This window comes from Streptomyces sp. NPDC026589 (assembly GCF_040638385.1).
Classification (GTDB): domain Bacteria; phylum Actinomycetota; class Actinomycetes; order Streptomycetales; family Streptomycetaceae; genus Streptomyces.
Genome location: NZ_JBEZYG010000008.1, coordinates 223,741 through 279,978, shown reverse-complemented (window position 1 = coordinate 279,978; position 56,238 = coordinate 223,741). Strand labels below are relative to the sequence as shown.

Sequence of the window (56,238 nt, the reverse complement as noted above, 5' to 3'; positions counted from 1 at the left end):
TGCTGCGCCGCCACTTCTCGGCGGCGGAGGCGATGGCGTCGAGGTCGTCGGCGTACCGGCTGCCGGGGCCCACCAGCCGCCGCACCTGTGCGAGGCGCTCCTGCTCGGCGGCCTTCCCCGCCTCGTAGGGTTCGAGGAAGGAGTCGTCGCCGGTCAGCACGAACCCCCTGATCCCGGTCTCCTGGTCGAGCAGGGAGTTCTGGAGCTGGAAGGACGCGGATCTGGCGGGCTGGATGCGGTCCACCAGCTCGGTCGTGCGGTCGGAGATCCGCGCCATCACCAGCCCGCCGATCACCAGACAGGCGCAGACGACCACGATGAATCCGCCGAGTATGAGATGGACCCAGTTCTGCACCGACAGCCGCGCGGCGAGGCCGCCCGGCGCGGGCTTCTTCGTCAGGTCACCGCTCATCGGATTCCGCTCCCCAGCCCAGATGCAGTACGGCCACATCGTCCGCGAGGCCGCCGTACGGGGCGGCTCCCTCCGCGGCCCCCGCGACGAGGGCGTCGACGAACGAACGGGCCGGCAGGTGCCCGTTGGCCCGCGCCATCGCGAGCAGCCCTTCCTCGCCGAGGCGGCTGTCGGGGCCGTCGCGCCCCTCGAAGAGCCCGTCCGTGAAGAGTACGAGACCCGCACCGGGCGTCAGCGGGATGTCGACCGTCGGCCACCGGCCGGCCCCGGGCAGCAGCCCGAGCGCCATGCCGCCCTCGGGCTCGACCCAGGTCACGTCCGTGCCCTCACGCAGCAGCAGGCCGGGGTGACCGGCCCGCAGGACCTGCGCGTGCCGCTGCCCGGGTGGGAACGCCAGCGAGGTGACGGTGGCGAACACGTGCGAGTCCGAGCGCTCGGCGACCAGGATCTCCTCCAGCAGGGCTATCTGCTCGGGGTGGGACGTACCGCACAGCACGGCGGTGCGCCAGGCCACCCGCAGACACACACCGAGCGCCGCCTCGGCGGCCCCGTGCCCGGAGACATCGCCGATCACCGCGTGCACCGTGCCGTCCGCGGTCTGCACGACGTCGTAGAAATCACCGCTCAACAGCCCGTGGACCCGCCCCGGCTCGCAGCGGGCGCGCGCCCGGAAGCGGTCGTCCCGCAGCAGGGGGACGGGCAGCAGCCCGCGCTCCAGCCGGGCGTTCTCCTGGGCGATCAACCGGTTGGCGCGCAGCGCGGCGGCGGCCCGTTCCACTTCCTTGCGCTGCAGGGCGTAGCGGACCGCGCGCGAGAGCACCTCCGGGCCCAGGCGGCCCTTGACCAGGTAGTCCTGGGCGCCACCGGCGACCGCGCGGAGCCCGGTGCCGGACTCCTCCAGACCCGTGAGGACGACGATCGCGGCGTCGCTGTCGGACTCCAGGATCTGGCGCACGGCGTCCAGTCCGTGGACGTCCGGGAGGTGCAGGTCCAGGAGCACGCACACCGGGGTGGTGGCCGCGCCCAGGAAGACGCGCGCCTCGGCCAGGGTCTTGCACCAGGTGAGGGCGGAGTCCAGCTCGCTGTCGGTGAGCATCTCCTCGACGAGCAGCGCGTCACCCGCGTCGTCCTCCACGAGCAGGATCGACGCGTTCAGACTCCACAGCGGGGCCTCGATGTGCTCCGAGGCGCCGACCTGCTGGGAGGGAATTCCGGAGATGCCCACAGGAATCGGCGCTGTGCCCAGGGGCGACTCGGTCAACCCTCCACCCCCTCGTCCGACGGCGCGGTTCGTCCGGCCTGCTCGTCAGGAAGCATATGCGAGCGAGGGACCCGGCAGACTCACGCCTCGACGCTCATGCCCTTGCGCAGCTGCTGGACGATCCTGCTGAGCAGCCGCGACACATGCATCTGGGACACACCCAGCTCCGCGCCGATCTGCGACTGCGTCATCTCCGCACCGAAGCGCATCTGCACGATCCGGCGCTCCCGGTCGTCGAGCCGGTCGAGCAGCGGGGCCAGGGTGTGCAGGTTCTCGACGGTCTCCATGCCCGGATCCGCCTCGCCGAGGACATCGGCGTACGCCCGCTGGTCCTGGCCCGAGTCACTGTCCGCGGAGGGGGTGTCGAGGGAACCGGCGGAGTAGCCGTTGGCGGCCACGAGCCCTTCGATGATCTCCTCTTCGGAGAGGTCGAGGTGGGCGGCCAGCTCCTTGACGGTGGGGTCGCGGTCGAGCTCCGCGGAGAGCTGCTCCTTCGCCTGGGCGAGGGCCACCCGCAGCTCCTGGAGCCGCCGCGGCACATGTACGGACCAGGTGGTGTCGCGGAAGAAACGCTTGATCTCCCCGACGATGTAGGGCACGGCGAAGGTCGCGAACTCGACCTCGCGCGACAGGTCGAACCGGTCGATCGCCTTGATCAGGCCGATCGTGCCGACCTGGATGATGTCCTCGGTGTCGTCGCCGCCGCGGTTGCGGAACCGGGAGGCGGCGAAGCGCACCAGGGAGAGGTTCATCTCGATCAGGGTGTTGCGCGCGTACTGGTGCTCATGGGTGCCCTCTTCCAGGACCTGGAGCCGGTCGAAGAAGATCTTCGACAGGGCCCGCGCGTCCTGCGGGGCGATCTTGCCGGCGTCCTCGACCCACGGCAGCTCTCCGCTGGTGACGTCCGCCGTCCGCGCACCGGTCCTGCTGTCGCTGTCGCTCAGCGTCGTCGTTCCGGTGGCTCGCGCTGACATCGCCGTCATGGTGTCGCCCTCCCTGCTGCCCAATGTTTCGGACGGTCGTCTGCCCGGTCCTCGCGAAGTCATGCGTCCCTGATTCCGCTTTTTTTCGCAGGGCTCTCCCGCGGCCCTCCGCCGGAGTCCTCCCCCACGCCCCTCCGCAGGGGCCGCTCGGACGCCGCCCGTACTCCACTCGAACAGAGCAGTGGCCCGCGCATGGCAAACTTGGGCGGGGTGTTTCGGCCTGCGGTGATCCACGATCCGCGGCGAGAAGATGACAGAGGAACGGCAATGACGGTGACAGAGGACAGCCCGGAGCTCGCTCCCGGAATCGAGGAGTTCGGTCCCGGCATCGACCCGGAGCGGCTGGCCGTCTGCCTGAGCGTGCTCGACGAGCTCGACCGGATCGAGGTGGACCACCCGGACGCCATCGCGGTCCGCCGCGCCACCGCCGGGATCTACCGCACCGTGAAGCAGCGCCGCCGCCAGGAGCGCCGGGCCGCGAAGACCGCCCACGACCGTGCCGTCACCGAGGCCACGGCGACCGGCTCGGCCGAGCGCATCGACGACGAGACGCAGGGCGTGCTGCCCTCCTCCTCCGCCCGGGCCGAGATCGCGGGCGTCCTCCAGCGGCCCCGGTCCTGCTACATCTGCAAGACGCGGTACGTCGAGGTCGACGCCTTCTACCACCAGCTCTGCCAGTCGTGCGCCAAGGAGAACCGCTCCCGCCGCGATGCCCGCACCGACCTGACCGGACGCCGGGCGCTGCTCACCGGCGGCCGGGCGAAGATCGGCATGTACATCGCGCTGCGGCTGCTGCGCGACGGCGCGCACACCACCATCACCACCCGCTTCCCCAACGACGCGATCCGCCGCTTCAAGGCGATGGCGGACAGCGACGAGTGGATCCACCGGCTGAAGATCGTCGGCATCGACCTCCGCGACCCGGCCCAGGTCGTCGCGCTGGCCGACTCGGTCGCCGCCGAGGGCCCGCTGGACATCCTGATCAACAACGCGGCCCAGACCGTGCGCCGCTCCCCGGGCGCCTACAGCGAGCTGGTCAACGCGGAGTCGGCCCCGCTGCCCGCGGGCGAACTGCCCGTCGCCGAGGTCATCGGCACCTTCGGCAGCGGCACGGTCGACCGGGTCGCGGCTCTGCCCGCCGCCCGCAAGGAAGGGCTCAGCGCCCAGGAGGTCACGGACCTCGCCCTGGTCACCGGCTCCGCCTCGCCGGCCCGGATCGCCGCGGGCACCGCGATCGACGCGGGCGGCCTCGTCCCCGACCTGCACGACACCAACAGCTGGGTCCAGACGGTCGAGGACGTCGAGCCGATCGAGCTCCTCGAAGTCCAGCTCTGCAACTCCACCGCGCCGTTCATCCTGATCAGCAGGTTGCGCCCGGCGATGGCGGCGACCGCCGCGACCCACGCGTACGTGGTCAACGTCTCGGCGATGGAGGGCGTCTTCAGCCGCGGCTACAAGGGCGCCGGCCACCCGCACACCAACATGGCCAAGGCCGCGCTCAACATGCTGACGCGCACCAGCGCCCAGGAGATGTTCGAGAAGGACGGGATCCTGATGACCGCCGTGGACACCGGCTGGATCACCGACGAGCGCCCGCACCCGGACAAGATGCGCCTCGCCGAGGAGGGCTTCCACGCACCCCTCGACCTGGTCGACGGCGCGGCCCGGGTCTACGACCCGATCGTGCGCGGTGAGGGCGGCGAGGCCCTCTACGGCTGCTTCCTCAAGGACTACGCCCCCGCCAACTGGTAACCCGAACGGCGTAACCGGCCCGTCGGCCCCGTGCGACCGCCGAGAACCCGGCCCAGGATGTTCCCCGGGCCGGGTTTTCGCTGTACCCGGTGGCTGAAAGTGACCTACCGCACACGTTCTATCGAGCGCGGTGGTGCTCATTTGGTTAGGCTGAGGCGAACGGACGTCATCGAAGGGCCCACGAAGGTTCCTCGACCGTCCTGGGACATGGTCGGTAACCCGGCCGCTGTTCCGCCCCGAACCGGCGCCACCGCGACCGACATATCCCATCCCTGCCCCGCGCGGGGCGGTCGCGCCCCGGCATCGCCGCCGGGGCGACGGCGGCGCCCCGGGCGACGCGACACGAAGGAGTGCGCGGTGACGACACCGGAACTGACCGAGCGCGAAATGCGCCCCGCCGAACGGAACGCGGGGCGGCCGGGCCGCCCCGAGAAGCTGCGGAACATCGAGGTCTGGGCCAGGTCCGCCCCGATCAGGCTGGCCGGATACGAGGACGACCTTGCCGAGCCGCACATCCTGCCCGGCATCGACTGACCGCTCAGCGAGTCCCGCGGCCCGTCTCCCCGCCCTCCCGCTCCGGCGGCAGCGGCCGGGAGACGGGCCGCAGGAATTCCCGGACATAGGTGCGGTGCCACCAGCATCCGGTGGCCCGCAGCTCGCGGAGCCCGGTGAACCGGTAGCGGAACACCCGGGCGCGCACCTGCCGGGGCGGTGCGTCGGGGAACGGGTTGTGCCCGAGCAGCCGGAGCGTGTCCCGGTCGCCGTCGAGCAGCCGCTCGGCGAAGGGCCCGAACCAGGGGCGGGCATACGCGGGGGAGAGCGCCGCGAACCACATCATCCAGTCGAGCCGCAGATGGTACGGGGCGAACAGGCGCGGCAGGCTCCGTGGATCGCCCGGCTTGCCGCGGAAGCCGTACTCCCGCCACTCGGCCCCCTCGCGCCCCACCGGATCGGCGCTGCCCTCCACCACGACCTCCAGCCGCATCCGGCTGATGGAGCCGAACGCCCCGTAGGTGTTGACCAGGTGCAGGGGATCGTAGGACCGGTTCATCGCCTGGCGCCGCGAGAGCAGATTGCGCACCGGGCGGTAGCTGAGCACGAGGACCAGGGCGGTCACCGCGATGACCACCACCTCGTACCAGAGGGGCGGCGAGACCTGGGCGGGCGGCGGCCCGGCCAGAGGGGTCCAGTCGATCGCGGAGAGCGCCAGCGCGATGGTGAGCCAGTTCAGCCAGGCGAAGTTCCCCGACAGGACGAGCCAGAGCTGGGTGAGGACCATCAGGCCGGCCGCCGCGCTCGCCACCGGCTGCGGGGTGAACAGCAGGAAGGGCACCAGTAGCTGGGTCACGTGGTTGGCGGCGACCTCCACCCGGTGCACCGGCCTCGGCAGATGGTGGAAGAACCAGCTCAGCGGCCCCGGTATCGGCTGCGTCTCATGGTGGTAGTCCAGGCAGGTCAGCTCCCGCCAGCACGCGTCCCCGCGCATCTTGACCATCCCCGCGCCGAACTCCACCCGGAAGAGCACCCATCGCAGCAGCCACAGCACGAGCACCGGCGCGGCCGTGTCCCCGGTGCCGAGGAAGACCGCCAGGAACCCCGTCTCCAGCAGCAGCGACTCCCAGCCGAATCCGTACCAGACCTGCCCCACCTGGACGATCGACAGATACAGCACCCACGGCAGCGCCCAGAGCAGCATGCCGCCCCACAGCGGCAGCAGCCCGTCGAGACCGGCGATCAGGGCCACCGAGACGGCGCAGCCGGTCCAGGCGACGACGGCGAAGAAGCGGTCCGAGTAGTGCAGCCGGAAGAGCCCCGGGGCGGCCCGCCAGGGCGTGCGCCGCAGCAGCTCGGGGACGGGCAGCATGCCGCGCTCGCCGATCAGCGCCCGGAACTGGAGCGCGGCGGAGAGGAAGGCGACCAGATAGACCACGGCCAGAGCCCGCTGGAAGATCAGTCGGCTCAGCCAGTAGCCGTCCGCGGTGAACCATTCCATCCCTGCCAGTATCGGCCAGGACGCGGCCAGGGGCCCTGCCGGTCATGGCCGGGCGGGTCAGCTCGTCACGACGATCCGGCGCAGAGTACGGCCGAGCCTGCGCGCGTACCAGTGCTGTACGAGGGGCACGAGCGGTCCGGCGAGCCGGGCGTACCAGGACGCGGGGCGCGAGAACGCCAGCACTGTGAACCACACAGTGCCGTCATCCGCGAGGTCCACCACGAAGCACTCCTCCCCGCGCTCCGGATGCCCGGCGAGGGTGCCGTAACCGAAGCCGGTGCGGCCGTCCTCCTCGTACGCCGTCCAGATCACCTCGCAGGGCGCCGTGAAGCGCAGCGGCCCGAGGCCCAGGGAGACCCGGACGCTGCCGCCCGGCTCCGCGCGCCGCGCCGGGGCCTCCACCCGCGCGCCCGAGGCGCGGTGCATCCGCCACTCGGTCACCGCCGCCCCGGCGGCCGCGAAGTCCGCCGCGCCCCGGCCGATCCGGGTGCGGTGGTGGAGGTGGTGGTAGCCCCGGGGGAGCGGGCCGAGGCGGGTCGCGCCGACCTCCGGGTAGGTGAGGGTGCTCATGCGGTCCTGCCTCCGGTGCGGTCGGGTCCTTCGGTGCGGGCGGGTTCCTCGGTGCGGATGCGCCGCCAGGCCAGCAGCGAGCAGAGCGCGAAGCCCAGCGCGTTGCCCAGGCCATGGGTGGCGGCCATCCAGGTCAGGGTGGGGTGGGGCAGTCCGGTCGCCTCGCCGACCGCCCAGCTGAGCGCGAGCAGCATCGTCGCCACCAGGACGGCGGCGGAGGCGAGCAGCAGGAGCCGGGTCGTCCGGTCCCGGCCGCCGGCGCGCCCCATGCGCCAGGACAGCAGGCCGACCGTCCACATGCCGGCCGTCAGGACGAGGGCCCCGGCGAGCTCGGCCCAGTCGCCGATGAAGTACCCGACGAGGACGAGCAGGGTGCCCAGCGGCACGCTCAGCGCGGCGAAGCGGCCCGCCGGGCCGTCGGAGACCCGGCAGACCAGCCCGGCGATCAGGGCGGCGGCGAACCCGGCGAAGTGGAAGTGCGGCACGGTCAGCGCCAGGATGCCGAGGTCGAACCCGAACAGCTCGTGCCCCGACCGTTCGGCGACCAGGGCGACCGCGGCGACGGCCGGGGTGACCAGCGCGGTGAGCAGCGCGATCCCCGCCGGGTCGAGGTCCCGGCCGCGGACCGCCCGGCGCGGGGCGTGCAGGGCGAGCAGGGCGGCTCCCAGTGCGTAGCAGCAGGCGAGCGCCGTGGCCGCGGTGGACCGCGGCAGCCAGAGGGCGACGGCGCCCGGCACGGCGAACAGGGGCCAGAGCCGCCGGATCCGGTCCAGCTCCCGCCGTTCGGTCAGCCGCAGCCCCGTCGGCACGACGACGAGCATGCCCAGCATCACGATGGCGTTGACCAGTGCGGACATGGCTTCCCCCTGCTTTGAAGGCCTTGCTTCGAACGTCCTGCTGTGAACGCCCTGCTTTGAACGTGTTCAAGTTCCGGGAGTGAGAGTAGAGGGTTTATTGAACATGTTCAAGAAGGGGGTGTGGCTGTCTGTCCGCTTGCGGGATCGCGCTCGGTGCGGCACAGATGGTGACACCCATCCGTGCCCCAGGGACAGGCAGGAGAGCTCTGTGCGCTCACCCAGACGTAACCGGCGTACCGCGCTCGCCGCGCTGTCCGCCGGAGTGCTGTTCGCCGTCGCCGGCTGCGGAGGCGGCGACGACCGTACGGCGAAGGGCACCACGGGCACCGCGGAGGCCAAGGACGTCCTCCTCCAGCCGCTCGCCTCCCCCGGCCCCGGCCCGTTCACCGCCTCCACGGCGCGGGCGACGGCCTCCCCGCCCCCCACCGGCGCGCCGGACGGCGAACCGCCCTCCGCCACCCGGACGGTCCATCCGGTCTCCGGAGCCGTACCGGGGCTCTACGGCGGCACCCGGTCGGTCGCCGCCTGCGACGTCGAGCGGCAGACCTCCCTCCTGGCCGACGACGAGGACAAGGCGCGCGCCTTCGCCGACGCGTCCGGCATCGAGGCCGTGCAGATCCCGGGCTACCTGAAGTCCCTCACCCCGGTCGTCCTGCGCGCCGACGCCCAGGTCACCAACCACGGCTACGGCGCCGGCTCGGCCACCGCCTTCCAGGCCGTGCTCCAGGCGGGCACCGCCGTCCTGGTCGACAGCCGGGGGATGCCCCGCGTCCGTTGCGCCTGCGGCAACCCGCTGGCCCCGCCCGTGGTCGCCGACGGGAAGGTCGCCCACCGGGGGGAGCGCTGGCCCGGCTACGATCCCGCGCGCATCGTGGCCGTCGAGCCCGGCGTCAAGGCGGCCACGAGCCTGATCATCGTGAACGCCGACGACAACACCTGGATCGAGCGGGCCATGGGTGACAGCGGCGGCCGCGACCGCACCCCGGACGACCCGCCCCCCTTCGAGCCCGACGCCGACCTGCTCTTCCCGTCGCCGGGCCGCCCCTCCGAGTCCGCGCCCCCGGACACCGCCCCGTCCGAGCCGGCGGAGCCCACGGACCCCGGACCCCCGGTGCCGTCCGACGACTTCGGTGACACGCCGCCCGGGGAGCCGTGGGAGTACGAGGAGGAGGGCGACCCGGACGTCGCGCCGGAGCCGACCCAGGTCTTCCCCGCCGAGCCGGACGAGCCCGCGGGGCCTGACGGTCCCTTTGAGCCGGAAGCGCCCGCCGAGCCGGACGTGCCCATGGAAGCGGGCCTCGACGACGTCTTCGCCGGCTGACGGGACCGGGCGCCAGGGGCTGAGTGCCCTGTCGGCGGAGCCCGCACGGCGCCGCCCCGGCCCCGTACGGAACCGTCGACGCATCGGACGAGAAGAATCGGATAAATGGTGGCAGAGTGGCCCACATGGATGATCGGGTAGCGGGTGCCCTGTCACTCCCCGACGACTGGCCCGCCCACCCGGACCTCAGCCTCGCCCTGAACCGTATGGGCAGCTTCGACTGGGATCTCGACACCGGCCTCATGCACATGGACCGGGCCGCCCTCGACGTGTTCGACCTGACCGCGGACGAGTACGACGGCCGGCCGGCCTCGCTGGCGCCGCGCGTGCCGACGGACGAGGCCCAGCGTCTGGACGGGATGGTCTCGCACGCTCTGAAGAGCGGGCGCACCGAGTACGGCGCCTACTTCCGCATCCAGCGCCGCGACGGCACGCTGCGCTGGACCCACACCCAGGGTTTCGTCCGCCGGGACGGCACTGGCCGCCCGCACCGCATCATCGGGATCGTCCGCGACGCCACCCAGGAACTGGCCGACTCCACCGCCCGGCGCGAGCTGGACGAGGATCGCCGCCGGCGCACCAGCCTGGTCGAGGGCACCACCGCCGCGCTGGCCCACGCCCGTACCGTCAAGGACGTCATCGCCGTCCTCAAGAACTCCCAGGGGCTCGCCCACCTCGGGGCCACCAGCCTCGTCATGGGCCTGCTGGAGTCCGGCCGCATCCACCTCGTGGCCGACGGCCCCGAGGGCGCGTACGTCCCCGGCACCCGGTACACCCGGGTGGACGAGCAGTACCCGATGAGCGAAGTGGTGCGCACCCTGGCCCCCCGCTTCATCGAGTCCGCCGACGACTTCGCCGCCTCCTACCCGATCCTGTGGAGGAACATCAGCCACCTCGGGATCACCTCCGCCGCCTACATGCCGCTGATCGCGCAGGCCCGCCCGATCGGCGCACTCGGCCTCCTCTACCGGGACAAGGGAGGCTTCACCGCCGACGAACGCAATCTGCTGATGGCGCTCGGCACCTCGATCGCCCAGAGCCTCCAGCGCGCGATGCTCTACGAACAGGACCACGACCTCGCCGAGGGTCTCCAGCAGGCGATGCTGCCGCGCCGGATCCCCGCCGTGCCCGGGGCGCAGGTCGCCGTCCGCTACCGCTCGGCCCGCCTCGGCCGGGACATCGGCGGCGACTGGTACGACCTGATCCCGCTGCCCGGCGGCCGGGTGGGCGCCGTCATCGGGGACGTCCAGGGGCACGACACCCACGCGGCCGCCGTCATGGGGCAGCTCAGGATCGTCCTGCGCGCGTACGCCGCCGAGGGGCACAGCCCCGCCACGGTCATGGCGCGCGCCTCCGTCTTCCTCCATGAACTGGACACCGACCGCTTCGCCACCTGCACCTACGCCGAGGTCGACCTCACCACCGGCGTCGTCCAGCTGGTCCGCGCCGGACACGTCGACCCGCTGGTGCGGGACGTGGACGGGAGCTGCCGCAGGATGCCGTCCGAGGGCGGGCTGCCGCTCGGCCTCTCGGCGGAGTTCGGCCGTCTGGAGTACCCGGTCGGCACGGTCGAACTGGACCCCGGCCAGACGATGGTCCTGTTCACCGACGGCCTCGTCGAGCTGCCGGGCCTCGACCTCGACGAAGGCATGCAGCACCTCACCGCCCTCGTCACCAACGGCCCCCAGGACCTGCAGAAGCTGGCCGACCAGCTCTGCGACGCCGTCGACGAGCGCGGCGGCCAGGACGACGTCGCGGTCCTGCTGCTGCGCCGCCGCGCCGCGCACGCCCCGCAGCCGGGCGGCCGGCTCCAGCAGCACGTCGCCCAGAACGACCCCGAGGCGCTGAGTTCGTCCCGGCACATGATCCGGGCCGCGGTCCGGGCCTGGGGAGCGAAGGACCGGGCCGACGAGATCGAACTCGCGGCCGACGAGCTGATCACCAACGCGCTCATGCACACCGACGGCGGCGCCGTCGTGACGATCCGGGTGCTCGCCGGAACCGAGCGACGACTGCGCGTCGACGTCGAGGACCGCTCCAGCGCACTGCCCCGGCGCCGCGACGCGGGGGAGTCGGGAGTGTCGGGACGCGGCCTGATGCTGGTCGACCGGCTGGCCGACGTCTGGGGCGTGGAATCCCGTGGCAGCGGCAAGTGCGTGTGGTGCGAGTTCCTCATTCCGGCCCGCTGAACCGCGCACCGAGACGTAACCATACGTAACATGTCTGTACTTGACCGTAATCGACCGCGAACGATTGACTGCGCGGGACCGGCCGCACCCCGGCCCTGCCGCCTTCGACGACATGAGGCCCCCGTTGGGTACCGAGCTCCTCGCCCCGCTCGATCTTGCTTTCTGGCACCTCGAATCGGACGCCCACCCCATGCACCTCGGCGCGCTCGCCGTCTTCGCGCCGGCGCCCGGCGCCGCCCCGGAGCGGATCCTCGACCTGCTCGGCACCCGCGCCGCCGCCATCCCCCGGCTGCGCATGTGCGTACGGGACGTCCTGCTGCCGGTCGGCGGCAAGGCCTGGACCGTGGACAAGGACTTCGACGTGCACCGGCACGTCCAGCGCGTCGTCGTGGACGACGGCGACTTCATGGCGGAGGCCGGCCGGCTGGCCGGCGAACTGATGGAGCGACCGCTCGGGCGTGGTCTGCCGCCCTGGCGGATGTATCTCATCGGCGGCGCGGCGGACGGCCCCTTCGCCGTCCTGGTCAAGCTGCACCACGCGCTGGCCGACGGGATGCGGGCGGTCGCCATCGGGGCCGGGATCTTCGACGAGATCGCCGCCGTCACCAGCGCCCGCACCGCTGCCCGGGGCCGCCCCGCCGTAACGCCCCGCTCCTGGCTGCCCGACCCCCGGGAGATGGCGGGCATGGCCCTCGGCCGGATCGGCGAGGTCGGCCGGGCGCTCGGCGTGGGGGCCTCCGTCGTCCGCGCGGGCCGCCTCGACCTGCGCTCCACGACCGCTTTCACCGCACCCTCCAGCGGCACCCGCCGCCTGGCCACCGCCGACCTCGACGCCGGGGACCTCCAGCGGATCCGGCGCGCCGAGGGCGGCACCGCCAACGACATCCTCCTCGCCGTCGTCGCCGGTGCGCTGCGCCGCTGGATGGCCGGGCGCGGCGAACCGCTGTCCGCCGCCGACCCGCGCGCCCTGGTCCCCGTCTCCCGCCGCCGGCCCGGCGGCCCCTCCGCCACCGGAAACCGGCTCTCCGCCTATCTGCTCGACCTGCCGGTCGCCGAGGCCGACCCGCGCGGGCGGCTCCGGGCGGTCCGGACGGCGATGGACCGCAACAAGGCGGCCGGCCCCCTGAGGGGCGCCGGAGCCGTCGCCGTCCTGGCCGACCAACTGCCCCCGCTGGCCCACCGGTTCGGCGCACCACTGGCCGCCAACGCCGCCCGTATGCTCTTCGACGTACTGGTCACCAGCGTGCCGCTGCCCCGCTCCGCGCTCTCGCTGGGCGGCTGCCGGCTGACCGCCCTCTACCCCATGGCCCCGCTGGCCCGGGGCCAGTCACTGGCGGTGGCCCTGACCAGCTACGGCGGCCGGGTGCACGTGGGGCTGGTCGCCGACGGCAAGGCGCTGCCCGACCTCGACCGGCTCGCCGCCGCGGTCGAGGAGGAGTTCACGGAGCTGGGCGCCGCCATCACCGGCACGGACCGCGCACCGGTGTCCTGACAGGCAGCCGCCCACCGGCTGCGGCAGTCTGGAGCCATGCCCGAACTGCCCGAAGTCGAAGCCCTGCGGGTCCTCCTCGACGACCACCTCGTCGGCAAGGAGATCGCCCGCGTCCTCCCGCTGGCGATCAGCGTCCTGAAGACGTACGACCCGCCGCTGACCGCCCTGGAGGGCACGGCCGTCACCTCGGTCGCCCGCCACGGCAAGTTCCTCGACATCGAGGCGGGCGGCCTCCACCTGTGCACCCACCTGGCCCGGGCCGGCTGGCTCCGCTGGAAGGACTCCTTCCCCGCCACCCCGCCCCGCCCCGGTAAGGGACCCCTCGCCCTGCGCCTGATCACCGCCGACGGCGACGGCTTCGACCTCACCGAGATGGGCACCAAGAAGCGCCTCTCCGTCCACCTCGTCCACGACCCCATGGGCGTCCCCGGAATCGCCCGCCTCGGCCCGGACCCCCTCGCCGACGCCTTCGACCGCGACGCGTTCGCCGCGCTCCTCGCCGGGGAGCGCCGCCAGATCAAGGGCGCGCTGCGCGACCAGTCGCTCATCGCGGGCATCGGCAACGCCTACAGCGACGAGATCCTGCACGTCGCGAAGATGTCCCCGTTCAAACGGACCGCCGACCTCGGCGAGGACGACGTCACCCGCCTGTACACCGCGCTGCGCACCACGCTCAAGGACGCCGTGACCCGCTCCAGCGGGGTGGAGGCCGGAAAGCTCAAGGCCGAGAAGAAGACCGGGATGCGGGTCCACGGGCGTACCGGGGAGGCCTGCCCCGTCTGCGGGGACACCATCCTGGAGGTCTTCTTCAGCGACTCCTCGCTCCAGTACTGCCCCACCTGCCAGACCGGCGGGAAGCCGCTCGCGGACCGCAGGCTCTCCAAGTTCCTGAAGTGAGTCCGTGTTTGCCGCGTGCGGCGGTACGGGTACCACCCGGGATTCGTTCGCGCCCGGCCCCGATCCGCCCCGCACCCCCTAAACTCCGGCCTCATGCTGCGCGTACTCGCCGTCGACGACGAACAACCCGCCCTGGAGGAACTCCTCTACCTCCTGCGCGCCGACCCCCGTGTCCGCAGCGCCGAGGGAGCCACCGGCGCGACCGAGGCGCTGCGCCGCATCGGTGGCGCGGTGGACGCGGGCCCCGACGACCCGTCCGCGATCGACGTGGTCTTCCTCGACATCCACATGGCCGGTCTCACCGGCCTCGACGTCGCCCAGCTCCTCGCAGGCTTCGCCGCGCCCCCGCTCATCGTCTTCGTCACCGCGCACGAGGGCTTCGCCGTCCACGCCTTCGACCTCAAGGCCGTCGACTACGTCCTGAAACCGGTCCGCCGCGAACGCCTCGCCGAAGCCGTCCGACGGGTCGCCGAGCAGGTGGGGGAGCGGCCCGCGCCCGTCCACGACAGTGCGGGCGACCAGATTCCGGTCGAGCTGGGCGGCGTCATCCGTTTCATCCCCATCGACGAGATCGCGTACGCCGAGGCCCAGGGCGACTACGCCCGCCTGCACACCGCCACCGGCAGCCACCTCGTCCGCATCCCGCTCACCACCCTGGAGGAGCGGTGGCGCTCCCGGGGCTTCGTCCGGATCCATCGCCGCCACCTCGTGGCGCTCGGCCGGATCGACGAACTGCGCCTGGACGCGGGCAGCATGAGCGTGCGCATCGGGGAGGCGGAGCTGGCCGTCAGCCGCCGCCACACCCGTGCCCTGCGCGACCTCCTCATGCGCCAGGGTGGCCGCTGACCTGGGAGGTTCTTCGCCGAACCCTTCCCATCACGGCCCGCCGACGCCTACACTCCGAGCCCATGTCCGCAGAGCCATCGCCCCGGCGTGAAGTGGTCACGGGGGAGCCGCGGCGGGTGCGCCCGCTGCCCCGTTACCGCACCCAGTCGGAGATCGACGAGCAGACCGCCCTCGGCGGCGCCTATGTGCGATCGCTGATGCGCGGCCAGCTGCGCGCCGGGCTCACCGTGTTCGGCGTCCTCGCCCTCGTCGCGGGCACCCTGCCGCTCCTCTTCGCCGCGCTGAACAGCTCCGCCCTCGTCTGGGCGGTGCTCGGCTTCGCCACCTACCCGCCGCTCACCCTGGCCGCCTGGTGGTACGTCCGCAGGGCGGAGCGCAACGAACGCGACTTCGCCCGGCTGGTGGAGGGCCGCCCCGCCCCGTGAGCACCCCCGACCACATGGCGTCCTGGGTGGCGGTCGCCCTAGTCGTCCTCGCCACCGTCCTCGTCGGCGGCTTCGGCCTGCGCATCTCCCGTACGACCTCCGACTTCTACGTCGCCTCGCGCACCGTGCGGCCCCGCCTCAACGCCGCCGCGATCAGCGGCGAGTACCTCTCCGCCGCCTCCTTCCTCGGCGTCGCCGGGCTCGTCCTCGTCCACGGCCCCGACATGCTCTGGTACCCGGTCGGCTACACCGCCGGATACCTGGTGCTCCTGGTCTTCGTGGCCGCCCCGCTGCGCCGCTCGGGGGCGTACACCCTGCCGGACTTCGCCGAGGGACGGCTCGAATCACGGCAGGTCCGCCGACTGGTCAGCGCCCTCGTCGTCGGCGCGGGCTGGCTCTACCTCGTGCCCCAGCTCCAGGGCGCCGGCCTCACGCTCAAGATCCTCACGGGCGCTCCGGGCTGGCTCGGCGACGTCCTCGTCGCCACCGTCGTGACCGCCGCCGTCGCCGCCGGCGGCATGCGCTCCATCACCTTCGTCCAGGTCTTCCAGTACTGGCTGAAACTCACCGCGCTCCTGGTGCCCGCCCTCTTCCTGGTGCTCGCCTGGCAGGGTGACGGCCGGCCCCGGGTCAGCTTCGACGAACAGCTCGCCGTCTTCCGCGCCGACCATCCGCTGTACGCCACCTACGGGCTGATCGTGGCGACCTTCCTCGGCACCATGGGCCTGCCGCACGTCGTCGTCCGCTTCTACACCAGCCCCAACGGCCGCGACGCCCGCCGCACCACCGTCGCCGTTCTCGCCCTGGTCGGCCTCTTCTACCTGCTGCCGCCGATCTACGGAGCCCTCGGCCGGCTCTACACGCCCGAACTGCGGTACGGCGGAGACGCGGACGCCGCCGTCCTCCTGCTGCCGGCCCGCGTCATCGGCGGACTCGGCGGCGACCTCCTCGGGGCGCTGATCGCCGGCGGGGCGTTCGCCGCGTTCCTGTCCACCGCCTCCGGGCTCACCATGGCCGTCGCCGGAGTCATCACCCAGGACGTCCTGCCCTCGCGCGGGGTACGCCACTTCCGGCTCGCCACCGTCCTCGCGATCGCCGTACCGCTCGCCGGTTCCCTGCTGGTGAGCCGGGTACCGGTGGCCGACGCGGTGGGCATGGCCTTCGCCGTCTCCGCCTCCTCCTTCTGCCCGCTGCTCGTCCTCGGCATCTGGTGGCGGCGGCTCACCCCGCCCGGGGCCGTGGCGGGGCTCCTGCTGGGCGGCGGCTCCGCCCTCGTCGCGGTGGCCGTCACCGTCAGCGGAGCCGTACGCCCGCCGGGCTGGCCGCACGCCCTGCTCGCCTGGCCCGCCGTCTGGTCCGTCCCGGTGGGGTTCCTCGCGATGATCCTCGTCTCGCTCGCCACACCGGGGCGGATACCCCCCGGCACCAACGCCGCCATGACCCGCTTCCACCTGCCCGAGGCACTCTCCTCGGCGCGGTCCGCCGCGGGGCGGGAACGATGACCGGGGCCGCGATCGCCGTTCTCGTCGTGGTGCCGGCCGTGCTGCTGCTCGCCGCCGGGTATCTGGTGGGCCGCCGCACCGCCCGACCGCTGCGCCCCAGCGACGTCGGCACGCCCGTCGAGCACGCCACGTTCGAGACCCTGCACACCGCCTCGCTGGCCGCCCCGCCGCTGCGGGCCGGCCTCACCGAGGAGAGCGCCCGGCGCGCCGCCCGCCGACTGCGCTCCCTCCTCGGCACCGACGCCCTCTGCCTCACCGACCGGGACCGGGTGCTGGTCTGGGACGGCGCCGGGCACCACCACGGCAAGGACGTCATGGAGCACCTGAAGGTGCTCCTGGACAACGGCCGCCGCACCGCCTTCGACAGTGGCTGCGCCGACCTCGACTGCCCGCTGCGCTGGGCCGTCGCCGTTCCGCTCACCGTCGAGAACCGGGTCCTGGGCGCGCTGGTCGCCTATGCCCCGCGCGAGTCGGCGGTACTGGCCCGGGCGGCGGGGGAGGTGGCCCGCTGGGTCTGCGTCCAGCTGGAGCTGGCCGAGCTGGACCGCTCCCGCACCCAGCTCATCGAGGCGGAGATCAAGGCCCTGCGGGCGCAGATCTCCCCGCACTTCATCTTCAACTCGCTTGCCGCCATCGCCTCGTTCGTCCGGACCGACCCCGAACAGGCCCGTGAACTGCTGCTGGAGTTCGCCGACTTCACCCGCTACTCGTTCCGCAGGCACGGGGAGTTCACCACGCTGGCGGACGAACTGCACTCCATCGACCAGTACCTGGCCCTCGTCCGTGCCCGCTTCGGCGAACGCCTCGCCGTGACGCTTCAGGTCGCCCCCGAGGTGCTGCCCGTCGCGCTGCCGTTCCTGTGCCTCCAGCCGCTGGTGGAGAACGCCGTCAAGCACGGCCTCGAAGGGGCGGCCACCCGCAGCCGCATCACCATCAGCGCCCTGGACGCCGGCTCGGAGGCCGAGGTGGTCATCGAGGACGACGGAACCGGCATGGACCCCGAACGGCTGCGGCAGATCCTGCGCGGCGAGGGCGGCGCCTCCACCGGCATCGGGCTGCTCAACGTGGACGAGCGGCTGCGCCAGGTCTACGGCGACGACTACGGCCTGGTCATCGAGACCGGGGTCGGGGCCGGCATGAAGATCACGCTGCGGCTGCCCAAGTACCGTGCCGGGGTGCACGGTTCCTGAAGCAGGGGGTCAGCACAGGTGGACGGCCAGATGTCCCAGCGGCAGCCCCAACTGCCAGGCGGGCGTCCAGACGCGGACCTCCTGGCTGTCGGTCTCCCAGGACCCGGGGCCGATCGCGTCGAGGTCCGCCGCGAGCAGCTCGGTCTCCTCCAGCCACCGCCAGGCCGCCCGCGCCAACGCCAGATCGGGGTCACCGGGCTCGGTGTTCCGACCCGCCTCCGTCAGCCGCTCGCGGATCCAGGCGCGCCAGGTGCACCCGTACGCCGTGAGGCTCCGCAGCTCGTCCACCCGCGGCCCGGGCAGGGCCCGGCGGGCGGGAGCGTCCCGGGGGACTCCACACAGGAACATCGTCAGCGCGAGGGCGTCGCGCCCCGCCCGGAACTCCAGGGTCGTCGGTTCCATCAGATCGCCGGTCCGTAACAGGTCGTCGGCGAGATATTCGGTGGACAGCCAGGTCATCGGTACCTGGAGGTCGTTCCCACCGGTCCCATCCGTATCCTCGGGACGCATCCCGTCTCGCCTCTTTCCTTGCTCGGTGCCGGGCTTCACGCAGCATTGAACCGGGGGCGGGCGCCCCGCGTGGGCAGAAGGGGAGGATCGCCCAGGAGATGCGAGGCAGTGAATGAGTGTCGACCCCGGCGACGACGGGCATGTGCGCCTGCTGCTGGGCGCGTACGTCCTGGACGCCCTGGACGCCGAGGAGACCTGTAGGGTCGCCCGCCACCTCCGGGGCTGCGACGGCTGCGCCCGGGTCTACGTGGAGGTGGCCGAGGCCTCCGCCCTGTTGGCGCTGCTCCGGGCGGAGGACCTGCGGGAGTAGCCGGGCAGCGTCCGCGCGAGGACCCGCAGGGCGTAGTACGAGCGGGACTTGACGGTCCCCGTGGGGATGCCGAGCGCCTCGGCCGTCTCGCCGACGCTCAGCCCGCGGAAGTAGATCTGCACCAGCACCGCACGGTGCTCGGGGCTGAGGGTGCGGACCGCCTCCCGGACGTCCAGGGCGCGGACGGCCGAGTCCGCGGTGTCCAGGGCGTCCGGGGTGCTCTCCAGCACGGTGTCGCTGACCTCGACGGGACGGGCCTGCCGGGAGCGCCGCGCGTCGATGGCGAGGCGGCGGCCCACGGTGAACAGCCACGGCCGCATCGACGCGTAGGGCGCGTCGAAGGCCTCGGGGTGCTGCCAGGCGCGCACCAGGGTCTCCTGCACCAGGTCCTCGGCCCGCTGCCGGTCCCCGAAGGTCAGACCGAGGAGGAAGTGGAACAGCGCGGGGCCGTGTTCCCGCTGCAACTCGGCGAGGGTCCGCTCGTCGGTCGTCGTGGTGGTCTTCATGAACGCCCTCTCCCGCCGCGGCCCCTGGCGGCCTCGTTGCCGACTTGGCGTATACGAACGCATTCGGCGGCGCGGGAACAGGCGGTGCGCCGAGGCGTGCGACGAGCGGTCGCTCAGTGCGGCGAATGGTGCGGTGAACGGTCGAAGGGCCGTCGGGGTCGGCCGGTACGACCAGTTCAGCTAAGTATGCGGCAATGCTCCTTGCTTATCCGGTATGAAGATCTGTGTAGTCGGATGGTCGTAATCATCCGAACATGGAGTCGAGCAGATGACGCAGCGCATCCGACCGGGCACCGCGGCCGCCATCGCCCTCCTGCTCGCCGCGGCCACCGGCTGCACCGGGCAGCAGTCCCCGGCCCCCGCGCCGAGCGGGCCCCCCGCCGCCCGCGGCGCCGGCGGCCAGGACGCCGAGGGGCCCCGCCCGTTCACGCTCCTCGCCGCGGGCGACATCCTGCCGCACTCCTCCGTGATCGACCGGGCCGCCGTCGACGCGGGCGGCGCCGGCTACGACTTCGCCCCGATGCTGGCGGGCGTCGCCCCGGTCGTCTCCGCCGCGGACCTGGCGTTCTGCCACATGGAGACGGTGTACGGCGCGAAGGGCGGCCCCTACACCGGATACCCGAGCTTCAAGTCGCCGCCCGAGGTCGCCACCGCCCTGCGCGCCACGGGGTTCGACTCCTGCTCCACGGCCTCCAACCACACCCTCGACGACGGGGCCGAGGGGGTCTCGCGCACGCTCGGCGCGCTGGACGGGGCGGGCATCCGGCACGCCGGCTCCGCCCGCACCGCCGCCGAGGCCGCCCGGCCCACGATCCTGCCCGCCGGGCCCGGGAAGGGTGCGGCCAAGGTTGCCCACCTCGCGTACACCTACGGAACCAACGACATCCCGGTCCCCGCCGACCGGCCCTGGACGGTCAACGTGACCGACGAGCGCAGGATCATCGAGGAGGCCAGGGCGGCCCGGCGGGCCGGCGCCGACGTCGTCGTCCTCTCCGCGCACTGGGGTACCGAATGGCAGGACGAGCCCGACGCGACCCAGCTGGAGCTGGCCCGGCGGCTCACCGCGTCCGCCGACGGGGGCCGCCCCGACATCGACCTGATCATCGGCACCCATGCCCATGTGCCGCAGGCGTACGAGAAGGTCAACGGCACCTGGGTGGTCTACGGGATGGGTGACCAGATCGCCGGAGCGATGATCAACTACGAAGGGGTCCAGGACCCGCGCGGCAACCAGAGCTCGATGGGCCGCTTCACCTTCGCGCCGCCCGCCGAGCCCGGCGAGCGCTGGACGGTGAAGAAGGCGGAGTTCGTCCCGCAGTGGTACGACACCGGCACCGGGCGCGCCGTCAACCTCAACGCCTCCCTCGGCGACGGGGCCGAGCACCTCCGCGAGGTCCGCGACCGTATCCGTACCGTCGTCCTCGGGCGCGGAGCGGAGAGCGACGGGCTCCTCATGGGCAAGTGAACGTTCCTCACGGCACCACGGTGACCGGCCACCGCCCCGCCTTCACCAGGCGCACGGCCACCGAACCGACGAAGCGGTGCCCGGCCGACTCCGACGCCCCGACCACCACCGCGTCCGCCTTCAGCTCGTCGGCCGCCGTCACCAGCCCGTTGTACGGGTCGCCCCGGAAGGTGTGGAACTCCCAGCGCATGTCCCACGCGTCACCGAAGCGCTCGGTCGCCTCGCGGATCTCGGTGACCAGGTCCTCCGCGACCTCGCCCGTGGTGTCGCTCACCGGCACGCCCAGCGCCGCACCAGCCGTGATGACGGGCTGGACGTACACCAGGGCCAGCATGGCGTTCTGCCGGCGGGCCAGTCCGGCGGCGTAGGCCGCCGCGCGCATCGACGAATCGGAGCCGTCGAGCCCCGCGACGATCACCTTGGGGCCGTCCGTGCCGCGTTCGAACCGGTGAGGCTGCTGCTCTGTCACGGCTCCGAGGCTATCGGCTCGTCCCGGAGGGGAGGCTCCGGGACGCCGACCGACCCGAATGGAGATGAACATACTGCGTCGATCGTGTACAAAACGGTCGGTGGCCGGTGTCGGCGGCGGGAACGGACGTCCGGCCGTGCGAGCAGTTGGCCATGAGAAGTGATCACACCGGACCCGAGCGCCGCACCCTGTTGAGGGTCGCGCTCGGCCTCGGAACCGCCACCGCCGTGCACCTGATCGCCGCCGATCCGGCCTCGGCGCCCGCTCGCTCCGCACTCGCCGCGAAGACCCCGCCCACCGCGGCCGCGGGATCTCCGGGACACGTCCGGGGCCGGCCCTCCCCGTACCGGCTCGAACCGATGACGGCGCATACCCCGCCCAGGTTCGGACCGGCCAGGCCGCCCGTGCGCGTCCGGCCCTTCGAGCATCTCCCCGAGATCGGTCACTCGATGGTCCTGAGCTTCGACGACGGACCCGACCCGCTCTACACCCCGGACATCCTGGCCACCCTGCGCGAGCACCGGGTCCGCGCCATGTTCTTCGTCTGCGGAGAGATGGCCGACGGAAACCCGGACCTGCTGCGCGAGATGGCCGACGACGGGCATGTGGTGGGCAACCACTCCTGGTCGCACCCGCTGATCCCGAAGCTCTCCCGCCCCGCGATCCGCGAGGAACTGGGGCGCACCAGCGAGGTGGTGGACCGGGCGCTCGGGGCCCCGCCGCTCTGGTACCGCGCGCCCTACGGCGCGTGGAACCGCAACTCCTTCGAGATCGGGGCCGAGCTGGGCATGGAGCCCATGGCCTGGACCGTGGACACGCTCGACTGGAAGACGCCGGGAACCGGCCGAATCGTCCGCCGGGTGCTGGACGGAGCGGCGCCCGGCGTCGTCGTCCTCTCGCACGACGCGGGCGGCGACCGCTCGCAGAGCGTCGCGGCCCTGCGCCGCTACCTTCCCCGGCTGCTGGACTCCGGCTACCGCATCACGGTGCCGCGCCGCCTCTGAGCCGGGAACGCGTCCGCGCGCGACGGTGCCCCCGGCAGCCTCGGGAACCCGAGGCTGCCGGGGGCACCGTCGCGCGGGAGCGCCCGCTGTCAGCGGGTGTCGACGAGCCGGGCGAAGACCACCACGTTGCCGTCGTAGCCGCCCGCCTTGGAGTAGCCCCCGCCGCAGGTGATGACCCGCAGCTCCGCGTGGCCGGTGTCGCCGTAGACCCGGGGGCCGGGGAAGTCGTTCTTGGAGAAGACCTCCACCCCGTACACCTCGAAGATCCCGACCCGGCCGTCGTAGCGGGCGACCTCGACCCGGTGCCCCTTCTGGAGCGAGCCGAGGCCGTAGAAGACCGCGGGCCCGGACATGTTGTCGACGTGGCCGACGACCACGGCGGTGCCGCGCTGGCCGGGGGCGATGCCGTTCTGGTACCAGCCGGCGAGGTTGGGGTCCTCGGCGGGCGGGGCGTCGATCCACCCGTTGGCGTCCAGGTTGACGTCGATGACCGGGGCGTCGACGTCGATGGACGGAACCTTCACCCGGGAGGCCGGGGCGTACGGCAGTGGCTGCGCCGCCTCGCCCTCCACCGGCGGTCCCGCGGTGTCCTTGCCCAGGTCCAGCGAGGCGGCCGCCGCGGGCTGCGGGGGGCCCGCCTCCCCGAACTCCGTGCCGTTGCGCATGAGGGCGAGGCCGCTGAGCAGCACCAGGGCGACCGCACCCCATGGCACACGTCTGGTCCGCTCGGCGCCAGCGTAGTCCCGGCCCATGGTTCTCCCTTCGTCGCGACGCTGTGAACGCTAAGGGCGTCGGGTCCGGGCGGCGATCAGAGAGGGGCGAACGGGTGGCGGCGGGGTCGGGCCCCTTGCCGGGCCCCTGCCGGATGCCTGCCCATCGGAGTAATGAGCAGATAAAAGTTCTGACGGCCCGTGACCTGCGGCTCCGTCAGTTCCGCGGGTTTTCGTACGGCGTGTCGCGTCACCGGGGTGGAGCAACGCCGAAGTGCGAGCCGAAGGTCCGCTGGTGAGTGTTCGTCATGGGAGGCGTTCTCGTCGATCCAGCCCGGGGGACAAGCCCCCGGGGGCGTTTCCCGCTGGAGGTTCACACGATGCGTGTCTCACGCGCTCTCGCGGTCACCGCGACCGCTTTCGCGGCCGTCGGGCTGGCGGCCCCCATGGCCGCCGCCACCAACGGCCCGGTCAACGTCGCCGTCAACCCCCACTCCGTCCACCAGGGCGGCACGCTCAAGATCACCGCGCAGGGCTGCGGTCACGGCGGCAAGGTCTGGTCGAACGCGTTCCCGACGACCACCCTCTCCCCGGGTGACGGCACCAACTACGCCCATGCCCGGGTCCGGAACAACACCACGCCGGGTCAGTACCACCTCTCCGTGAAGTGCAGCGACAACGACCGGATCGCGACGCACAAGTTCACCGTGCTCGCCGGCAACCCCTCGCAGGGCGGGCTCGGCGGCTCGATGGGGCCGAGCTCCGTGGAGATGCAGGTCGGCGGCGGTCTGGTGGCCGCGGCGGCCGTCGGCGGCGCGGTCTTCCTCGTCCGGCGCCGGACGACGAGCCATGCGGCGTTCTAAGGCGTCGAACCTCCCGCCCGGCCCGATACGCCCGTCGCCCCGAGTCCTGGATCAGGACCCGGGGCGACTGTCGTGCGCCGCATGCTCGCGGTCAGTGGCGGCGGTCGGCGGTGCGGCGGCGCGCGAAGTAGAGGGCGCCCGAGGCCGCCACGGCCACCAGGGCCGCTCCGGCGGCGACCTCCACCGTGTCGGTGGAGCCGGAGCTTCCGCCGAGGCCGCCGCGCACGCCGCCCGGGATGAGCGCCGTCGAGCTGGCGGTGGGAACGGTGGTGGGCCTGGGGGTGGGGGTGCTCGTGGCGCCGCCGGTGATCGTCAGGTTGACGTTGCGGGAGGTGCCGGTGGAGCCGCACGCGAACGTCACCGCGTACACGGCCCCCCGGCGGGCGTCCGTGTCGACGGTGGCGGTGGCCGTCGTGGAGCCGCTCGGGATGGTGGTGGTGTCGAAGATGCCCGAGGAGACGGTCGTCTCGCCCGTGCAGCCGCCGGCGCCGAGGGTGACCCGGCCGCCGGGTGCGATGACCGACGGGGCGATCGTCGGGTTGAACGTGCTGGTCGCCCCGTCCGGCGCGGCGTGGGCGGCGGCCGGGGCCAGCAGCGTCAGGGCACTGGCGCCGAGCAGGGCGAGCGGTGCGACACGTATCGCGCGCATGGTGGATCCTCCGGGTTCCCCGAGGGGCAGCTGCGGAACCAATTTCCACATAGCAGGAAAAATGCACCTCGATGCCCGACACGCTAGGAGGGGTCCCCCCGACACGCGATCGGGGTCCGGCGAATGGGTCAGCGGTGTCCCCCGGCCGGCTCACCGGTCGGCTCACGGGCCGGGGGCGCTGACTCAGCGGGCGGCCCCCGGGAACATGGCGAGGAACGGGTCCGCGGTGGCCGAGATGCCCCTGCCGAAGGGCGCGTCGAAGTCCCAGATCAGAAAGAGCAGGAAGGCGATCAACGCGCTGAACAGGCCGGCCAGGAGCAGTTCGCGGAACGTTCTGCGGATCTGGAGGGCGAAGATCAGCCCCACGGTCACCAGCGCCCCGATGATCAGCCCGAACCAGACGACTCCCGGCATCGTCGCCCCGGCGTTCTGCGCGCGTGTGCTGCGCGCGTCGTCCGCAGCCGCCACCTGGTCGACCAGCGGCTGGTAGGCCTGCCCCTCGTGATCGGTCCTGGGCGCGTAGTCGGTGACGTCCGCCCGTACCTTGTCCAGCAACTCGGTGCCGCGCTCGGTGAGCGTGTTGTGTTCGGACATCACCTTCCACTCGTCGTGCACCACATGATTGACATAGGCGTCGACGTCCGCGCGGATACGGTCGCGGACCTCCACCGGGTAGACGGAGGCGCGCGCCTGCACCTCGTGCAGCGCCTGCGCCTCGATGCGGACGGACTCCTGGGCGGCGCTGCGTCCCTCCCAGACCCCGGCGATGGCGAGCCCCAGGACGATCGCGTAGACCACGCCGATCATCATCGTCATGTACTCGATGACGTCGGGCGTCTCGGACGGGTCGTCGTCATCCCCGATCCGCCGGTTGTTCAGGACGGCGATGGTGAGGACGACCGCGCAGGCGGACGCCATGGCAATGCTCAGGACGAGCCATTCGGACATGCGTCTCTCCTGGTCAACGGGATGACCGCGGCCGCAGCACGGCAACGGCGAACACCGCCGGGGCGGTGATGAGCAGCGTCAGGGACACCAGCGACGGTCCGCTCCGCGGCTGTTTGCGGGCCGGTTTGCGGTACGCCGGCAGCGCGACGGGCCGGGGGCGCGGTGGCTCGGTCCGCTCCGGTGGCTCCGGGGACGGCGAGGGCTTCGATGGCGGCGCAGGCGCGGGTGCCGGTGGCGGGGGAGGAGGCGGCGGAGGTGGAGGTGGTGGTTCCGCGACCACCGGTGGCGGCGGAGGTGGAGGTGGCGGTTCCGCGACCACCGGCGGCGGCGGTGGCGGCGGGGGAGGTGGTGGAGGTGGTGGTTCCGCGACCACCGGCGGCGGTGGAGGTGGAGGCGGCGGTGGGGGTGGCGGCTTCGGTGGTGGCGGTGGTGGTGGCTCTGAGACCGCGACACAGTCCCCGTCGCCCGCCACGGCGACCGACGAACTGCCGTCTCCCTGCCCGATCGTGGCCACCGCGCAGCTGTCGGCGGTGGCGGGCAGCGGTACCGCTGTCAGCCAGAGAAGTGCGGCGACCGTCGTGAGCCGCGCGATGCGTGATCCGTACACGTCCGCGAGCATGATCCACGCCGCCGGGGAACACGCGATACCTGCCGTTGATTCGCCTGATCGTGCGGTTAATGGGCCATTCGTGTTTGACCGTTGGACGTCGCGTCGCCGAATTCTTCTCGGCATTCCTTTGAACGCGCCCCCGTCGGCGACCCGTACCCAGGGCCATGAACGGCGCGGCCCCGCACCGGCACCGGAAGCAGCCCGCCGGCAGTGGGTACGGATCCGTCGGCGGAGGATACGGACCGGGGCCGACGCGGAGGGGGAGGCGGCCGAACCCGGGGAGGCCGGTCAACTCGCGGTTCAGGAGGGCAAGAAGCTCGGGCAGGCGCTCACCGACAGTGCGGGCTTCACACTCTTCCGGCTCGACAAGGACACACCGCCCAGGAGCCCCAAGTGGCCGCGAATCACAGGGAAACGGCGTCCGGAGTGCCGGTCCGTCGCTGTTCGCATACGCGCAGCGACGGACCGGCCGCAGATGCCACCGGAGTGTGACCAATAACGGATCGCTAATTTCCGTTTCCACTCGCTCTCTTGGCGGCCGATCAGTAGCCTCTGGTCAACACTGACCATGAACATGGCCGGATCGCCGTGGCGACTTGTTGGAGACATCGATGGAGCGTCCCGCCTGGGCACCGCAGGGCATTGACATTTCGGTGCCAAGCGTGTCTCGCATGTACGACTTCTATCTGGGCGGATCGCACAATTTCGAGGTGGACCGGGAAGCCGCGCGCAAGGCCATGGAGTTCCTTCCGGGCCTTCCCAAGATCATGCAGGCCAATCGCGCCTTTATGCGCAGGGCCGTCCGCTACGCCGTCGGCACCGGCATCGACCAGTTCCTGGACATCGGCTCCGGCATACCGACCTTCGGCAACGTCCACGAGGTCGCCCAGGCCGCCGACCCCGGGGCCAAGGTGGCCTACGTCGACCACGACCCGGTCGCCGTCGCCCACAGCCGGGCCGTCCTGGAGGGCGACGACCGCGCGGTCATCGCCGCCGCCGACCTGCGCCGGCCCAAGGAGATCCTGACGAACCCGGAGATCACCGGGCTGCTGGACCTGGAGCGGCCGGTGGCGCTGCTGCTGGTCGCGGTCCTCCACTTCGTGGAGGACGCCGACGACCCGCGCGGCGCGGTCGCCGAGCTGCGCGAGTCACTGGCCCCCGGCAGCCTGATCGTCCTGACCCACGCCTCGTACGAGGGCATCCCGCTGCCCAAGGAGGAGGCGGCCGGCACGGTCGGCGTCTACCAGAACATCCGCAACCCGCTGATCATGCGCTCGCGCGAGGAGATCGGCCAGTTCTTCGAGGGCTACGAGATGGTCGAGCCGGGGCTCGTGTCGATGCCCGAATGGCGGCCCGACACCCCGCAGGCGCCGGAGCAGGAAGACCCGTACGCCTTCTCGGGCTTCGCAGGGGTTGGGCGCAAGGCGTGACCATTCCCGCCCAGGCGTCCGGGGAACCGGACGCGGAACCCGACGGTCCGGAAGGCCGGCTGCGGAGATTCGCCAGAATCTGGAGCCGCGCCATCTTCCCCCTGACGGCCACCTCTCTCACCCGGCCGGAGTTCGAACAGCATCTGCTGCCCCTGGCACGCGAGCTGAACGGCATCCTGCACGCCCACCCCTTCGACGCCTCGCCCGCCCAGCGGATCGGCGAAGCCCTCATCGACGCGCACTGCACCGACCCGGACGCCCTCAGCTCCACACTCGGCGTCGTCGACTCCTACCTCGTCCTGTACTGCGGCGGCACCGGGCCCGGCGCGCTGTCCACCGAGGACGGCCGGGCCCGCTGCGCCCGGATCCAGCACACCCTCGCCGCCGGCTTCACCGGGGCCCTGCGCGAGCGCACGCTCGCCGAGCAGGAGGCCATCGCCCGCTCGGCGCTGACCGCCCGCTCGGACGCCGAACAGGCCCTGCACGCCACGGAGGCCCGGTTCCGCGCGGTCTTCAAGGACGCCGCCGTCGGCATCGGCATCGCCGACCTGGACGGCAACATCCTGGAGATCAACGACACCCTCACCAAGATGTTCGGCGGGCTGGAGCACCACGTCCGCAGCCACAAGGTGAACGAGTGGGTCCACCCCGAGGACTCGCCGCAGGTGTGGAAGTACTACGACGAGCTGGTACGCGGCGAACGCGACCACTACCGGGTCGAGAAGGCGTACTACCGCAACGACGGCACCGTGCTGTGGACCAACCTCACCGTCTCGCTGCTGCGGGATTCCGAGGGCCGCCCCGAGTACCAGCTCGCACTGATGGAGGACACCACCGAGCGGCGGCTGCTCAATCTGCGCCTGCGCTACGAGGCCACTCACGACGCGCTCACCGGGCTGCCCAACCGGACGCTGTTCTTCGAGCGTCTGGAGAAGGCCCTCGCCGCCCAGGAGGGAATCGGCTTCGGCCTCTGCTACCTGGACCTCGACGGCTTCAAGGCCATCAACGACAGCCTCGGCCACGCCGCCGGCGACCGCCTCCTGGTCGAGGTCGCCGACCGGCTCCAGAGCTGCGCCACCGCGCCCGGCGAGATGGTCGCCCGGCTCGGCGGCGACGAGTTCGTCGCGCTCACCACCGGCCCGGACACCGCCGAGGAGGTGGACGAGCTGGCCGGCCGCATTCTCCATGCGCTCGCCTCCCCCATCCGCCTCGACGGCCGCGAGCTGACCGTCCGCGGCTCCATCGGCGTCGTCGAGGGGCCCTCCGGGGAGCGCAGCGCCGCCGAGGTGCTGCGCAGCGCCGACATCACGATGTACCGGGCCAAGGCGGCGGGCGGCAACCGCTACCAGCTCGCCGACGCCGAGGCCGACGCGCGGGCCATCACCCGGCACGGGCTGACGACCGCGCTCCCGGCCGCCCTGGACCGGGGCGAGTTCTTCATCGAGTACCAGCCGCTCGTGCACCTGGGCGACGGCACGGTGCACGGCGCCGAAGCCCTCGTACGGTGGTGCCATCCGCAGCACGGGGTGCTCGGCCCCGACCGGTTCATCCCGCTCGCCGAACACACCGGGCTCATCGTGCCGCTCGGGCGCTGGGTGCTGGAGGAGTCCGTACGGCAGGCGAACTTCTGGCAGGAGCGGCACAGCGACGGAGGACCGCTGCGGATCAACGTCAACCTCTCGCCGACCCAGCTGCACCACCCCCGCCTCGTCGCCGAGACCGTCGACGTGCTGGAACGTTCCGGTCTCGAACCGGGGGCGCTCTGCCTGGAGGTGACCGAGTCCGCCCTGATCGGCGCCGACGACGATCTCCTCAAGCCGCTGCGGCAGCTCGCGGAGATGGGCGTCGACATCGCGCTCGACGACTTCGGCACGGGCTACTCGAACCTGGCGAACCTGCGCAGGCTGCCGGTGAGCGTGCTCAAGCTGGACCGTTCCTTCACCCAGGGCATGCAGCAGCACCCGGCGGACCCGGTCGATCTGAAGATCGTCGAGGGCATCGTGTCGCTGGCCCACAGCCTGGAGCTGGCTGTCACGGTGGAGGGCGTGGAGACGGGCGCCCAGGCCGAGCAGCTGCGGCTGCTGGGCTGCGACACCGCACAGGGCTGGTACTACGCCCGCCCCGGGGCTCCGGACCGCATCCACTCCCTGCTGCTGGCGGACGCGGTCTGAGCCCGGCCGGGGCGCGGAGGACCCTTCGCGCCCCGGCCGGTCAGCCCGAGACCGGCCGGAGCTCCAGCAGCATCCGCTGGAGTTCGCGCGCGGCCCGGGGCGGAGCCACGTCGCTGCGGTGTGCCAGCGCGATCGTGCGCCGCAGCCCGGCGCCGGCCAGCGGGGTCCTCCGCAGGTCGCTGCCCGCCCGGGCGGCGGCCATGCTCGGCACCACCGCGATGCCGAGCCCCGCCCGTACGAAACCGAGCACCGCGTCCATCTCGCCGCCCTCGACGGTGAACGTGGGCTCGAAGCCCTCCGCGCGGCACGCGGCCACGGTCAGCTCCCGCAGGTTGTACCCGTGCCGGAACATCACCAGCGGCGCCCCCTCCAGATCCGCGATCCGGATCCGGCCGCCCCGCCCCGGGGGCGGCTCCGCCGCCGAGGACACCACCACCAGGTCCTCGTGCAGCAGTTCCACCGTGGTCAGCGCGGGAGAGGCGGCCGGCATGGGCAGCACCACCAGCGCCAGGTCGAGCGCGCCCCGCGCCAGCTGACGCACCAGGTCGTGCGAGCCGCCCTCCTCCAGCAGCAGCCGCACCCCCGGATGACGGTCGTGGAAGGCGCGCAGCATGTCCGGCAGCAGCCCGGTGCACAGGCTCGGCGTCGCCCCCAGCCGCACCCGGCCGCTGCGCAGCGAGACCAGCTCCTGGACCTCCTGCCGCGCCGTCTCCGCGTCGGCGAGGATCCGCCGGGCGAGCGGCAACAGCGCCTCGCCCGCGTCGGTGAGGGCGATATTGCCCCGGGCCCGGCTGAACAGATCAGCGCCCAACTCCGTCTCCAGCGCCCGGATCTGCTGGGAGAGCGAGGGCTGCGACACATGCACCGCCTCGGCGGCCCGGGTGAAATGCCGGGCCTCGGCGACGGCCACGAAGTAGGTGAGCTGTTGGAAGTGCACCCTTCAACCCTACCGGCTGTCGATAGTGAATGCCTATGGAGATGAGCCAGGCCATGTCTTGGACTGATCGGGCTGTTCGCCCCTACCGTCGTGTCCATGGCATTGGCAACGCGGACGGACCGACGGCCGTCGATGACGCGTACGCTCTGGGACTCGACCGTCGGCAAGAAGACGATCATGGCCGTGACCGGTCTGGTCATGCTCGGATATCTCGTCGCCCACATGGTGGGCAACCTGAAGATCTTCTTCGGACCCGGCGAGTTCGACGGGTACGCCCACTGGCTGCGCACCATGGGCGAACCGGTACTGCACTACGAGTGGGCGCTGTGGCTCGTCCGGGTGGGGCTGGTCGCGGCCGTCGTGCTGCACGGCGTCTGCGCGTACCAGCTCAGCCGGCGCGACATCAGGGCGCGCCCGGCCAAGTACGTCCACAAGAGGGCCCGGGCGAGCTACGCCACCCGGACCATGCGCTGGGGCGGGATCATCCTCGCGCTCTTCATCGTCTGGCACATCCTCGACCTGACGACCGGCACCGTGCACACCGGCTTCGAGGCCGGGCACCCCTACCAGAACGTCATCGACACCTTCTCGACCTGGTACGGCAACGTCATCTACATCGTCGCCGTGCTCGCCATGGGCCTGCACGTCCAGCACGGCTTCTGGAGCGCCGCGCAGACCCTGGGAGTCGGCAACGCGACCCGCGACCGCATCCTGAAGACCCTCGCCAACCTCCTCGCAGCGGTGCTGACGGTGGGCTTCATCTCCGTACCCGTCGCCGTCATGACCGGAGTGGTGAGCTGACATGCCCGACTACACGCAGTACGCCACGGGCGAGCCCGTGGTCGACACGAAGGCCCCCGAGGGCCCCGTCGCCGAACGCTGGGACACCCGCCGCTTCCAAGCGAAACTCGTGAACCCCGCCAACCGGCGCAAACACACCGTCATCGTCGTCGGCACCGGTCTCGCCGGCGGAGCGGCCGGCGCCACACTCGCCGAACAGGGCTACCACGTCGTCCAGTTCTGCTTCCAGGACTCGCCCCGGCGCGCCCACTCGGTGGCCGCCCAGGGCGGCATCAACGCCGCGAAGAACTACCGTAACGACGGCGACTCCATCCACCGGCTGTTCTACGACACCGTCAAGGGCGGCGACTTCCGCGCCCGGGAGTCCAACGTCCACCGGCTGGCGCAGATCTCGGTGGAGATCATCGACCAGTGCGTCGCCCAGGGCGTCCCCTTCGCCCGGGAGTACGGCGGCCTCCTCGACAACCGCTCCTTCGGCGGCGTCCAGGTCTCCCGCACGTTCTACGCGCGCGGCCAGACCGGACAGCAGCTGCTCCTCGGGGCGTACCAGGCGCTGTCCCGGCAGATCGCGTCGGGCGGCGTCGACCTCCACGCCCGCAGCGAGATGCTCGACCTGATCGTCGTCGACGGAAAGGCGCGCGGCATCGTCGCCCGCGACCTGGTCACCGGGAAGATCGACACCTACTTCGCCGACGCGGTCGTCCTGGCCACCGGCGGCTACGGCAACGTCTTCTACCTGTCGACCAACGCCATGAACTCCAACGCCACCGCCGTCTGGCGGGCGCACCGGCGCGGCGCGTACTTCGCCAACCCCTGCTTCACCCAGATCCACCCCACCTGCATCCCGCGCACCGGCGACCACCAGTCCAAGCTCACCCTGATGAGCGAGTCGCTGCGCAACGACGGCCGCATCTGGGTCCCCAAGGTCAAGGGCGACGACCGCCCGGCCAACCAGATCCCCGAGGACGAGCGCGACTACTACCTGGAGCGGATCTACCCCGCCTTCGGGAACCTGGTGCCCCGCGACATCGCCTCCCGCGCCGCCAAGAACGTCTGCGACGAGGGGCGCGGCGTCGGCCCCGGCGGACAAGGGGTCTACCTGGACTTCGCCGAGGCCATCGGCCGGATGGGCCGCAAGGCCGTCGAAGCCAAGTACGGCAACCTCTTCGACATGTACCAGCGGATCACCGACGAGGACCCCTACACGGTCCCCATGCGGATCTACCCCGCCGTGCACTACACGATGGGCGGCCTCTGGGTCGACTACGACCTCTCCACCACCGTCCCCGGCCTCTTCGCCATCGGCGAGGCGAACTTCTCCGACCACGGGGCCAACCGCCTCGGCGCCTCCGCCCTGATGCAGGGCCTCGCCGACGGCTACTTCGTCCTGCCCTCCACGATCAACGACTACCTCGCCCGCAATCCGCACACCGACACCGTGGACGAGGCGCACCCCGCCGTCGCGGAGGCCGTGGCGGAGACCGAGGACCGGATCAACCTGCTGCTCTCCGTCGACGGCGACCGCACCCCCGACTCCTTCCACCGCGAGATCGGTGAACTCATGTGGGAGTACTGCGGGATGGCCCGCACCGAAGACGGTCTGCGCAAGGCGCTCGCGAGGATCCCGGAGATCCGCGAGGAGTTCTGGCGCCGCATCAAGGTCCCCGGCACCGGCGAACAGTTCAACCAGTCGCTGGAGAAGGCGAACCGCATCGTCGACTACCTGGAGCTCGCCGAGCTCATGTGCCTCGACGCCCTGCACCGCGCCGAGTCCTGCGGCGGCCACTTCCGCGCGGAGTCCCAGACCCCGGACGGCGAGGCCGAGCGGCGCGACGAGGAGTTCTCGTACGCCGCCGCCTGGGAGTTCACCGCCACCGGCGGCGCCCCTGTCCTGCACAAGGAAGACCTCGTCTTCGAGTACGTCCACCCCACCCAGCGGAGCTACGCATGAAGCTCACCCTGCGCGTCTGGCGTCAGCGCAACGCCGAAGAGCCCGGCGCCATGGCCACCTACGAAGTCGACGGCATCTCCGCCGACATGTCGTTCCTGGAGATGCTCGACACCCTCAACGAGGAACTCACCCTCGCCGGGGACGAGCCGGTCGCCTTCGACCACGACTGCCGTGAGGGCATCTGCGGCGCGTGCAGCCTCGTCATCAACGGCGACGCCCACGGCCCGGAGCGCACCACCACCTGCCAGCTCCACATGCGGTCCTTCGCCGACGGCGACACGATCGACATCGAGCCCTGGCGGGCGTCCGCCTTCCCGGTCATCAAGGACCTGGTCGTGGACCGCTCCTCGTTCGACCGGATCATCCAGTCCGGCGGCTACATCTCCGCCGCCACCGGCACCGCCCCGGACGCCCACGCCACCCCGGTACCCAAGCCGGACGCCGACTTCGCCTTCGAGCACGCCGAGTGCATCGGCTGCGGAGCCTGCGTCGCGGCCTGCCCCAACGGCTCGGCGATGCTGTTCACCTCGGCGAAGGTCAACCACCTCAACGTCCTGCCGCAGGGCGCACCCGAGCGCGAGACCCGCGTCCTGGACATGGTGGCCCAGATGGACGACGAGGGCTTCGGCGGCTGCACCCTGACCGGCGAGTGCGCCACGGCCTGCCCCAAGGGCATCCCGCTGCCCTCGATCGCCGCGATGAACAAGGAGTGGCTGCGGGCGACCCGCAAGGTCCGCCGCTGACAGAGGAGTTGATCCCGTACGAACCCGGGCCCGCACCCGGAGCCGTACGGGATCAGCGCCGTACGTTCAGCGCCGCAGCGCCTTGGCCAGGTACGGGGCCGTGCGGCTCCCGGCTTCCCGCGCCACCTCCGCCGGGGTGCCGGACGCGACGATCCGGCCGCCCCGGTCACCCCCCTCCGGCCCCAGGTCGATGACCTGGTCCGCGCCCGCAACCACGGCCATGTCGTGCTCCACGACCACCACCGTGCTCCCGGCGTCGACCAGGGAGTGCAACTGCCTCATCAGCACCTCCACATCGGCCGGATGCAGTCCCGTCGTCGGCTCGTCCAGCAGATACAGCGTGTGCCCGCGCCGGGTGCGCTGGAGCTCCGCCGCCAGCTTGATGCGCTGCGCCTCGCCGCCGGACAGCTCCGTGGCGGGCTGACCGAGCCGCAGATAGCCGAGACCCACGTCCAGCAGGGTGGTCAGCGCGCGCTCGGCGGCCGGCGTCCCGGCGAAGAACGACGCCGCCGACTCCACGGTCAGCTCCAGGACCTGAGCGACCGTCAGCCCGTTCAGGGTGACATCCAGGGTCTCCGGGTTGTACCGCGCGCCGTGGCAGTCCGGACAGGGCGCATAGGTGCTCGGCAGGAACAGCAGCTCCACCGAGACGAACCCCTCGCCCTGGCAGGTCTCGCACCGCCCGCCGCTCACGTTGAACGAGAACCGCCCCGCCGTGTACCCCCGCTCCCGCGCCGCTTCCGTCCCCGCGAAGAGTTTCCGCACGGCGTCGAACAGACCGGTGTACGTGGCCAGATTGGACCGGGGCGTACGGCCGATGGGTTTCTGGTCGACCTGGACGAGCCGGTCCACCGCCTCCAGGCCGGTGGCCGCCGCGCAGTACCGCGCACCCGGCCCGGACTCCTCGCCGGCCTGCCGGTCCGCCAGCACCCCGGCGAGCACCTGGCCGACCAGGGTCGACTTGCCCGAGCCGGACACCCCGGTCACGGCTGTGAACACCCCGAGCGGGAACGCCGCGTCCACGCCCCGCACATTGTGCCGCTCCACGCCGGAGAGCCGGATCCACCCGGTCGGCGTCCGCGGCTCCCGTACCGGCGTGGGCCCCTCCTCGAACAGGAACCGCCGCGTCGCCGACTCCGGCACCTGGGCCAGCCCCTCGGGCGGCCCGCTGTGCAGCACCCGCCCGCCGTGCTCGCCGGCCAGCGGACCCACGTCCACCAGCCAGTCCGCCCGCCGCACCACGTCCATCTGGTGCTCCACCACGAAGACCGAGTTCCCGGCCTCCTTCAGCCTGCCCAGCACCCCGAGCAGCGCCTCGGTGTCCGCCGGGTGCAGCCCGGCCGACGGCTCGTCGAGGACGTAGACGACGCCGAAGAGCCCCGACCGCAACTGCGTTGCCAGCCGCAGCCGTTGCAGCTCACCCGAGGACAGTGTCGGGGCCGTTCGGTCCAGGCTCAGATAGCCGAGCCCCAGCTCCGTCACCGTCCCGATCCGCGCCAGCAGATCACCGGTCAGCACCCGGGCCGTCTCCTCGCCGCCCGCCCCCGCACCGGCCAGCACCTCGGCCAGTGCGGACAGCGGCAGCCCGGCCAGCTCCGCGATGGTCCGCCCCGCGAAGGTCACCGCCATCGCCTCCGGCCGCAGCCGGCTCCCGCCGCACACCGGGCACGGGGCGCTGGTCAGGAAGCGCTCCGCCTTCGCCCGCAGGGCCCGGCTCCTGGTATCGGCGAAGGTGTGCAGCACATAGCGCCGCGCGCTCATGTACGTTCCCTGGTACGGGCGTTGGATCCGGCCCGCGTCCCGTACCGGATGCACCGTCACCACCGGCTGCTCGTCGGTGAACAGGATCCACTCCCGGTCCTTCTCGGGCAGCTCGCGCCACGGGCGGTCGACGTCGTGGCCCAGCGCGTCCAGCACATCGCGGAGGTTCTTGCCCTGCCACGCCCCGGGCCACGCGGCGATCGCCCCCTCCCGGATCGTCAGCGAGGGATCCGGGACGAGCAGCTCCTCGTCCGTTCGGTGGACGCGTCCCAGCCCGTGGCACTCCGGGCACGCCCCGACGGCGGTGTTGGGGGAGAAGGAGTCGGAGTCGAGGCGCTCGGCCCCCGGCGGATAGCCGCCGGCACGGGAGAAGAGCATGCGCAGCGAGTTGGAGAGCGTCGTCACCGTCCCGACGGAGGACCGGGCCCCCGGGGCGGAGCGCCGCTGCTCCAGCGAGACGGCGGGCGGCAGACCGGTGATCTCCCCTACGGCGGGCGCGCCCACCTGGTGGATCAGCCGCCGGGCGTAGGGGGCCACGGACTCGAAGTAGCGGCGCTGGGCCTCCGCGTAGATGGTCCCGAAGGCGAGCGAGGACTTCCCGGACCCCGATACGCCCGTGAACACGGTCAGGGTGTCGCGTGGGATGTCGACCTCGACGTTCTTGAGGTTGTGCTCGCGGGCGCCGCGCACACGGACGTACGGATCGTGGGGGGAGTGCATGGGGCTCGGCTCCGTACGGGTGGGTTCTGACGCCTGACAGGACGCCTGACAGGACAAACAGTCCGATTCTAGGCGTCGGCGCCGAGGACGGCCCCCCGGGCCTCGGCGGCTATCGGACGTCGAGGCTCCGCAGCGGCGCCCGCTCGTCGGCCCGGCCCCGGTCCCGGGGCCGGGCGATGCGGGAGAGCCGCCGCAGCGAGTCCACCAGGCCCTCCCGGTCGTACGTACTGGTCGTGACGAGCACCTCGTCCGCCCCGGTCTCCTCGATCGCCCGCTCCAGCTGACCGGCCACCTGGTCCTCGGTGCCGTGGACATGGCCGTCGAGCCCCCGCTCGTACAGGCTCCGCTCCTTGGCCGTCATGGCGAGGGCCTCGACGCGCTCGGCCGGGGCGAGCGGCGGAAAGTCCCCGCGCGTACGGGAGTACGTCATGGCCCACGCCTCCGGGACGAGCAGCCGGCGGGCCGCCTCCTCGGTGCCGGCCACGGCCACCGTGCCCGCGACGATCACCTCGGGCCGCTCGGCGCGGGCGGAGGGCCGGAAGTCGCGGCGGTAGACCTCGATGGCGCGCAGTACCTTCTCCCGGCCGCGCAGATCACCGATGACGAGGGGGAGGCCCGCGGCGGCCGCGACCGACGCGCCTTCCCCGATCGCCAGGACGTAAGCGGGGATGCTCAGGCCCTCCGCGGGACGGGCGTGCACCCCGGGGTGGGCCTGCTGGGTGCCGTCGATCCAGCCGAGCAGTTCGGCCAGCCGGCCGGGGAAGTCCTCGGCGTCCTCCTTGCCGTGACCGAGCGCCCGGCGGACGCCGTCGGTGAACCCCAGGGAGCGGCCGAGCCCCATGTCGATCCGGCCGGGAAAGAGGGAGGCGAGCACCCCGAACTGCTCGGCGACGACCAGCGGCCGGTGGTTGGGCAGCATCACCCCGCCGGTGCCGACCCGGATGGCGGAGGTCGCGGCGGCGACGGCGGCGGCCAGCACCGTCGGCGCGGACCCCGCGACCCCCGGCACACCGTGGTGTTCGGAGACCCAGAAGCGGTGGAAGCCGAGCGCCTCCGCCTCCCGTGCCAGGTCGACGGTGTCGCGCAGCGCCCGGGAGGCGTCGTGCCCCTCACGGGTGCGGGAACGGTCCAGGACGGAGAAGCGGGTCGAGGCGATCACAGAGCTCACGCTCCCTTCAACACCGCCGCTCTCCCAGCATTCCCGTGAACGCCGCGGCTCCCGGATTTCCGCGCCAAGGCCGACGCCGGGGGCCGACGGGCTTCCTAAGCTGGGGGAGTGGACAACGACGCACGGCCGCTGGCCGTATTCGACCTGGACGGCACGCTCGCGGACACCGCGCACCGGCAGCACTTCCTGGAAGGACCGAAGCGCGACTGGGCCGGCTTCTTCGCCGCGGCCGTGGAGGACCCGCCGCTCGCGGAGGGCGTACGGATGGTGCTCGCGAGCGCCGAGGAGTGCCGCATCGTCTATCTGACCGGACGCCCCGAGCGGTGCCGTCGCGACACCGTGCGCTGGCTGAGCCGTCAGGGGCTGCCCGAGGGCACGCTGTTCATGCGGCGCAACGACGACCGGCGCCCCGCACGCCGGATGAAGCTGGACATCCTCCGGCAGCTGGGGCGGAAGGGGCAGGTGCGCATGCTCGTGGACGACGACGAGCTGGTCTGCGACGCGGCCCAGGTGGCCGGATTCACCGTGGTGCGCGCCCGCTGGGCCGACCCGTCGGCGGTGCTGAAGGATGCCCAGGAACGCGAGGGGCGTACCTGATCAGGCGCTTTCGTCGAGCCGGAAGCCTACTTTGAGGCCGACCTGATAGTGAGCGATTCGGCCATCTTCGATATGGCCTCGAACTTGATTAATCTCGAACCAATCGAGATTGTGCAACGTTTCCGCCGCTCTTGCGACGCCGTTCCGGATCGCCTCGTCGATGCCCTCCTCGGAGGTTCCTACGATCTCAGTGACCCGATAGGTGTGATTCGCCATTGTTTGTCTCCTCTCCTGTGACCACGGTGCCCCAGTCCGAGCTCTCCCGCGAGGGGGAGGATGGGGCGAATCGGGGCAGGTGTCCGTCTTGACCTTCTGAAAGGTCCATACCAAAATTCAGCCAACCACCCGTGCGAGCGCCGCCCGCAATCCCCCCACACCGGGTCCCGATTTCGTTTGTGCCGTTTCGCAGAAGGTGACCACGTGAAGAACCGCATACTGGCCGGAGCCATCGCGCTTGTCTCGTCCGTCGCACTCGGTGGATGCGGCTTCATACCGGGCTCGGGCGGCGGTGACCGCACGGTGACGGTCTGGCTGATGAAGGACAGCGTCTCGCCCGGCTTCCTGGACAAGTTCACCCGCTCGTACGAGGAGGAGAACCCCTCGATCGAGCTGGACTTCAAGATCCAGGAGTGGAGCGGCATCGGACCCAAGGTCCTCTCCGCGCTGGAGGGCGACGCCCCGGACGTGATCGAGGTCGGGAACACGCAGGTCGCGCAGTACGCGGAGAGCGGCGGCCTGCGCGATCTGACCCTCGAATCGATGCGCGACCTGGGCAGCGAGGACTGGCTGCCCGGCCTGGCCCAGCCCGGCAGCATCAACGGCGTGCAGTACGGCATCCCCTGGTACGCGGCCAACCGGGTGGTCATCTACAACAAGGACATCTTCGAGGAGGCGGGCATCGACTCCGTCCCGAAGACGCGCGACGAGTGGATCGCCGCCACCGAGAAGCTCAACAGGGCGGGCAACCAGGGCATCTACCTGGCAGGTCAGAACTGGTACGTGCTCGCCGGTTTCATCTGGGACGAGGGCGGGGAACTCGCCGACGAGAACGGCGGCGACTGGCAGGGCGCCCTGGACTCTCCGGAGGCCCTGGCGGGCATGGAGTTCTACCAGGAACTGCAGGCACTCGGCGACGGACCCACGGACGCCGACGAGGAGAAGCCCCCGCAGACCGACGTCTTCGCCAAGGGCGACGTCGCGCAGATCATCTCGACTCCGGGCAGTGCCGCGCTCATCGAACAGAAGAATCCCGAACTCAAGGGAAAGCTCGGCTACTTCCCCATTCCCGGCAAGTCCTCGAAAGCCCCCGGCTCAGTATTCACCGGCGGTTCCGACCTGATCGTCCCGAAGAAGGCCGACGAACGCACCGCCGGCATCGCCGTCGTCAAGGCGCTGGCGAGCGAGAAGTGGCAGACGGAGCTCGCCCGGGGCATGAGCTACGTCCCCAACAAGCCGAGCCTCGCCCATGTCATCGAGGGCGACGAGGGCACCGCGGCGATGGCCGAAGGCGCCACCCGCGGCCGTGCCACCCCCAACTCGCCCCAGTGGGCCAGGGTCGAGGCGGAGAACCCGATCAAGCCCTACATGACGGCCGTGCTCGAGGGCGGCGACCCGGCCCGCGAGGCCAAGGCCGCCTCCGAGCGCATCACCGCCCTGCTCGCCGGCAGCGGCTGATCCCACCCGGACGTAGTCCACGGGAGAAAGGTCCACGGGAGAAGGGGTCCACGCGGCACGGAGTCCACGGGACAAGGCCCACGCGGCACGGATTCCTCGCGACACGGTGTCCCCGGGGAATCGTGTCCCTGGGGATTCAGCCGTCGCACATCCCCGCTCTCCACAGCGGTCACGTCGAATCCAGCCGGTGACGGAAGAAGTAAGGGGCCGGGACGTCGCACCCCGCGACAGCCCGGCAGCGCCTCTCACTCTTCCGTCCCCGGAGACCGCCATGACCGTGCTGCCCGTCGCCCCGCTCCCCGCCTCAGCCTCGCCCCCGGCCCCCGGCCCCGCCGGCACCCCGGAACCGGCCTACCGGGTATCCCTCGCCGGCTGCCAGGAAGACATACGAGCCGCCCAGCGCCTGCGCCACCTCGTGTTCGCCGGGGAGCTCGGGGCCCGGCTGGAAGGGCCCGAACCGGGCCTGGACAGCGACGCCTTCGACGCGTACTGCGACCACCTCCTGGTCCGCGAGACCGCCACCGGAGAGGTCGTCGCCACCTACCGGCTGCTGCCGCCGGACCGGGCCCGGATCGCCGGACGCCTCTACGCGGAAGGCGAGTTCGACCTCACCCGGCTCGCCCCGATCCGCGACGACCTCGTCGAGGTCGGCCGCTCCTGTGTCCACCCCGCACACCGCGACGGCGCGGTCATCGCCCTCGTCTGGGCCGGACTTGCCCGCTACATGGAGCGCACCGGCCACACCTGGATCGCGGGCTGCTGCTCCCTGCCGCTGACCGACGGCGGCGCCCTGGCCGCCCGCAGCTGGAACACCGTACGCACGGGGCACCTCGCGCCGGAGAAGTACTGGGTGACCCCGCACCGCCTCTGGGACTCCTCCGGGCACGGCCCGGAGGCCGGCTCCCGGGCGGACCTCCCGCCCCTGCTACGCGGCTACCTCCGGCTCGGCGCCCAGATCTGCGGCGCCCCGGCGTACGACCCCGACTTCAACGTCGCCGACCTGTACGTCCTGCTCTCGCTGCGCCGCACCGACCCGCGCTACCTGCGCCACTTCCTCTCCCTGGCTCCGTTGCGATGAGCCCCTGGCTGCCCGTCGCCCCCTGCACCCCGGACGGCTGCGCCCGGCACACCGGTGCCGTACGCGCTCCCCTGCCCGCCGCCCTTCTGCTGCTGGCCGGCTGCGCACTGGTCCTGCTGGGGGTGGCCTGCGTCCCGCTGGTACGGCTGCTCGGGCCCGCCCCGCGGCGTCGCCTGACACGGCGCTGGGCGTGCGCCGTCCCCCGGGCCTTCGGCGTACGCGTCACCGTGCGGCGGCACGCTCCGGAAACCGCCACGGGCGGCGAACTCGTCGTCGCCAACCACATCTCCTGGCTCGACATCCCGCTGATCGCCTCCGTACTGCCCGGCCGGATGGTCGCCAAGAGCGAGATCCGGCGCTGGCCCCTGCTCGGCCGGATGGTCGCGCTCGGCGGCACCCTGTTCATCGAGCGCGACCGGCTGCGCGCCCTGCCCGCCGCCGTACGGGCCGTCGCCGCGGCCCTGCGTTCCGGCTCCCGGGTCGTGGTCTTCCCCGAGGGCAGCACCTGGTGCGGACGGGACGGCGGCGCTTTCCGGCCCGCCGTCTTCCAGGCGGCGATCGACGCCGGCGCGACGGTCCGGCCGGTCCGCATCGCCTACCGCACCGCGGAGGAGCGCCCCGGACCGGCCGCGGGCGCCGTCGCGTTCGTCGGGTCCGACCCGCTCGCCGCCTCCCTGTGGCGGGTGGTGCGGGCGGCCGGGCTCACCGCCCGGATCGACGTCCTCGCGCCGATCCCCGTGGACGGCGAGGACGGCCGCCGCACCCTGGCCCGCAGAGCACGAGCGGCCGTCCTCGAACCGGAAGGCCCCCTCCTGCCCCGTCAGACCGCCGTGGCCAGCGACAGGGCGAACCGCCCCGCCGAGTCCGTCCACCACTGAGTCAGCCGCATACCGGCGGCGGCCAGCTCCGCACGGACGTCCTCCTGCCGGAACTTCGCCGAGACCTCCGTACGCAGCTCCTCGCCGGCCTCGAACGGCACCACGAGGTCCAGCTCCCGGATCTTGACGCTCAGCGCCCGGCGGGCCCGCAGCCGCATCTCGATCCAGCGGTCCCGCGGATTCCACACCGCGAGGTGATCGAAGTCGTCGAGCGGGAAATCGGCCCCCAGCTCACGGTTGACGACGTTGAGGACGTTCTTGTTGAAGGCCGCCGTCACCCCGGCCGCGTCGTCGTACGCGGCCACCAGCGTCTCCTCGTCCTTCACCAGGTCCGTGCCGAGGAGCAGCGCGTCACCGGGCGAGAGCAGCGAGCGCACCGACCGGAGGAACGTCGCCCGCTCCCCGGGCAGCAGATTGCCGATCGTGCCCCCCAGGAACACCACCAGCCGGGGCCCCGGTGTCCCCGGCAGGGCCAGGCCCCCGGTGAAGTCCGCGATCAGCGCGTGGACGGACAGCCCCGGGTGCTCGGCGAGCAGCGACTCGGCCGCCCCCGTCAGCGCGCTCTCGCTCACGTCCACGGGGACGTAACTGTGCAACTCGGGGAGCGCCTCCAGCAGATGACGGGTCTTCTCGGACGATCCCGAGCCCAGCTCGATCACCGTCCGGGCGCCCGACGCCGCGGCGATCTCCTCGGCACGCGCCGAGAGGATCTCCCGCTCCGCGCGGGTCGGGTAGTACTCCGGCAGCCGGGTGATCTCCTCGAACAGCTCGCTGCCGCGGGCGTCGTAGAACCACTTCGGCGGCAGGGTCTTGGGATGCCGGGTCAGGCCGCTGAGGACGTCGGCGCGCAGCGCCGCGTCCGTCGCGTCCACCGGCAGGGTGCGGGTCAGCAGGAAGGGACTCACGCGGTGGGCTCCTTGAGCGGGGTGAGCAGGACGTCCGTGGAGGTCGCGACCAGCAGGGTGCGGTCGGGGACCTCGCGCCAGAGCGGGTCGTCGTCGTACGGCTCCGAGGCGACCGCGGTGCGGTGGCCCGGCGTCGTGAGGTACCAGAGGGTGTCGCCCCAGGCGGTCGCCGTGATCGTCTCCCCGTCGGTGAGGAGCAGATTCAGCCGGGAGCCGGGCGCGGCGGCCGCGACCTCCCGCACGGTCTCCGCGACGGCGCGCGGCACATCGTCCCCGGCGTCGGTCCGGTGGCGGATCAGCGCCCAGATCAGCGCCGAGTCGTTACGGGCGGCCAGCGACAGGAGCCGCTCGGCGGGCAGGGCGGCGGCCGCGTCGGCGAGTGAGCCGGGCCACCCCCGCACCATCCCGTTGTGGCTGAACAACTGCCGCCCGGCGGTGTACGGCGCGGCCGCGGCCTCCCCGTCCGCACCCGCCTCGGTGGCATCCCGTACGGCGGCGAGCAGCGCGGTGCTGCGGACCACCCGGGCCAGATCGGTGAAGGTCTCATCGCCCCATATGGGGCCCTGACGGCGATAGCGTCCGGGCACCGGGTCCCCGTCCGCGTACCAACCGACTCCGAAACCATCCGCGTTCACCGTGCCGAAACGCTGGCGGCGCGGCGCCCAGGACTGCCGCACCAAAGCATGCGGAGGCCGCAGCAGAATATCGCCGAGTGCCACCGGCTCGCCCACATAGGCGATGTGACGGCACATCAGGCATCCTTCGCGGTGCGGAATCCGGAGAAGATCTGCCGCCGCACCGGAAGGTCCCAGTTGCGGAAGGTGCCCCGGCAGGCGACCTCGCCCACGGCGAACGAGCCGCCGCGCAGCACCTTGTGCCCGGGTCCGAAGAACACCTCCGAGTACTCGCGGTAGGGAAACGCCACGAACCCCGGATAGGGCAGGAAGTCGCTGGAGGTCCACTCCCACACGTCGCCGATCAACTGCCCGACCCCGGCGGGCGAACGTCCCGCCGGATACGCGCCGGACCGAGCCGGACGCAGGTGGCGCTGTCCCAGATTGGCCCGCTCCGGCGTCGGGTCCTCGTCGCCCCACGGGTACCGCCGGGAGCGGCCGGAGGCAGGGTCGTGGCGGGCGGCTTTCTCCCACTCGCTCTCCGTGGGCAGCCGCCGCCCCGCCCAGCGGGCGTACGCGTCCGCCTCGTACCAGCTGACGTGCAGCACCGGCTCGTCCTCCGGCACCGGCTCGGTCACCCCGAACCGGCGGCGCAGCCACACGCCCGCCTCTCGCCGCCAGAACAGCGGTGCGGTCAGGTCGTGTTCACGGATCATGGCCCAGCCCTCGGGCGCCCACCAGCGCCTCTCCCCGTACCCGCCGTCCTCGATGAAGCGGAGGTAGGCGCCACAGGTGACCGGCGAGGCGTCCAGACGGAACGCCGGCACCTCGCACCGGTGCGAGGGCCGCTCGTTGTCCAGGGCCCACGGCTCGGCGGAGGTCCCCATCGTGAACGGGCCCCCGGGAATCAGGACGTCGCCCCCGGGCGCCTCGGCAGCGACGGGCGCGGGCGGCGCCGGCGCGGTGAGCGCCGCGGGACCGGCGCGCAACTGATGGGTAATCAACATCGTCTCGTCGTGCTGCTGTTCGTGCTGGGCGATCATGCCGAAGGCGAACCCGGCCCGCTCCAAGGGGCGCCCGCCCTCGTGCAGCGGTGCGCCCTCCAGCAGGTCCAGTGCCCGCCCCCGTACGTCGGAGGCGTACGTCCTGGCCTCGGCCGGTGCCAGCAGCGGCAGCGAGGGGCGCGAGGCGCGCGTGTGCTCGAAGGCGTTGTACAGCCCGTCGATCTCCGGGCGCAGCGCCTCCCGGCCGCCGACGGCGCGCAGCAGCCACTGCTCTTCCTGGTTGCCGATGTGCGCCAGGTCCCAGACCAGCGGCGACATCAATGGGGAGTGCTGAGCCTTCAGTTCACGGTCGTCCACGCTGTCGGTGAGCAGCGCGGTGCGCTCGCGTGCGGACAGCAGCGCGTCGAGGGCGCGTCGCCGCAGCTCCTCCGGGTCGATGCCGGGTGCGACGGTGAAGCCGGTCGACGCGGCGGAACCGGCCGGATCGAAGGCGTCGGAGTGCTCGCGGTGCCGGGTGTCTTCACGGTGCTCGGTCATGCGGAGGCCGCCTTTCCGGGACGCGGCGGGGTGCGATCGCTCAGCCGGCTCGGACCGCTCAGCAGGTTCGGACCGCTCAGCCGGCTCTGATCGGCCGACAGGCTCCGAGCGGTCAGGTCGCCGGGCTCGGGCAGGTCGTCGGCCGGACATCGGCCCCGGGCGACATAGCGGTCGGTGAAGGCGGCCACGGTGTCGCGCACCGCCCCGCTCGCTCCCATCCGCTCCAGCGCCGGGAGCGCCGCCCCGAAGCAGGCGATGGCCGCGGCCCGCAGCTCCGGATCGGCGAGCCCCTCGCGGGCGGCCGCCGTCCAGAGCGGATTGCGCGGTGCGGCCGGTGCGCCCGACGTCTCGGCCAGCGGCTTCACCGTGCGGTACACGGTCTCGGCGGCCTCCGGGTCGTCGAACAGGGCCGTGGCGACGGCGAGCGGCACCAGCCACCCGTCGGGCCCGCTCTGCGCGTCGATCATGCGCAGTTCGAGGTGACCGCGCGGCCGGACCGGAGGGAACAGCGTGGTGAGGTGGTAGTCGAGATCGGCCCGCGCCGGCGGCCGGGGCGAACCGGTACGGATCCACTCGCGGAAAGTGAGCCCTTCCGGCACGTTCCAGGGGCCTTCCTCGCACCGGATGCACAGCACGGTCGTGTCCAGCACGTGCGCGGCCCAGGCCTCGCGCGGGGGCCGCCCGGAACCCGGCGCGAGGGTCCGGCCCGGATCCAGATCGGCCCACAGCGACTGCCGGGTGGAGCGCCAGCCGGTCCGGCGGCCCTGCTGGAACGGCGAATTCGCGAATGCGGCCACCAGCACCGCGCCCAGCAGGTGCGCGAGCTGCCAGCGCCGCCCGTAACCGAGCGGCCCCGGCTCCTCCTCGCCCGCGTCCAGGCAGACCTGGACCGACGCGGAGGTGCACATCATCGCCCGCCCCGCCGGCCCCGTACGGTCCAGCGCGGCCTCCATCGCCTCGTAGCGGGGCTCCCGCAGCCTGCGGCGCGGCGCCTGCCACGGGTCGACGCCGAGCCCGACCGGCGCGAGCCCCGCCGCGCCGAGCGTGGCGCGGACCGCAGCCAGATCGGCCGCGGTGGTCTCGACGCACTCCATGAGAGAGCCGGCGGGCTGCGAGCTGAGCTCCAACTGCCCGCCCGGCTCGAACGTCAGCGCCGCGCTCAGCGGCAGTGCGCGGACCGCCTCGACGGCGCTGTCCAGCCGTTCCTGGCCGACTCGAAGGTCAGGTCGTTCCCGGTCGTGGATGAGCCATTCGAGTTCCACCCCGACGGTTCGAGGCGGGCCCGTCTTGAAACATATGCCGCGCAGTAAATCCTCTGCCCCGCTCTCGTCGAGGGGGGCGGCGTCCGGGCACGAGCCGGTTGCGCCGGGAATGTCCAAGCCCATGGGGGCCTCCTTCTCAGCCGCGTACCTACCAGCCAAACCCGTACCCGGAGATCGCACAAGGGTGCCCCCGAGTCGGAAGAATCCTGTTGCGCCCAGGCCGGGTTCCCCGTCAGCATGCCCCGTATGCACCACACGGGGGAGCGCCGGTGAGCGCGCGGCTGCGCGGAATCGCGCGCGGGACGGAAGCGGTCGTAGAGGCCGGGACATATCGCAACGCGGCAGGTCAGGACGTGTCCATCGCACGGGCCGTGGCCGCCGCGCTGTCCGGTACCAGGCTCTACGGGCCGGACCCGGTGCCCGTCGCGGCCCTGGACTCCGACCGCACCCCGCACTTCGAGGTCACCGGCGAGAGCAGCCTGGCCGCGGCCCGCAGGATGACCGGTGAGGCTTCCGGCCGGGTCGCCGTCCTCAGCTATGCCTCGGCCCGCAACCCCGGCGGCGGCTACCTCAACGGCGCGCAGGCCCAGGAGGAGGCCCTGTGCCGCGGCTCGGCCCTCCACGCGACCCTCCTGCGCGCCCCCGAGTACTACGCGCACCACCGCGCCGAACGCAGCGCCTTCTACACCGACCGGGTGATCCACTCGCCCGGGGTACCGGTCTTCCGGGACGACCGCGGCGCCTTCCTGGACGCCCCGTACACCGTAGGCTTCCTCACCTCGCCCGCGCCCAACGCCGGCGTGATCCGGCGGCAGACCCCCGAGGAGGGCCACCTCGTCCCGGCGGCCCTGGCCTCCCGCGCCGAACGGGTGCTGGAGGTCGCGGCGGTACGGGGCTACCGCAGACTGGTCCTGGGGGCCTGGGGCTGCGGGGTCTTCCAGAACGATCCGGCACAGGTGGCGGAGGCGTTCCGGGCGCTGCTCGGCGAGGGCGGCCGGTTCGGCGGCCACTTCGAGCAGATCGTCTTCGGGATCCTGGACCGGGGCCCCGAATCCGCCGTCCGGGCCGCCTTCACCCGGACCTTCACCTGACCCGGGGACCGGCGTCCGGACGACCATGCCCGGCGGGCCTCACCGCCGCCCGCCGCGTTGCCACCTCCCGCCGCCCCACCACCGCCCGCCGCGTCGCCGCTCAGCTCCAGCCGTACCGCTCTCGCAGCCGCCCGGCGACCCGGTCGAACCGCTCCCGGTCCAGGGCGCACGCCTCCCGGCGCATCCCGTCCTCGTGGACCCGCAGCACTCGCTCAAGGCCCGCCCAGGAAGGGCGCCCCGAGCTGTCCCAGGGGCCCGCGCCCAGCGACACCCACTCGTCTTCCCGGTCGTGCTGCTTGCTGGAGAGCTGGACGGCGAGCAGCGTGCCCGCCTCCTCGCGGGCCACGACGAGCACCGGCCGGTCCTTCCCCCGCCCGTCGTTCTCCTCGAAAGGCACCCAGGTCCAGACGATCTCACCGGGGTCGGGATCGCCGTCGCGATCGGGGGAGTAGGAGGTGCGCACGGAGCCCACGTCATCGGCATCGGCCTGCGTCGTGGCGGTCGGCCCGCTGCTTCCGGGCACGTCAAAGGGGTTGTCGGAACGGTACGCGCTGTCGTGGAACGTCATCGCAACACCGTAGAACCTCCACGGTCCGATCCCGGGAGCGGGGCGTCGGGCCGGGACCGCGGGGCGGCGTTCCGGCCACCGTGACCGGAGCAGATGGCCCCGGGCCGAAACCCGCTCCCACGGGTCTGGAAGACTGCCCGACGCCATGAGCCAGTTACCCAAGCAGCCCGCCGAAGTCTCCGTTCCGACCAGCGCCGATGTCGCGCGCCTCGCCGGAGTGTCCCGGGCCACCGTGTCATACGTACTGAACAACAACGCCACCGTCCGGATCAGCGAACCCACCCGACGCCGGGTCAGGGAGGCAGCCCTCCAGCTCGGTTACGTTCCGCACGCGGCTGCCCGCAGTCTGCGCGCCGGACACAGCCGCATGGTCCTGCTGCCGTCCGGCCACATACCCGCGGGACCACTGCACCAGTACTTCTTCGAGGAACTCCAGTCCGGGCTGCGCCGCCTGGACTACACCGTCGTCCAGTACGGCAGCGTCGGTCTCACCGCCGACGAGGCGGCCACGGCCTGGGCCGAACTGCGGCCCGTCGCCGTCGTCGTACCGCCCGGCATCGCCCTCACCCCCCACGGCACGGGCATCCTGACCCGCTCCGGAGCCAAGGCGGTGATCACCCTGGGCCCCGGCCCGGTGGCCGGAGCGCACGGCCTGGTCATGGACCAACGCCAGGTCGGCGCCAGCGCGGTGGAACACCTGCTGGCCCGCGGCCGTCGCCACATCGGCGTGGTCATGCCCCAGGAACCGGGCCGGGTGCCCTTCTCCGAACCCCGCCTCATCGGAGCACGTCGCGTCGCCGAACCGGCGGGGGCCCGTGTGTGCCCCCTCCCGCTGCGGTACGAGGAGGAGTCCGCTCACCAGCTGGCCGCCCGCTGGCCGGAACTGGGACTGGACGCGGTGTTCGCGTACAACGACGAGTACGCGATGCTGCTGATGCGGGCCCTCCAGGACGCCGGGGTGACCGTCCCCGCCGACACGGCGGTGATCGGCGCCGACGACTCCCTCATCGGCCGGCTGCTGCGTCCCCGGCTGAGCACGGTCCGGATGGAGCTCGCCATGCCGCAACCGCTGGCCGAGACGATCGACCGCATGGTCCAGCACCCGGGCGGACCACCGGTCCACCAGGACCTGCTCCGCACCAGCGCCGTGCACCGGGAATCCAGCTGACCGCCTCCGGCGCGACGACATGCGCGAAGCACTGCGGATGTCTAGCGTCGGAGGCATGAGCCACCCGCAGAGTTACGAGCTCCTCCTGATCCCCGACCACAGCAGGACGCGGACCGGAGCCCCCGGCCGGCCGATCCGGTCCGCGGTCGTCGCCGCCACCGGCGAGACGGGGGCCTCGGGCTACCCCCGGTACGCGGGCGAGGGCATGGCAGCGGACGTCGACCCGGAGACCCGGACGGTGGAGGCCGTGCTCATCGACGGCGAGGAACTGGACTACGGCATGTCGGTCCGCGTCGCCGGGGCCGAGGGGGAGCGCCCCGCGTCCTGAGAGCAGGAAAGCGAGAGAGCGAGAGAGCGAGAAGAAAGGAGAGAGGAGAGAGGAAGGGCTGGGGAAACCCTGGCTCGACGCCCCCGGGCACGACCGAGGGCCCCGACCGCGTACACCGTCTTCACGGTGTCGGTCAGGGCCCCAGGGCCGTGCCGGGCGCGGGGTAGGCCGGACTACGGGGCCTCCGGCTGTCCCTGGCCCGCCTCGGCCGCCCGCTTCTGCTCCTCGACGGACTTGCGGACCTCGTCCATGTCCAGCTTCCGGGCCTGCCCGATGACGTCCTCCAGAGCCGCCTCGGGCAGCGTACCGGGCTGCGAGAAGACCGCGACGTTGTCGCGGACGATCATCAGCGTCGGAATGGAACGGATCTCGAAGGCCGCCGCCAGCTCCTGCTGCGCCTCGGTGTCCACCTTGGCGAAGACGAGGTCGGGGTGGCGTTCGGAGGCCGAGTCGTAGACCGGCGCGAACTGCCGGCAGGGGCCGCACCAGGAAGCCCAGAAGTCGATCAGAACGAAATCGTTGTCGCTGACGACCTGATCGAAGTTTTCCTTGGTGAGCTCGACGGTGCTCATAGGGGGTATACCTCTTCCTCTGCCGGTGGGGTCCTCACGGGTCCTGCCCGGCACAACGGTGACTGCGCGTGCGCTATTCCGCCTGCCCATGTGGCCGGGGCGCACACCCGCGAGGACACTGTTTCCATGACTGACGCAGGGAAGAACTCCGAGCACTCCGAGTACGACGTAGTGGTCATCGGCGCGGGCCCGGTGGGGGAGAACGTGGCTGACCGGGCCCGCGCCGCCGGGCTCTCCGCAGCGGTGGTGGAGTCCGAGCTGGTCGGCGGCGAGTGTTCCTACTGGGCGTGCATGCCGAGCAAGGCGCTCCTGCGCCCCGTCGTCGCCCGCGCCGACGCCCGCCGGGTGCCGGGACTGAGCGCCGCGGTGCGGGGCCCCCTGGACGTGGAGGCCGTACTCGCCCACCGGGACGCGGAGGCGAGCCATTGGCAGGACGACGGCCAGGTCGCCTGGCTGGAGAGCGTCGGAGCGGACGTGTACCGGGGTACGGGGCGGCTCACCGGCCCCCGCGCGGTCACCGTCACCGCCCCCGACGGCACGGAGCACCGGCTCACCGCCCGGCACGCCGTCGCCGTCTGCACCGGCTCCCGGGCCGTGGTCCCCTCCCTCCCCGGCATCGAGGAGGCCCGCCCCTGGACCAGCCGCGAAGCCACCAGCGCCAAGGAGGCTCCCGGCCGGCTCGTGATCGTCGGCGGCGGCGTCGTGGGCGTGGAGATGGCGACCGTCTGGCAGGCGCTGGGCTCCGAGGTGACGCTGCTGATCCGGGGCGGCGGTCTGCTCCCGAAGATGGAGCCCTTCGCGGGCGAGCTGATCGCCGACGCGCTGGCGGAGGCCGGGGCCCGGATCCGTACGGGCGTCTCGGTCACCGCCGTCCACCGCCCCGCACCGGACGGCCCGGTCACCGTCGACCTGGACGACGGCGACCGTATCGAGGCCGACGAGATCCTCTTCGCCACGGGCAGGGCCCCGCGCACGGACGACCTGGGCCTGGAGACGGTCGGCCTCGAACCCGGCTCCTGGCTCACCGCGGACGACAGCTGCCGCGTCGACGGAACGGACTGGCTGTACGCGGTCGGGGACGTCAATCACCGCGCACTCCTGACCCACCAGGGCAAATACCAGGCCCGCATCGCGGGCGCGGCGATCGCCGCGCGCGCCGGGAACAGCCCCCTGGAGACCGCCCCCTGGGGCGCCCACGCGGCCACCGCCGACCACACGGCCGTCCCCCAGGTCGTCTTCACCGACCCGGAGGCCGCGTCCGTCGGCCTCACCCTCGCCGAGGCCGAACGCGCGGGCCACCGCGTACGCGCCGTCGACCACGACCTCGCCTCGGTCGCCGGCTCCGGCCTCTACGCCGACGGCTACCGGGGCCGCGCCCGGATGATCGTGGACCTGGACCGCGAGATCCTGCTCGGCGTCACCTTCGTCGGCCCGGGCATCGGTGAACTCCTGCACTCGGCGACGATCGCGGTCGCCGGGGAGGTTCCCATCGCCCGCCTGTGGCACGCGGTCCCGGCGTATCCGACGATCAGTGAGGTGTGGCTGCGACTGCTGGAGACGTTCAGGGGCTGAGTGCCGACGGCGAAGGGCCGCGCCTCCACGGCCCAGGGCCGTGGAGGCCGCACGCTCGGGCTTCGCCGCGGTGTCGTCGTCGCCCCGTTCCTTCACGTGGCCGAGGAACGCTTCGCGTCGTAAGGCAACCGGCCGCCTCCCAGCCTTGACGGTCAGCATGCTCCGCTCGACGTCGATGCGCTGCGCTGATCCCGTTGTCATTTGTCATCCGATGGACGACAATTCTGATGTCGTCGGCCGGCTGACAAGACAAGGGAGGTGCCGTGAACGCAGGAGACCAGCCGTCCACGGCCAGTACCGGCGCCCACAGCCCGGCGTCCTTCATCGCCGCGGCGGCGGCCCTCGCCGCCATGGACGACGCTCTGCGCGACGCGCAGAGCGTGTCCCCCGACGCCGTCGGCCCCGGCCCCGAGCAGGCGCTGGCCTCCCTGATGCTGCTGCGGCACGTGCGCGAGCATCTCGCCGGCTGGGAGACCGGCCTGATCGAAACCGCCCGCGGCGCGGGCGCCAGCTGGGCCGATCTCGCCCGCCCTCTCGGTGTCGCCAGCCGCCAGGCCGCCGAACGCCGCTACCTTCGCGGCCGCCCCGGCGCCGCCGGAACCACCGGCGAGCAGCGCGTGGCGGCCGCCCGTCAGGCAAGAGCCGCCGACCGCGCCACCGCCAACTGGGCCCGCGCCAACGCCGCCGACCTGCGCCGCCTCTCCGGGCAGATCGCCGCGCTCGCCCACCTCGCGCCCGGCGCGCGCTCGGCCCAGGACGCCCTGCATGCCGCTCTCGGCGCCGCGGACGCGGCTGAGCTCATCGCCCCGCTGGCCGGCATCCGCCCCTACCTCGATGCCCGTCATGCCCGCCTCGCCGAATCCCTGGACGCCCTGGACGCCCAGGCGCACAGCCACACGGCCGGTGATGACTGACTCCCACCACGCAGAGGCACGCCATGCGGGTGTGGCCCGACCCATGCCGAACCACGCCGGTGACGGTCAACGACCCGTCCCGGCCCTGCTCCGATTCCCTTCATGACGTTCCCACAGAAAGAGATCCACATGAGCGGCAGTGTCGAGACGCTGGAATTCCAGGCGGAGACCCGCCAGTTGCTCCGGTTGGTGATTCACTCGATCTACTCGAACAAGGACATCTTCCTGCGCGAGCTGATCTCCAACGCCTCCGACGCCCTGGACAAGCTGCGGCTGGAATCGCTGACCGACTCCAGCCTCGAAATCGAATCGGCCGACCTGCACATCGCCCTGGAAGCCGACCCGGAAGCCCGCACCTTGACCGTCCGTGACAACGGGATCGGCATGACCCGCGAGGACCTGGTGGAGCTGATCGGCACGATCGCCAAGTCCGGCACCGCCGGCCTGCTGGAGAAGATCAAGGAGTCCAAGGACGCCGCCACCGCCGAGAATCTGATCGGGCAGTTCGGCGTCGGCTTCTACTCGGCCTTCATGGTCGCCGACAAGGTCACCCTGTGCACCCGGCGGGCCGGCACCGACACCGGCACCCGGTGGGAGTCCGACGGCGAGGGCACCTACGTCATCCAGACCGCCGACGGCCTGCCCGTGGGCACCTCGGTCACCCTGCACCTGAAGCCCGCCGACAGCGAGGACGGACGCGCCGACTACCTCTCCGAGCCGAAGATCCGTCAGATCGTCAAGCAGTACTCGGACTTCATCCGCTGGCCCATCCGCATGGCCACCGAGCGCACCTCCGCTGATGGCGCGACCACCCGCGAGACCGACACGCTCAACTCGATGAAGGCACTGTGGGCCCGCCCCCGCACCGAGGTGAGCGAGGACGAGTACAACGAGTTCTACCAGCAGATCAGCCACGACTGGCTGCCCCCGGCCGAGACGATCCACATGCGCGCCGAAGGCACCTTCGAGTACGAGGCGCTGCTGTTCGTCCCCTCGCAGGCGCCCTTCGACCTGTTCTCCCGCGACACCAAGCCCGGCGTACAGCTGTACGTCAAGCGGGTGTTCATCATGGACGACTGCGAAGCGCTCATGCCCAACTACCTGCGCTTCGTCAAGGGCGTCGTGGACGCCCACGACCTGTCGCTGAACGTCTCGCGCGAGATCCTTCAGCATGACCGCCAGATCCACGGCGTGCGCCGACGCCTGGTCAAGAAGGTCCTCGGCGCCCTCAAGGACATGCAGTCCAAGGACGCCGAGCGCTACGCGAAGGTGTGGGAGCAGTTCGGCCGGGCCCTGAAGGAAGGCCTGGTCGAGGACGCGGACAACACCGATGCCCTGCTTCAGCTGGTGTCGGCAGCCTCCACCCACGACCCCGACAGGACCACCACGCTGCGCGAGTACGTCGAGCGCATGAAGGACGGTCAGGACACCATCTACTACCTGACCGGCGAGAGCCGCGCGATGGTGGAGAACTCCCCGCACATGGAAGCCGTCGCCGCGAACGGCTACGAGGTCCTGATCCTCACCGACCCCGTCGACGAGGTGTGGGTCGACCGGGTCCCGGCCTTCGACGGCCACCCTCTGCAGTCCATCGCCAAGGGCCAGGTCGACCTCGGCGAGTCCACCGACGGCGAGAAGGAGGGCGACGCCGCCAGGGCCCAGCGCGAGGAGGACTTCGCCGCCCTGCTGCCCTGGCTGACCACCGCCCTGTCCGAACAGGTCAAGCAGGTCCGCCTGTCATCACGCCTGACCACCTCGGCCGCCTGCATCGTCGGCGACGCCCACGACGTGACGCCGACCCTGGAGAAGATGTACCGGGCGATGGGCCAGGAGATGCCCACGGTCAAGAGGATCCTGGAACTCAACCCCTCGCACCCGCTGGTCACCGCCCTGCGCACGGCACACGAAGCAGGCGCCGACGACCCTGCGCTCACGGAGGTCGCCGAGCTGATCTACGGCAGCGCACTGCTCGCCGAAGGAGGCGACCTGCCCGATCCGGCCCGCTTCACCCGGCTGCTCGCCGACCGCCTGGCCCGCAGCCTGTAGGCACCGGGGGCGGCTCGGCACCGATGCGGCCGCCTGTGCCGGCGTTCCACACGGGGCACCGGCACAGGCGGCCGCATCGGTGCCGTCGCGCTGTCATCCGCTCCATGGGCCGGGCGCCGGCAGGGGCCGTCGTTCACGTTGGCCGATGTGCCGCGGTGGTCGACTCGTACCCCGTGGTGAAGTGGATCGGCCCCTCCCCGGAAGGGATGTGGAGAACGGCCCCGTCCAGTGACGGGGCGCCGCCCTCGACGGTCCGGCTCAGCAAGTCGACGCGGGCGCACAGACTGACGGAGGCGTCGTCGACGGCCACCAGCTCCATGTCATCGGCGGACATGATCAGATGGATGCCGAGCCGCCCGCCGGCCCTGACCACCTCGCGCAGGGCGGTGTGCAGTTCGGGGGCCAGCCGGTGGACCCGGGGGAAGTCGTCCACAGCCACGACCAGGTGCGGCGGGCGGCCCTGTTCGGAGACCCCGCGGGTGCCCGGGGAAGTGCTTCGCCGGCTCCAGATGTTCTCGCGGCGCCTCATTTCCCGCCGCAGCAGATCGCCCAGCGTCAGGACGTCCGTTCCACCTCGGCGAAGGCCGAGGAACGAGAAGTCGCGTGGACGCCGCGCGAACCGGTCGAAACCGCTGCGGTTGTCGTAGTCGGCGAGGATGAGATCCAACCCGTCGCCCGCCTGATGCGAGATCTGCTCCAGCATGCCCAGCAACACGTCTCTGCGTACCCGCGCCGGACGCCCCTGGATCAGCAGGTGATGACCATCGCCACTGCCGGACTCACCGCGCAGGTCGAGCCGTACGGAGTTCAGCTCGGCGTCGAAGCCGAGGGCGATCGTGAACGCATCGGTCTCCCGATTCGCCAGGGAGTCGAGAGCCTGGCGCAGCTGAAGTGCGGTGGGTCTGCGGGCGGGGTCGTCCTGAAGACAGGCGCGGAGAAGGCCGATGAAGGCGGGTTCGAGCGTCTCCCTGGCCGCCTCCAGGGCATCGGCCGGGCCCCCGTAGTAGCCCTGGCCGACCGCGGCCTCCACCAGGACGCACCCGAGCGCATAGACGTCGGCCTCCCGGCTCGGACCCTCCGTGGCGTCGTTCAGTTCCGGGGCCCGGTAACGCGGGTGCTGGCGATGGACGGACCAGTACCGGCTGTCCACATCGTCCACCGACGCGGTCAACCACCCCAGGATCTGTGCGTCGCGCCCTGCGATGAGTACCCTGCCGGACGTCAGGGCCCCATGGACCAGCCTCAGCTCGTGGGCCCGGGCCAGGCCGCCGGCGAGCTGACGGGCGACCGCCAGCAGGCCCGCATGGTGGAGGAGCCCGTGCCGGGTGGTGAAGTCATACAGGTTGGCTGCGGGTTGCGACGGATCGTCGAGGGAACACAGGACGGCGTGCCACGGTCGCTCGTGGTCGGGCTCCCACGCCATCAGAAGCGGGGCGCAGGAGCCGTTCATGCGCTGAAGTGCGAGGACTTCCGTCGCGATCAGGTCGTGGGCGCCGGGTTCCCCGTCCAGTCTCCGGATGACCAGCAGACGTCCCTCCCCGTCGTGCGCGAGGAAGACACCGCTCTCGACCGGTCCGTACTCGGCGAAGACGTCGTACGGCAGAGCCGACGGGCCCTCGAATCGTCGATCGGAGATCGTGAGCCCGCGCCACCGCGTCGCGTCGAGGTCGAGTGCCAGACCGGGCGGCAGCGGCCGCAGTTCCGGTGATTGCGGCGGAGCCTCGTGCTGGGAGACGTCCGGCGGCGAGACGCCGAGTCTGCGCAGGAGAGTCTCGCCCACCCAGCCGAACGGCCTTCGTGAGCCGGCCGATACCCGATCCGTGCCGCCCGGGTGAGGCAGCCAGGCCGGGAAGTCGGCCGGAGAGCTGCTGAGTTCGCTGAGGTGATCCGTCACCCTCCGTGTCGTGCGCACCAGTTCGGCGGGCGGAACGGTGCCGAGCAGAATCTGTCGGGTCTCCTCCGTGAAGTCGAACGTCCTCTGGTGCGGTGGGCGTTCCGTCTCGTCGGCGCTGCG

At 72.2% G+C, this 56,238-nt stretch carries 52 protein-coding genes and 1 pseudogene (2 of these 53 cut by a window edge); 30 read left to right on the top strand and 23 right to left on the bottom strand.

What is annotated here, in order from left to right:
• The 3 genes from AB0F29_RS16780 to AB0F29_RS16770 all read right to left on the bottom strand — a co-directional run.
• A protein-coding gene (locus tag AB0F29_RS16780) for a CHASE3 domain-containing protein (RefSeq protein WP_361872603.1) crosses the window boundary here: on the bottom strand, positions 1–412 show its 5' end (the start). It extends 1,220 nt beyond the left edge of the window; the window shows 412 of its 1,632 coding nt (coding positions 1–412); it begins with the start codon at positions 410–412; its stop codon lies beyond the left edge, outside the window.
• Positions 402–1,637, bottom strand: a complete 1,236-nt coding sequence (locus tag AB0F29_RS16775; protein WP_361872719.1) for a SpoIIE family protein phosphatase — start codon at positions 1,635–1,637, stop codon at positions 402–404. Before AB0F29_RS16775 ends, AB0F29_RS16780 begins: the two co-directional genes overlap by 11 nt.
• 116 nt (positions 1,638–1,753) lie before the next feature.
• Positions 1,754–2,656, bottom strand: coding sequence for an RNA polymerase sigma factor SigF (locus AB0F29_RS16770; protein ID WP_361872600.1), 903 nt, complete (start codon positions 2,654–2,656; stop codon positions 1,754–1,756).
• A gap of 267 nt (positions 2,657–2,923) precedes the next feature.
• On the opposite strand from AB0F29_RS16770, the gene AB0F29_RS16765 reads away from it, so the two are divergent.
• Together AB0F29_RS16765 and AB0F29_RS16760 are read left to right on the top strand one after the other, a co-directional pair.
• Positions 2,924–4,408: an SDR family NAD(P)-dependent oxidoreductase gene (locus AB0F29_RS16765; RefSeq protein WP_361872598.1), complete on the top strand. Its 1,485-nt coding sequence runs from the start codon at positions 2,924–2,926 to the stop codon at positions 4,406–4,408.
• 357 nt (positions 4,409–4,765) lie between these two features.
• A complete protein-coding gene (locus AB0F29_RS16760; RefSeq protein ID WP_164610478.1) occupies positions 4,766–4,942 on the top strand; it encodes a hypothetical protein in 177 nt (58 codons plus the stop codon).
• Positions 4,943–4,946: 4 nt separating this feature from the next.
• On the opposite strand, the gene AB0F29_RS16755 is transcribed toward AB0F29_RS16760, so the two are convergent.
• The 3 genes from AB0F29_RS16755 to AB0F29_RS16745 are packed head-to-tail and all read right to left on the bottom strand — an operon-like array spanning position 4,947 to position 7,828.
• Complete coding sequence (locus tag AB0F29_RS16755) at positions 4,947–6,401, bottom strand: lipase maturation factor family protein (protein ID WP_361872595.1); 1,455 nt, start codon at positions 6,399–6,401, stop codon at positions 4,947–4,949.
• A gap of 57 nt (positions 6,402–6,458) precedes the next feature.
• Positions 6,459–6,971 carry a DUF1990 domain-containing protein gene (locus tag AB0F29_RS16750; RefSeq protein ID WP_361872592.1) on the bottom strand — a complete coding sequence of 171 codons (513 nt, stop codon included), beginning with the start codon at positions 6,969–6,971 and terminating at the stop codon, positions 6,459–6,461.
• Positions 6,968–7,828 (bottom strand): YndJ family protein, encoded by an 861-nt coding sequence (locus AB0F29_RS16745; RefSeq protein ID WP_361872590.1) that lies wholly within the window; start codon positions 7,826–7,828, stop codon positions 6,968–6,970. Before AB0F29_RS16745 ends, AB0F29_RS16750 begins: the two co-directional genes overlap by 4 nt.
• 208 nt (positions 7,829–8,036) lie before the next feature.
• On the opposite strand from AB0F29_RS16745, the gene AB0F29_RS16740 reads away from it, so the two are divergent.
• The 8 genes from AB0F29_RS16740 (at position 8,037) to AB0F29_RS16705 (ending at position 17,690) form a co-directional block, all read left to right on the top strand.
• Positions 8,037–9,149 (top strand): DUF6777 domain-containing protein, encoded by a 1,113-nt coding sequence (locus AB0F29_RS16740; RefSeq protein ID WP_361872587.1) that lies wholly within the window; start codon positions 8,037–8,039, stop codon positions 9,147–9,149.
• A 125-nt stretch (positions 9,150–9,274) separates the two neighbouring features.
• On the top strand, positions 9,275–11,338 hold the full coding sequence (locus tag AB0F29_RS16735) for a SpoIIE family protein phosphatase (protein ID WP_361872585.1): 2,064 nt from the start codon (positions 9,275–9,277) through the stop codon (positions 11,336–11,338).
• Between the two features lie 124 nt (positions 11,339–11,462).
• Positions 11,463–12,830 (top strand): wax ester/triacylglycerol synthase family O-acyltransferase, encoded by a 1,368-nt coding sequence (locus AB0F29_RS16730; protein WP_361872716.1) that lies wholly within the window; start codon positions 11,463–11,465, stop codon positions 12,828–12,830.
• A gap of 36 nt (positions 12,831–12,866) precedes the next feature.
• On the top strand, positions 12,867–13,727 hold the full coding sequence (locus AB0F29_RS16725) for a DNA-formamidopyrimidine glycosylase family protein (RefSeq protein ID WP_361872583.1): 861 nt from the start codon (positions 12,867–12,869) through the stop codon (positions 13,725–13,727).
• Positions 13,728–13,820: 93 nt separating this feature from the next.
• The gene (locus AB0F29_RS16720; protein WP_361872580.1) at positions 13,821–14,573 is read left to right on the top strand and encodes a LytTR family DNA-binding domain-containing protein; all 753 of its coding nucleotides are present in this window, start codon (positions 13,821–13,823) and stop codon (positions 14,571–14,573) included.
• Positions 14,574–14,635: 62 nt separating this feature from the next.
• The gene (locus AB0F29_RS16715; RefSeq protein WP_047180039.1) at positions 14,636–14,998 is read left to right on the top strand and encodes a hypothetical protein; all 363 of its coding nucleotides are present in this window, start codon (positions 14,636–14,638) and stop codon (positions 14,996–14,998) included.
• Positions 14,995–16,500, top strand: a complete 1,506-nt coding sequence (locus AB0F29_RS16710) for a cation acetate symporter (RefSeq protein WP_361872577.1) — start codon at positions 14,995–14,997, stop codon at positions 16,498–16,500. Before AB0F29_RS16715 ends, AB0F29_RS16710 begins: the two co-directional genes overlap by 4 nt.
• On the top strand, positions 16,497–17,690 hold the full coding sequence (locus AB0F29_RS16705) for a histidine kinase (protein ID WP_361872575.1): 1,194 nt from the start codon (positions 16,497–16,499) through the stop codon (positions 17,688–17,690). The genes AB0F29_RS16710 and AB0F29_RS16705 overlap by 4 nt, the downstream gene beginning before the upstream one ends.
• Positions 17,691–17,699: 9 nt before the next feature.
• On the opposite strand, the gene AB0F29_RS16700 is transcribed toward AB0F29_RS16705, so the two are convergent.
• Complete coding sequence (locus AB0F29_RS16700; RefSeq protein ID WP_361872573.1) at positions 17,700–18,200, bottom strand: hypothetical protein; 501 nt, start codon at positions 18,198–18,200, stop codon at positions 17,700–17,702.
• A 112-nt stretch (positions 18,201–18,312) separates the two neighbouring features.
• Here AB0F29_RS16700 and AB0F29_RS16695 point away from each other — a divergent pair, with 112 nt between their 5' ends.
• Positions 18,313–18,510 carry a zf-HC2 domain-containing protein gene (locus AB0F29_RS16695; RefSeq protein WP_361872571.1) on the top strand — a complete coding sequence of 66 codons (198 nt, stop codon included), beginning with the start codon at positions 18,313–18,315 and terminating at the stop codon, positions 18,508–18,510.
• Here AB0F29_RS16695 and AB0F29_RS16690 read toward each other — a convergent pair.
• Entirely contained in the window at positions 18,444–19,016 is a 573-nt protein-coding gene (locus AB0F29_RS16690) for a sigma-70 family RNA polymerase sigma factor (RefSeq protein WP_361872568.1), read from the bottom strand. The two genes, AB0F29_RS16695 and AB0F29_RS16690, sit on opposite strands and share 67 nt — an antisense overlap.
• Before the next feature lie 268 nt (positions 19,017–19,284).
• Here AB0F29_RS16690 and AB0F29_RS16685 point away from each other — a divergent pair, with 268 nt between their 5' ends.
• Positions 19,285–20,481 carry a CapA family protein gene (locus AB0F29_RS16685; RefSeq protein ID WP_361872565.1) on the top strand — a complete coding sequence of 399 codons (1,197 nt, stop codon included), beginning with the start codon at positions 19,285–19,287 and terminating at the stop codon, positions 20,479–20,481.
• 7 nt (positions 20,482–20,488) lie between these two features.
• Here AB0F29_RS16685 and AB0F29_RS16680 read toward each other — a convergent pair whose 3' ends face one another.
• Positions 20,489–20,950, bottom strand: a complete 462-nt coding sequence (locus tag AB0F29_RS16680) for a universal stress protein (RefSeq protein WP_361872562.1) — start codon at positions 20,948–20,950, stop codon at positions 20,489–20,491.
• A gap of 152 nt (positions 20,951–21,102) precedes the next feature.
• Between AB0F29_RS16680 and AB0F29_RS16675 the strand changes: the two genes are divergently transcribed.
• Positions 21,103–21,954: a polysaccharide deacetylase family protein gene (locus AB0F29_RS16675; RefSeq protein WP_361872560.1), complete on the top strand. Its 852-nt coding sequence runs from the start codon at positions 21,103–21,105 to the stop codon at positions 21,952–21,954.
• A gap of 89 nt (positions 21,955–22,043) precedes the next feature.
• Here the strand turns inward: AB0F29_RS16675 and AB0F29_RS16670 are convergent, their stop codons facing one another.
• Positions 22,044–22,706, bottom strand: a complete 663-nt coding sequence (locus AB0F29_RS16670; RefSeq protein WP_361872557.1) for a class F sortase — start codon at positions 22,704–22,706, stop codon at positions 22,044–22,046.
• A gap of 338 nt (positions 22,707–23,044) precedes the next feature.
• On the opposite strand from AB0F29_RS16670, the gene AB0F29_RS16665 reads away from it, so the two are divergent.
• Entirely contained in the window at positions 23,045–23,527 is a 483-nt protein-coding gene (locus AB0F29_RS16665; protein ID WP_018955700.1) for a hypothetical protein, read from the top strand.
• Positions 23,528–23,618: 91 nt separating this feature from the next.
• On the opposite strand, the gene AB0F29_RS16660 is transcribed toward AB0F29_RS16665, so the two are convergent.
• Together AB0F29_RS16660 and AB0F29_RS16655 are read right to left on the bottom strand one after the other, a co-directional pair.
• Positions 23,619–24,176 (bottom strand): hypothetical protein, encoded by a 558-nt coding sequence (locus AB0F29_RS16660; protein WP_361872554.1) that lies wholly within the window; start codon positions 24,174–24,176, stop codon positions 23,619–23,621.
• Positions 24,177–24,359: 183 nt separating this feature from the next.
• Complete coding sequence (locus tag AB0F29_RS16655) at positions 24,360–25,124, bottom strand: DUF4239 domain-containing protein (RefSeq protein WP_361872552.1); 765 nt, start codon at positions 25,122–25,124, stop codon at positions 24,360–24,362.
• Positions 25,125–25,892: 768 nt separating this feature from the next.
• Between AB0F29_RS16655 and AB0F29_RS16650 the strand changes: the two are divergent.
• The 3 genes and pseudogenes from AB0F29_RS16650 to AB0F29_RS16640 form a co-directional block, all read left to right on the top strand.
• A pseudogene (locus AB0F29_RS16650) lies at positions 25,893–26,122 on the top strand (hypothetical protein); the annotation flags it as partial.
• A gap of 223 nt (positions 26,123–26,345) precedes the next feature.
• The gene (locus AB0F29_RS16645; RefSeq protein WP_361872549.1) at positions 26,346–27,164 is read left to right on the top strand and encodes an SAM-dependent methyltransferase; all 819 of its coding nucleotides are present in this window, start codon (positions 26,346–26,348) and stop codon (positions 27,162–27,164) included.
• Positions 27,161–29,335: an EAL domain-containing protein gene (locus AB0F29_RS16640; RefSeq protein ID WP_361872546.1), complete on the top strand. Its 2,175-nt coding sequence runs from the start codon at positions 27,161–27,163 to the stop codon at positions 29,333–29,335. The genes AB0F29_RS16645 and AB0F29_RS16640 overlap by 4 nt, the downstream gene beginning before the upstream one ends.
• A gap of 40 nt (positions 29,336–29,375) precedes the next feature.
• Here the strand turns inward: AB0F29_RS16640 and AB0F29_RS16635 are convergent, their stop codons facing one another.
• Entirely contained in the window at positions 29,376–30,272 is an 897-nt protein-coding gene (locus tag AB0F29_RS16635; RefSeq protein ID WP_361872543.1) for a LysR substrate-binding domain-containing protein, read from the bottom strand.
• Between the two features lie 132 nt (positions 30,273–30,404).
• Between AB0F29_RS16635 and AB0F29_RS16630 the strand changes: the two genes are divergently transcribed.
• The 3 genes from AB0F29_RS16630 to AB0F29_RS16620 are packed head-to-tail and all read left to right on the top strand — an operon-like array spanning position 30,405 to position 33,767.
• Positions 30,405–31,073: a succinate dehydrogenase gene (locus tag AB0F29_RS16630; protein ID WP_361872714.1), complete on the top strand. Its 669-nt coding sequence runs from the start codon at positions 30,405–30,407 to the stop codon at positions 31,071–31,073.
• Position 31,074: 1 nt separating this feature from the next.
• The gene (locus AB0F29_RS16625) at positions 31,075–33,024 is read left to right on the top strand and encodes a fumarate reductase/succinate dehydrogenase flavoprotein subunit (RefSeq protein ID WP_361872541.1); all 1,950 of its coding nucleotides are present in this window, start codon (positions 31,075–31,077) and stop codon (positions 33,022–33,024) included.
• Positions 33,021–33,767, top strand: coding sequence for a succinate dehydrogenase/fumarate reductase iron-sulfur subunit (locus AB0F29_RS16620; RefSeq protein WP_007451460.1), 747 nt, complete (start codon positions 33,021–33,023; stop codon positions 33,765–33,767). Before AB0F29_RS16625 ends, AB0F29_RS16620 begins: the two co-directional genes overlap by 4 nt.
• 66 nt (positions 33,768–33,833) lie before the next feature.
• Here the strand turns inward: AB0F29_RS16620 and uvrA are convergent, their stop codons facing one another.
• Together uvrA and AB0F29_RS16610 are read right to left on the bottom strand one after the other, a co-directional pair.
• Entirely contained in the window at positions 33,834–36,248 is a 2,415-nt protein-coding gene (gene uvrA / locus AB0F29_RS16615) for an excinuclease ABC subunit UvrA (RefSeq protein ID WP_361872538.1), read from the bottom strand.
• Between the two features lie 109 nt (positions 36,249–36,357).
• The gene (locus AB0F29_RS16610; RefSeq protein WP_361872535.1) at positions 36,358–37,416 is read right to left on the bottom strand and encodes an MsnO8 family LLM class oxidoreductase; all 1,059 of its coding nucleotides are present in this window, start codon (positions 37,414–37,416) and stop codon (positions 36,358–36,360) included.
• A 108-nt stretch (positions 37,417–37,524) separates the two neighbouring features.
• Here AB0F29_RS16610 and AB0F29_RS16605 point away from each other — a divergent pair, with 108 nt between their 5' ends.
• Entirely contained in the window at positions 37,525–38,013 is a 489-nt protein-coding gene (locus AB0F29_RS16605; protein WP_361872532.1) for a hypothetical protein, read from the top strand.
• On the opposite strand, the gene AB0F29_RS16600 is transcribed toward AB0F29_RS16605, so the two are convergent.
• Positions 38,014–38,229: a dodecin gene (locus tag AB0F29_RS16600; protein WP_018955713.1), complete on the bottom strand. Its 216-nt coding sequence runs from the start codon at positions 38,227–38,229 to the stop codon at positions 38,014–38,016.
• A 204-nt stretch (positions 38,230–38,433) separates the two neighbouring features.
• Between AB0F29_RS16600 and AB0F29_RS16595 the strand changes: the two genes are divergently transcribed.
• The 3 genes from AB0F29_RS16595 to AB0F29_RS16585 all read left to right on the top strand — a co-directional run bounded on the left by AB0F29_RS16595 (position 38,434) and on the right by AB0F29_RS16585 (position 41,643).
• Complete coding sequence (locus AB0F29_RS16595; protein ID WP_361872529.1) at positions 38,434–39,687, top strand: extracellular solute-binding protein; 1,254 nt, start codon at positions 38,434–38,436, stop codon at positions 39,685–39,687.
• Positions 39,688–39,958: 271 nt separating this feature from the next.
• Entirely contained in the window at positions 39,959–40,765 is an 807-nt protein-coding gene (locus AB0F29_RS16590) for a GNAT family N-acyltransferase (RefSeq protein WP_361872526.1), read from the top strand.
• Positions 40,762–41,643 (top strand): lysophospholipid acyltransferase family protein, encoded by an 882-nt coding sequence (locus AB0F29_RS16585; RefSeq protein ID WP_361872524.1) that lies wholly within the window; start codon positions 40,762–40,764, stop codon positions 41,641–41,643. Before AB0F29_RS16590 ends, AB0F29_RS16585 begins: the two co-directional genes overlap by 4 nt.
• Here the strand turns inward: AB0F29_RS16585 and egtD are convergent.
• From egtD to egtA, 4 genes are read right to left on the bottom strand one after another with little or no spacing between them, the layout of a single operon-like run.
• On the bottom strand, positions 41,586–42,548 hold the full coding sequence (egtD, locus tag AB0F29_RS16580) for an L-histidine N(alpha)-methyltransferase (protein WP_361872521.1): 963 nt from the start codon (positions 42,546–42,548) through the stop codon (positions 41,586–41,588). The two genes, AB0F29_RS16585 and egtD, sit on opposite strands and share 58 nt — an antisense overlap.
• Positions 42,545–43,300 (bottom strand): ergothioneine biosynthesis protein EgtC, encoded by a 756-nt coding sequence (gene egtC, locus AB0F29_RS16575; RefSeq protein ID WP_361872518.1) that lies wholly within the window; start codon positions 43,298–43,300, stop codon positions 42,545–42,547. The genes egtD and egtC overlap by 4 nt, the downstream gene beginning before the upstream one ends.
• Positions 43,300–44,703, bottom strand: coding sequence for an ergothioneine biosynthesis protein EgtB (egtB, locus tag AB0F29_RS16570; protein WP_361872516.1), 1,404 nt, complete (start codon positions 44,701–44,703; stop codon positions 43,300–43,302). Before egtB ends, egtC begins: the two co-directional genes overlap by 1 nt.
• Positions 44,700–46,088, bottom strand: coding sequence for an ergothioneine biosynthesis glutamate--cysteine ligase EgtA (egtA, locus tag AB0F29_RS16565; RefSeq protein ID WP_361872513.1), 1,389 nt, complete (start codon positions 46,086–46,088; stop codon positions 44,700–44,702). The genes egtB and egtA overlap by 4 nt, the downstream gene beginning before the upstream one ends.
• A gap of 146 nt (positions 46,089–46,234) precedes the next feature.
• Between egtA and AB0F29_RS16560 the strand changes: the two genes are divergently transcribed.
• The gene (locus tag AB0F29_RS16560) at positions 46,235–47,056 is read left to right on the top strand and encodes a TIGR02452 family protein (RefSeq protein ID WP_361872511.1); all 822 of its coding nucleotides are present in this window, start codon (positions 46,235–46,237) and stop codon (positions 47,054–47,056) included.
• 100 nt (positions 47,057–47,156) lie between these two features.
• On the opposite strand, the gene AB0F29_RS16555 is transcribed toward AB0F29_RS16560, so the two are convergent.
• Positions 47,157–47,624 carry a type II toxin-antitoxin system PemK/MazF family toxin gene (locus tag AB0F29_RS16555; protein WP_361872508.1) on the bottom strand — a complete coding sequence of 156 codons (468 nt, stop codon included), beginning with the start codon at positions 47,622–47,624 and terminating at the stop codon, positions 47,157–47,159.
• 145 nt (positions 47,625–47,769) lie between these two features.
• Here AB0F29_RS16555 and AB0F29_RS16550 point away from each other — a divergent pair, with 145 nt between their 5' ends.
• Together AB0F29_RS16550 and AB0F29_RS16545 are read left to right on the top strand one after the other, a co-directional pair.
• Entirely contained in the window at positions 47,770–48,792 is a 1,023-nt protein-coding gene (locus AB0F29_RS16550; protein ID WP_018955722.1) for a LacI family DNA-binding transcriptional regulator, read from the top strand.
• A 55-nt stretch (positions 48,793–48,847) separates the two neighbouring features.
• A complete protein-coding gene (locus tag AB0F29_RS16545; protein WP_361872505.1) occupies positions 48,848–49,120 on the top strand; it encodes a hypothetical protein in 273 nt (90 codons plus the stop codon).
• Positions 49,121–49,293: 173 nt separating this feature from the next.
• On the opposite strand, the gene trxA is transcribed toward AB0F29_RS16545, so the two are convergent.
• Positions 49,294–49,692 (bottom strand): thioredoxin, encoded by a 399-nt coding sequence (trxA, locus tag AB0F29_RS16540; protein WP_361872502.1) that lies wholly within the window; start codon positions 49,690–49,692, stop codon positions 49,294–49,296.
• 126 nt (positions 49,693–49,818) lie between these two features.
• On the opposite strand from trxA, the gene AB0F29_RS16535 reads away from it, so the two are divergent.
• The 3 genes from AB0F29_RS16535 to htpG all read left to right on the top strand — a co-directional run bounded on the left by AB0F29_RS16535 (position 49,819) and on the right by htpG (position 54,224).
• Positions 49,819–51,264: an NAD(P)/FAD-dependent oxidoreductase gene (locus AB0F29_RS16535; protein WP_361872499.1), complete on the top strand. Its 1,446-nt coding sequence runs from the start codon at positions 49,819–49,821 to the stop codon at positions 51,262–51,264.
• Positions 51,265–51,527: 263 nt separating this feature from the next.
• Positions 51,528–52,178: a type III effector protein gene (locus AB0F29_RS16530; RefSeq protein ID WP_361872497.1), complete on the top strand. Its 651-nt coding sequence runs from the start codon at positions 51,528–51,530 to the stop codon at positions 52,176–52,178.
• Between the two features lie 129 nt (positions 52,179–52,307).
• Positions 52,308–54,224, top strand: coding sequence for a molecular chaperone HtpG (gene htpG, locus AB0F29_RS16525; RefSeq protein WP_361872712.1), 1,917 nt, complete (start codon positions 52,308–52,310; stop codon positions 54,222–54,224).
• Between the two features lie 133 nt (positions 54,225–54,357).
• Here htpG and AB0F29_RS16520 read toward each other — a convergent pair whose 3' ends face one another.
• A protein-coding gene (locus AB0F29_RS16520; protein ID WP_361872494.1) for an SAV_2336 N-terminal domain-related protein crosses the window boundary here: on the bottom strand, positions 54,358–56,238 show its 3' portion. The gene runs 1,353 nt beyond the window's last position; the window shows 1,881 of its 3,234 coding nt (coding positions 1,354–3,234); the start codon falls outside the window, past its right edge; it ends in the stop codon at positions 54,358–54,360.

Coding starts and splice junctions, on each gene's coding strand:
- AB0F29_RS16720 (WP_361872580.1), top strand. CDS start 13,821: ATGCTGCGCGTACTCGCCGTCGACGACGAACAACCCGCCCTGGAGGAA.
- htpG (WP_361872712.1), top strand. CDS start 52,308: ATGAGCGGCAGTGTCGAGACGCTGGAATTCCAGGCGGAGACCCGCCAG.
- AB0F29_RS16700 (WP_361872573.1), bottom strand. CDS start 18,200: ATGCGTCCCGAGGATACGGATGGGACCGGTGGGAACGACCTCCAGGTA.
- AB0F29_RS16585 (WP_361872524.1), top strand. CDS start 40,762: ATGAGCCCCTGGCTGCCCGTCGCCCCCTGCACCCCGGACGGCTGCGCC.
- AB0F29_RS16750 (WP_361872592.1), bottom strand. CDS start 6,971: ATGAGCACCCTCACCTACCCGGAGGTCGGCGCGACCCGCCTCGGCCCG.
- AB0F29_RS16690 (WP_361872568.1), bottom strand. CDS start 19,016: ATGAAGACCACCACGACGACCGACGAGCGGACCCTCGCCGAGTTGCAG.
- egtA (WP_361872513.1), bottom strand. CDS start 46,088: ATGGGCTTGGACATTCCCGGCGCAACCGGCTCGTGCCCGGACGCCGCC.
- AB0F29_RS16620 (WP_007451460.1), top strand. CDS start 33,021: ATGAAGCTCACCCTGCGCGTCTGGCGTCAGCGCAACGCCGAAGAGCCC.
- AB0F29_RS16590 (WP_361872526.1), top strand. CDS start 39,959: ATGACCGTGCTGCCCGTCGCCCCGCTCCCCGCCTCAGCCTCGCCCCCG.
- uvrA (WP_361872538.1), bottom strand. CDS start 36,248: ATGCACTCCCCCCACGATCCGTACGTCCGTGTGCGCGGCGCCCGCGAG.
- AB0F29_RS16645 (WP_361872549.1), top strand. CDS start 26,346: ATGGAGCGTCCCGCCTGGGCACCGCAGGGCATTGACATTTCGGTGCCA.
- AB0F29_RS16600 (WP_018955713.1), bottom strand. CDS start 38,229: ATGGCGAATCACACCTATCGGGTCACTGAGATCGTAGGAACCTCCGAG.
- AB0F29_RS16550 (WP_018955722.1), top strand. CDS start 47,770: ATGAGCCAGTTACCCAAGCAGCCCGCCGAAGTCTCCGTTCCGACCAGC.
- trxA (WP_361872502.1), bottom strand. CDS start 49,692: ATGAGCACCGTCGAGCTCACCAAGGAAAACTTCGATCAGGTCGTCAGC.
- AB0F29_RS16660 (WP_361872554.1), bottom strand. CDS start 24,176: ATGCGCGCGATACGTGTCGCACCGCTCGCCCTGCTCGGCGCCAGTGCC.
- AB0F29_RS16735 (WP_361872585.1), top strand. CDS start 9,275: ATGGATGATCGGGTAGCGGGTGCCCTGTCACTCCCCGACGACTGGCCC.
- AB0F29_RS16745 (WP_361872590.1), bottom strand. CDS start 7,828: ATGTCCGCACTGGTCAACGCCATCGTGATGCTGGGCATGCTCGTCGTC.
- AB0F29_RS16755 (WP_361872595.1), bottom strand. CDS start 6,401: ATGGAATGGTTCACCGCGGACGGCTACTGGCTGAGCCGACTGATCTTC.
- AB0F29_RS16725 (WP_361872583.1), top strand. CDS start 12,867: ATGCCCGAACTGCCCGAAGTCGAAGCCCTGCGGGTCCTCCTCGACGAC.
- AB0F29_RS16655 (WP_361872552.1), bottom strand. CDS start 25,124: ATGTCCGAATGGCTCGTCCTGAGCATTGCCATGGCGTCCGCCTGCGCG.
- AB0F29_RS16555 (WP_361872508.1), bottom strand. CDS start 47,624: ATGACGTTCCACGACAGCGCGTACCGTTCCGACAACCCCTTTGACGTG.
- AB0F29_RS16685 (WP_361872565.1), top strand. CDS start 19,285: ATGACGCAGCGCATCCGACCGGGCACCGCGGCCGCCATCGCCCTCCTG.
- AB0F29_RS16670 (WP_361872557.1), bottom strand. CDS start 22,706: ATGGGCCGGGACTACGCTGGCGCCGAGCGGACCAGACGTGTGCCATGG.
- AB0F29_RS16545 (WP_361872505.1), top strand. CDS start 48,848: ATGAGCCACCCGCAGAGTTACGAGCTCCTCCTGATCCCCGACCACAGC.
- AB0F29_RS16715 (WP_047180039.1), top strand. CDS start 14,636: ATGTCCGCAGAGCCATCGCCCCGGCGTGAAGTGGTCACGGGGGAGCCG.
- AB0F29_RS16770 (WP_361872600.1), bottom strand. CDS start 2,656: ATGACGGCGATGTCAGCGCGAGCCACCGGAACGACGACGCTGAGCGAC.
- AB0F29_RS16665 (WP_018955700.1), top strand. CDS start 23,045: ATGCGTGTCTCACGCGCTCTCGCGGTCACCGCGACCGCTTTCGCGGCC.
- egtC (WP_361872518.1), bottom strand. CDS start 43,300: ATGTGCCGTCACATCGCCTATGTGGGCGAGCCGGTGGCACTCGGCGAT.
- AB0F29_RS16675 (WP_361872560.1), top strand. CDS start 21,103: ATGAGAAGTGATCACACCGGACCCGAGCGCCGCACCCTGTTGAGGGTC.
- AB0F29_RS16535 (WP_361872499.1), top strand. CDS start 49,819: ATGACTGACGCAGGGAAGAACTCCGAGCACTCCGAGTACGACGTAGTG.
- AB0F29_RS16625 (WP_361872541.1), top strand. CDS start 31,075: ATGCCCGACTACACGCAGTACGCCACGGGCGAGCCCGTGGTCGACACG.
- AB0F29_RS16630 (WP_361872714.1), top strand. CDS start 30,405: ATGACGCGTACGCTCTGGGACTCGACCGTCGGCAAGAAGACGATCATG.
- AB0F29_RS16695 (WP_361872571.1), top strand. CDS start 18,313: ATGAGTGTCGACCCCGGCGACGACGGGCATGTGCGCCTGCTGCTGGGC.
- AB0F29_RS16765 (WP_361872598.1), top strand. CDS start 2,924: ATGACGGTGACAGAGGACAGCCCGGAGCTCGCTCCCGGAATCGAGGAG.
- AB0F29_RS16705 (WP_361872575.1), top strand. CDS start 16,497: ATGACCGGGGCCGCGATCGCCGTTCTCGTCGTGGTGCCGGCCGTGCTG.
- egtB (WP_361872516.1), bottom strand. CDS start 44,703: ATGACCGAGCACCGTGAAGACACCCGGCACCGCGAGCACTCCGACGCC.